Below are 54,501 nucleotides of genomic sequence, written 5' to 3' on the forward strand. Positions count from 1 at the left end.
CTAGTTTTTTAAAGATTCTAGTTTTTCTTTAAAACTAAAGTTTATTGAAATATATTTGGAGATTCTTATCCTAGTAATTAAAATAGAAGAATCCCACTTGATAATAGGAGATATTAAGATTTAATATTTCTAATATTAAGATTTAATTACAACTTTAAGATTAATTTTTAACTTTGAGATTCTAGATAAAGATGGCTGGAATCTTAAAGTTATTTTTGATTATTAGAATCTTAGCTTATGGGTAAATCTTTTAGTTTTAGATACATTAATCTAATGTTAGGATTCCAAGCTCTTCGATTTTTTCCCTTATCGCTTTATATTTTTTTAGCTCTATATAATTAAGTAAATAGCTTTTCACCCAATAGGGAATATTCTTATTTGAACCCCAATTATTTACACTCTGTTGGCTTATGCCTATCATTTGTGCAAATTCTTTTTTACTTAGATTTGCTTTTGCTAATAAAATTTTTAATTCTCTTTGGTCCATAACACATTAATCAGCAAAAAGTATTCCTTATTATAATATTAAAATATACTCTATAGATTATATAAATAAATAAAAATATACTATAAATAGTATAAATTAATAAAATATTAAGTTATTAAAATTATAATTTCACATTATTTTTTAATATTAAATTTTCTAAAAAAGGCTTGGAATATATGGCAAAAGAGTTGGTTAGTAATATCGTAGTAAAAAAACACGCTAAAGATAAAAAATGTACTGATGAATTTCAAAAACTACGAAATCTAGCATTAGAGCTAAAAAATATGCAATTACAGGTTATAAAAGACTTAAATAAAAAAGAATTAATAAAAGAGATATAAAATATTTTATATAAAATCATATAATTAACTTTATAGTATCAATATAAACTTATAGACTTTTTATCAATAATATGCTATATTTGCCAAATAATTTATTTTATAAAATATAAGGAGCAAATATGAAACATTTATTTCAAACTGAAATCAATCAATTATTAGACTTAATGATAAATTCGCTTTATTCAAATAAAGAGATTTTTTTGCGTGAGCTTATATCGAACGCATCGGATGCACTAGATAAGCTAAATTATCTAACACTTAGTAATGATAAATTTAAAACATTGGATTTTAAACCACAAATAAACATCTCATTCAATGAAGAAAAGGGAATCTTAACTATTGAAGATAATGGCATTGGTATGAGTGAAAAGGAGCTAATCGACAATCTAGGAACAATCGCAAAATCTGGCACTAAAAGCTTTCTAAATGCTTTGAGTGGCGATAAGAAAAAAGATTCTATGTTAATTGGGCAATTTGGCGTAGGATTCTATTCTAGCTTTATGGTAGCAGATAAGGTTGTAGTAATCTCCAAAAAAGCATTAAATAAAAAAGCGTTTTCTTGGATTAGTGATGGAAAAGGCGAATATGAGATTAAGGAATGCGTAAAAGACACATTTGGGACAAAAATCGATATTTATCTAAAAGATGATTCCAAAGAATTTGCAAATCGATGGAGAATTGAAAGTTTAGTTAAAAAATATTCCGACCATATCGCATTTCCAATTATCCTAAGCTACGATGAAAAGAAAACAGGCGAAGATAAAAAAGAAGAAATAGTCCATAAAGAAGAGCAGATAAATAAAGCAAAAGCATTATGGAAAATACCAAAGAATGAATTGAAAGATGAGGATTATATAGAATTTTATCAAAATCTTAGCCACGAAAATACAAAGCCACTTAGTTGGATTCACAATCAAGTGGAGGGCTCATTAGAATATACTACATTATTTTATATCCCATCTAGAGCACCTTTTGATTTATTTAGGGTTGATTATCAATCAGGCGTGAAGCTATATGTTAAACGCGTTTTTATTACAGATAATGACAAAGAGCTTTTACCGCAATATCTACGATTTGTGCGGGGGATTATAGATAGCGAGGATTTACCGCTAAATGTAAGTCGCGAGATTTTACAACAAAATAAGATTCTAGCAAATATAAAATCTGCCTCCACAAAGAAAATATTGAGCGAAATAGAGAGAATCTCAAATGATGAAGAAAAGTATAAAACATTTTATAAAGAGTTTGGAAAGCTAATAAAAGAAGGGCTTTATAGTGATTTTGAAAATAAAGATAGATTATTAAATCTATGTAGATTTGATACAACACAAGGGGAATTTGTATCGCTTAAAGCCTACAAAGACCGCGCAAAAGACAATAATATATATTATATTATAGGTAATGAATTGGAATTGCTTAAAAATTCTCCATTACTTGAAAAATATACAAAAGATAATATTGAGGTTTTACTTTTAAATGATGAGGTTGATAGCTTTATAATGCCGTCTCTTGGTGAGTTTGAGGGAATGAGTTTTAAAAATGTAAGTGAAGATGAAAGCAAAGATGACATTAGCGAAGAAATAAAAACAGAGTATAAAAATTTACTTGATAATATAAAGGAGATTCTAGATACAAAAATCAAAGAAGTGAGATTATCAAATAGATTGGACAAATCGCCGACTTGCGTTATAAGCGAGGGGTCAAATCCAATGATGGAGCAGCTTATGCGACAAATGGGACAGGAAGTAAAGGAATCTGCCCCGATTTTTGAGATAAACCCAAATAATGATATTATCAAAAAGCTTAATAACATCGATGATAAGGAGAAATTAAGCGATATAGTATATATTTTATTTGATAATGCAAAATTATTAGAAAAAGGTGCATTAAGCGATGCAAGCGAGTTTTCAAAAAGGATTAATAAATTAGTAGAGATGAGTATTTAGTTTGTTTTTATTAAAACAAGGCTAGAATCCCATTTCAATAATCTAAATTTTTAAAGGACATAAATGATTAAAAAAATATTATTAATATCGGCTCTTATGCTTGGTGTTGCTTTTGGAGCTACATTTGATGATAATATAAAGAATCTCATAGAAAAACAAACAGGAACAAAAGTTAAAATAGTAAAAAATATAAGCCTAAAAGATAATAAAGATTTAAAACTCATTCTTGTAGAAATCATTGATAATGCACAGAGAATCCCAATGTTTGCAACAAAAGATGGAAGTATGATAATAGGATTATCGAATATACTTTTTACAAGCTCAAAAGCTGATGAAGAATTAATACTAAAAGCTACAGATGAGGCTTCCGCACATAATGAAAGTAGCCAAAAAATCGCAGCGGGGAATCTAATACAAACATTGAAACCAGAACAATATATAAGTTTAAAATCATCTGCAAAGAATCCAAAAACATATTTCATCATATCCGACCCAAATTGTGGATATTGCAGAGAAGAACTTAAAAATATTAATGATAGATTAAAAACTCATAATGTAAATATAGTTATGGTTGGGATACTTGGCGAAGATTCGCTTAAAAAAGCCGCTTATGTAATGAGTAAGGTTAATAGCCAAATGAGCCAAAAAGATAAATTAAATGTGCTACAAGAGGTTTTTTCCTCTAATTTTAAAGCTCCAAAAACAATCGATACTTCTGCCATTCAAAAAACCACAGAATCTTTATTTAAAACAGGCGTTATTCAAGGCGTTCCTTTTATATACGAAAGTAAATAATAAAGATATTTTTTATTACTCGGCTTTAATAGTCGAGAATAAAAAGTAGAATCCCACTTACAATTTCGCAAATCCCAATAAATTATTTTTAGCAATTATTATTTTATAGTGCTAATTTATAATAGTGTTATTATTAACTTGACAATAATAGACTAAAGTTATATAATACTTCCATATATAATATATTTATATAGCATATAATCAAAGGAGAAGATTATGAATATCATCGAAAAATTAACAAATCAATTTAGAGAAACACTAGATAATGCCGTTGCACTAGCATTGAATAATAAAAATCAAGAAGTGGATTGCGGGCATTTAGCACTTGCCTTAGCGGTAAATTCTAATTCTATTTTAAATGTCGCACTTAATGCTATGAATGTCGATAAAGAGGCTTTGGCTTTGGAGCTAAAAAGCCTAGTTGAGAGCTATCCTAAGAGTTCAAGTGTTAGCAAGGAAAATATAAGCATATCTAAGAATCTGCTTGATAGCATTAATGAAGCAAATGGATATGCCATAAACAATGGAGATTCTTTTATTTCGCTTGATTCTTGGATTATTGCGAATCTTAGTAGGATCCCAAAACTAAATGAAATCTTTAAAAAATATCTTGATATTAATGAGCTTAAAAAAACCCTAGAAACTATGCGTGGCGGAGCAAAAATAGAATCTAATAGCGGTGATGAGAATCTGCAGAGCTTGGAGAAATTTGGCATTGACTTAACCAAAAAGGCGTTGGAAGGGAAGCTAGACCCAATAATTGGACGAGATGAGGAAATCACTAGAATGATGCAGATTCTAATTAGAAAAACGAAAAATAATCCTATTTTGCTTGGTGAACCCGGTGTTGGGAAAACGGCAGTTGTGGAGGGTTTAGCACAAAGAATTGTTAAAAAAGATGTGCCACTTTCCTTGCAAAATAAACGCATTATTGCCCTTGATATGAGTTCATTAATCGCTGGGGCGAAATATCGGGGTGAGTTTGAGGATAGGCTCAAAAATGTCGTAAATGAGGTCAAAAAAAGTGGAAATGTGATTTTATTTATCGATGAGATTCACACAATTGTAGGTGCTGGGGCGAGTGAGGGCTCGATGGATGCAGCAAATATCCTAAAACCCGCTTTAGCACGAGGTGAAATGCATACTATTGGGGCAACGACTTTGAAAGAATATCGCAAGTATTTTGAAAAAGATATGGCGTTGCAGAGGCGATTCCAGCCAATTAGCTTAGATGAGCCAAGCGAAGCGGAAGCACTCCATATGCTTCGAGGCATAAAAGAAAAGTTAGAATCTCATCATAATGTAAGCATATTAGATTCTGCTTTAGTGGCTGCTGTGCGGTTATCATCTCGCTATATTGTGGATAGATTTTTACCTGATAAGGCGATTGATTTAATCGATGAAGCGGCAAGTGAGATTCGTATGCAAATAGAATCTTTACCAACCGAATTACTAAATATTAGGCGAAAAATAGAGAATTTAGAGGTTGAAAAAGAAGCCTTAAATATGGAAAAAACAAGCAATAAAGATAGAATAGATGAAATAATAAGAGAGTTAGAAAATGCTAAAGAAGAGCAAACCAAATTAGAAGCTAGATTTAAAAATGAAAAAGCCATTTTTGAGGAAATCGCAAAGATAAAAAGCCAAATAGATTCCTATAAAACAGAATCCGAACTAGCAAAGCGAAATGGCGATTATAACAAGGCTGCAGAGATTGACTATGGCAAGATTCCAGATTTAGAATCTAAAAATAAAGAATTAGATTTAAAATGGGAAAATATGACAAAAGAGGGAACTTTACTAAAAAATGCTGTAACAGAAGAAAGTATCGCTGAAGTTATAAGTAAATGGACAAAGATTCCTGTTAAAAAAATGCTCTCCAGCGACAAGGAAAAAATCCTAAACATAGAGGCCGAATTGCAAAAATCCGTAATCGGGCAAGATGAGGCAATTAATGCGATTTCTAAAGCTATAAAGCGAAATAAAGCGGGTTTAGGAGCATTAAATCGCCCAATAGGAAGCTTTCTATTTCTTGGCCCAACAGGCGTGGGAAAAACACAGAGTGCGAAAAGTTTGGCAAATTTCTTATTTGATAGCCAAAAAAATCTAATTCGAATCGATATGAGCGAATATATGGAGAAACACGCCGTAAGTCGTCTTGTAGGTGCCCCTCCGGGCTATGTGGGCTATGAAGAGGGTGGACAGCTAACAGAGGCAGTTCGTAGAAAGCCTTATAGCGTCGTGCTTTTCGATGAGATTGAGAAAGCTCATCCAGATGTGTTCAATGTCCTTTTGCAAGTGCTAGATGATGGGCGATTGACCGATAATAAGGGCGTTGTAGTGGATTTTAAAAATACGATTATAATCCTAACTTCAAATATCGCAAGTGATAAGATTATGGAGCTAGAATCTAAAGAGGATAGGAAAAATGCCGTTACAGATGAATTGAAACATTATTTCAAACCAGAGTTTCTAAATCGCCTTGATGATATTGTGATATTTAATCCATTAAGCAAAGATGAGATTGTAAAAATCGTGGATATTATGTTTGATGAAATAGCAAAAAAAGCAATAACTAAAAACATAAAAATCTCCATCACTCCACCAGCAAAGGAGCTAATCGCAGAGATAGGATTTGACCCGATATTTGGGGCTAGACCGCTAAAACGAGCATTGCAAGAAAAGGTTGAGGATTTATTATCAGTGATGATTCTAAAAGATGAGGTAAAGGATAATACAAGTGTTATATTTGACGCAAAAGATGGTGAGATTATCGCAAAAACTAGCAATGCTTAGATATTTAACAACTAGGATTTTCCTTAAAAGAGTTTCTTTTAAGGAAATCTAAATGAAAGATTAAGCAATCTACTAATTTTATTTATAGCTTAGGTTTTATGGGATAAAAATTAGGATTTTTAAGAAAAAAGTGCATAAAAAAAGGGAGATAAACTAAAATTTAATTTATCTCCCCGCTAAATGCCTCAATGGCATTTTTGGTCAATATGAAATGCTATCTGTTGTTTTATTATATTATGCTTAAAAAGATAAAATATAATCTTATGAATCGCTAAAAATCTTGAATATAAAAAATTATTATTAGCAAAATATTCCTTATGTCGAATGCATTGCTTAAAAAACCATTTAATATTACTTCTTTTCATATTTATCATTTTTTCACTTCTACAGAGTCGATTAAAAAGCCATATTAAAGCTATGCAATCGTGGAAAAATGGATTATTGAGAATCTTTACTCTCGTATTTTTTGAAATACTAGGGATATTTGCCACTAATCTTTGTATCTTTTTATCTGGCTTAAAGTTTTTATTGTATGGGATTCTTATAGTGTTAAGCATACAATTATTATGTGCTGCTCCATTTCGTAGCATTCTAACGGAATATGCTAATGAATAAAATTCTTGATAATTTTTAACTTGATATGTATCAATATAGAATTTATAAAAGCGTAAAAAATCACCAAAACTTAGAATCTCCATAAGATTCCACGAAGCAAAATTATTTTGATATTTTTCTACCAAATTTCTAACAAATGAATTTGTTATAGCCCTCTTATTGATATTTTCTTTTATTGATTTATGAGTATTGAAAAATAATTCAACAATGTCATATCCATTTTCTTCATTATTTTCGCTTATGTGTGCATTTAGATTCGCCTTAAGTAAATGCTCTATATCAAGGCTTATTTCCAAAATAATTCTTCTTAGATACATATCCAGCAATGAAAACTCAACTAAATGTGCAAAATCAATATTTTTATAACCCTGTGGATATTTTTCATAATTCTTAAGATAAGATTTAATCTTAAAAAAATAATTGTTATTTTTAAGGAATGCAATCGCTTTTTCTTTATCGTATATGTTAAATATTACACCCAATGATTGTAGATAATCTACTTGCTCAATGGTATTTAACTTATGTTTCATATTATCCCTTATTGCCTATTAAGATGAGATTCTATAATTTTCTATCTTAATTTTTTAAGATTCTTTAATTTCTATGATTTTGATATAAACCAAATCCAAACATTATCACCTAAAATTTATATTATCGAGTTTTTACGAGCAGTTTTTTGGAGTGAGAAAATAAGCAAAATAAATAAGATTGTGTAGATTCCGCCGATTACTTGCAATGGGTCGAAAAGCCCCCTTTTATCGCCAAATAGCTCTATTGCTGGAATGAGATATTTTGGTGAAATTAATAAAATACAAAGGCTAACAATATAGCTAAATATGGTTATAAAAGCGTTGAAAATTTTATAGCTTTTAAGCAATATTAGAGCAATGAATACTATAAAAAATGCTATTACGAGCATTAGATTCCCACAAAATAGGCAAATTTTATCGGCATCATTGATAAAGAATTGAATATGTGCGTCATAACAATTTATAGCTTGGAAGAGATAAGGATTTAGTAAATCTGTATAGTTGATGAAAGATTGAATATTTTTGTCATAAGAATCTATAGCTTGGATAGGATTAAGAGTTAGCAAATCTGCATAAAAGTAATTAACTAATAGCATAACACAAAAGCTAAAAATCCCAAAAGTAGCGATAAGCAATAGCAAAGAGTGAAACGCCCTTAATAAATCACTATGATGGTTGGAAGTGTGGCGATAAAATAGTAGTTGCAAGTAATCAACACTCAATTTTGCTTTTTTACGCAAAGTGTCGGATGTCAATTTTAGAGATTTGTTCTCGTGTTTTATTCTTAGCTCTTCTGCATAAAGCTCCAAAACACGATATTTACTAGCTTCTATTACATCATTTTTAGCTGTAAAAATCGTTTTCATATTTGTAAAACTCTCACGAATCTTGTAAGATTCTTCGTATGGGGTAACCTTTTTATTTGTCTCTTTAGTTTCAGTCTCATTTAAGTGTTTTTCTATGTCTTCAAATGTCGTATGTGTGTTTAAACCCAACATTGAAACTTTATCTAGTTTATCGACACCGACATTCTTTAGTATAAAAATTCCATCAACTTTTATAAAATCTAAGATTAGAGAATCGGTAAAATTGCTATTGTTGAATGTTATATATTTTCCAAATTTGGCATTTTCAAAAGTTGTTTTTTTTGTGGAATGTTGAGTTATTAAAAGAAGTGTCGCCCTTAAAAATTGTGCCTATAAATTGCACTTCAGCACTAAAAGTATTATGTTGAGCACAACATGTAGCCTTACCAAACATAGTGTCATTAAATGTCGCTTTGTCGTTAAAAGTATTGTGTTCTATGGTTGCAATGCCATTAAACACAATGTTATTCATTCTCACTTCAGCATTAAATTGGTTAAATTCTATATGTGCATAATCGTTAAAGTATGTTTCGCTTTTTTCGCTAGAAATATTAAATACTTCATTGAACTCATTCATACAAATAGTTACTATTTCATTAAATTTTGAATTTGAAAATTTTACTTCTTTATTGAATGTCGAATTATATATACTAACATCGTTAAATGTTGATTGCAAAAATTCTAAAGAGTAAAAGGTGGAACCTTTCCAACTAATCCAGCCTTGAAATTCTACATTACTAAAGCTTATCGAGTAGGCGATAGTTTTGCCAATGCATTCTATTTTTTGCTTGATTATGCAATATATAAACGAAATAGAGACATCTTCGTTTGTTGCGTTTTCAAAGCGAATTTCATCAAAAATAAATTTATTTGTTTCTTCGCCACGAAAAATAATATTAATCTTAGCTGGCATATCGCTATTATTATTTGGCATATTGTCTATTATTAAAACTTGACCATTAAAATCTTTAGGTTCGATATTGTGCACAATATGCTTAAATAGTGCTTTACCATCAATATCTATTGTATTTTCATGGGCAATAACGGCTTTGCTTTGTATATATTTCGATAGGCGGATTTCCCCCATTTAATATTCCTTAGATTGCTTTTTAGTCTTAATTATATTATATAGAATCTTTATTTATGTGGTTAAGGTTGAATGATTTCTATCTCGCTTTCGATAAAGCTACGGAGTTGGCACATTGGGGAATCTATTTTAGATTCTAGGCTTTTGTGGATTCTATAGATTCTGCGGAATCTCTCAAGTCATTTGCGTTAATGGAGTTGGCAGAATCTACGAAATTATTAAGAGTTGTAGAATCTTTTCAATCGCTTAAAACTCCTGAGATTCTAGAATCTGCAGGAAATAATAAAGATTTTGATTTTATCCTTAAGATTCTATCCACTAAGCCCACTATTTTATTTGCTAGATTCTTGTTAGATTCTGTGATTTTGAGCTTTGGGAGTTATTTTGATATTTCGTATAAAAGCGGATTCCATCGTAGCTCCCAAACATACAATTTTAGTATTAGAAAATGCTCTACTTGCAAATAAATCTTAGATTTATATTGATTGTAATATTTGCTTCGTTGGCTATCGGTGCTTCTGCTGTGGTGGAATCTGCATTTGATGATTCCATTTTTGCGTTTGCAAGTGCTCTTGGCATTGGACTTGGGATATAATCATCGCTTGTGCTTATGCTATTTACCACACATTTTTTACCTGCTAATGTGGAATATTTAGTTTCTATGCTATTAATATGACTCAAAAACTCGCCAAATAATGTCTCTTTTGCGGCATTTATCTCATCATCTGTTATACGATAGGCAATGCTTGGTTGTGGCAGTGTAAGCAATCTATTTGATGATAATATTTTATTAATCTTAGAGAGAAAGTCATTATATTTCGCCAATCCATCTTTTTCTAAAAATTTACAATTAAGCGTAAAATCCACATTCTGCCCGATAGTTTTTCTATCGTTTTTATCATAATTAACTATTGGATTTATCGAGTAGCTCCCACCTTTGCAAATATCATCTTTTTTTGCTTCTACTATGATAGTATTTAATGTGCTTGTGATACTCTTTCTATCATTATCGTTTAATTCCCCTATATTTCTTAGTAATGATGAGCTTTCAATCCTAATATCAGCGAATAAATAACTAGGCTCGATTTTTTTATTTAACACAAAATTTTTTTCGATAGCCAAGCTATCATTGCTTATATTTTGACCGAAAGTTAAGCCCGCAACACAACATATTAAAATCATTTTTTTCATTATCTTACTCCTTTTAATGTGATTAGATTTATCTCAGATTCTGCTCCCACTCTACCATAGGTTACAGCCACACTAGCACCTTTAGTAATATAGATTTGAATATCATTTATCGTTTTTAATCCAGATAAAAATGGATTTGCCAAATATACAATAAAACTAAATGGAAAAATTTGCCCTCCATGCGTGTGTCCGCTAAGCAATAAATCAATATTAGAATCCAATATATCAATTGTATTTGGTTGATGTGAAAGCATAATATTTGGAAGCGATGGAATAGTATTTTGCATAGCTTTAGTTACATCAGGCTCTAAATATCCAAATCTAAATCCACTCATATCACTTAATCCAATTAGATTTATATCATCATCAATAACCACACTATTATTTACAAGTGTTGTAATACCAAGATTATCAATAATCTCAAGACTTCTATAAGCATTAGAGATGAACTCGTGATTTCCAAGCACGAAATAGACGCCATATTTTGCCTTAAGATTTTTTAGTAAATCTAGCGAATCTCTTATATTTTCTTCCCTATCATCAATAATATCACCAAGTAAAACGATAATATCTGGATTCGTGGAGTTTGCTAGAGAGATAATTTTCTCTACTTTCTTAGAAGTTATTAGTTTTGATAAATGTAAATCAGAGATTACTAAAATACTCATATCTTTTTTTAGATTTTTTATTTCTATGGTTTGGGTTGTGATATTTGGCATTTTACTTGCACCATAGATTCCAAAACCTACGCCAATAATCGCTACAGCAAATAATATGCGACTTATTAGAATCGCTGGAAAACCTTTTATGAATTTTGCTAGAATTAAGAAAATAATATTCACCAAAGCCGCACTAAATAATAAAAGTGTAGTTAAAATAGAGATTGATAAAAGTAAGATAATAGAATCTGGCACATCAAATCTACGAGTAACCATAAAAATAATAATTAAAATAAAATTTAGGATTAGCAATAATATCCCTAGAATCCTATATCTTAGAGATAGATTTCGTAGCATTGGTTTTATTAAAAAGTGGTAGCTTATAATGTGAAATATTAAAAAAACGCATAGAGAGACGATTAGAAATGTGCTCATATACTTCCAAAATATAATTTTTTTGCAAGTATAATATAAAAATTAAGAAACGGGAGTATTTTTTGTATCCTAAAATATTAAAATTTTTAGTTCTTATAATATTATTTATAGGTTGTTCCACAAAACAGCCCATAAGTTTTGATTTAAAGCCTAATACGCAAATCGCCGATTTGAATCTCTCGCAAAGAGCTATTATGTATATTAGTGATAATAATGATTTTGGCGATTCTGCTTTTAGCGGAGAATTAAAAAGGGAATATTTAGAGAAATATTTCAGTGTTTGGAGGGATGATTTTATTCCGCCAGATAAAAATGATATGTTTTGGGGATTGGTAGCTAAAAATGGCTTTGGAGAATCTAAAAAGCCCATAAATAACGGATTCCTAGATGAGTTAGAATCTAATATGCAAGTAGATTTCTATCCAAGTAGGAAAGATAAAGCCATTATGGTAAAAAGTGCTAATGTGAGAGTTTTACCCACAGAGAAGCCGAGATTTTCCACTATTGATGGCTATCCATTTGATAGATGGCAAAATTCCCTAATATTTGCATTTACGCCTGTTATTATCCTACACCACGATAAAACCAAAGAATGGGTTTTAATCCAAAGCTCTTTTGTTTCTGGCTGGGTAAAATATGACGAAGTGGCGTTAATAAACAAAGATGATGTGGAATCTTTTATGCAAAATAGTGATTTTTTAATGCCAAATAGAGATAAGATTCCGCTTTATTTTAATAATCAATTTATAGAAAATGCAAGAATTGGAATGCTTTTTGAGTCAAAAGAAAACTATATTTATGGCTACTATAGAAATGAAAATGGTTTTGCAGTTAAGATTCCACTAGTATTTGATAGCAATGATTTTGATATTTTCCCACTCAATCTAAATCAAATAAATATTGCAAATATCGCAGATTCTCTAAATCTTGAAAATTACGGCTGGGGTGGAATGTATGGCAATAGGGATTGTTCTAGTTTTGTTAGAGATGTGTTTATGGGTGTTGGAATCTGGCTTCCAAGAAATTCTCTAGCACAAGTAAATCACGCTAAAATCTCCCCATATAGCCAATATATGGCTTTGCCCGATGATAATAATGAAAAAATAGAAATGATTAAAAAGTATGCAAAGCCATTTAGAACGATTCTTTGGCTAAAAGGGCATATAATGCTTTATATCGGTGAAGTGGATAATCAAATAATGGTAATCCACGATGTTTGGGGAGCAAAAACTACACAAGGAGTAGAAATCCTAGGTGGCATTTCTATCACAACACTAACACCGGGAATAGAAAAAAATGAAAATGGTGATGCCCCGCCAACCTTGCTTGATAGGATTAAATCAATGAATATAATCATAAAATAAATATTAATATCAAAGATTTATCTAGAATCTAGCATTGATTTTTAGATAGAATTCCTTTCTCCAATTCTCAAACCTGCCTTGTAAAATCGCCTCTCTAGCGTTTCTTGTAAGTTCTAAATAATAATATAAATTATGTATGCTTGATAATCTTGCATAGAGTATTTCATTTGCTTTAAAGAGATGATTTAGATATGCCTTTGAGAAATTTTTACAAGTGTAGCACCCGCATTTATCATCAATAGGAGTGGAATCCTCTTTAAATCTTGCATTTTTTATACTAAGTCGCCCAAATTGGGTAAATATAGTTCCATTTCTCGCATTTCTTGTTGGCATAACGCAATCAAACATATCTACCCCACGATAGATTCCCTCCACTAAATCCTCAGGCGTTCCAACGCCCATTAAATATCTAGGCTTATGTTGTGGCATAAAATCAGTAGTTAGCTCGATAGTATCATACATTATATTTTTTTCCTCGCCCACAGCCAATCCGCCGATGGCAAATCCATCAAATTCACTATCGCAATAATTCATATTAATTAGCTCATTAGCGGAAATTTCTCTTGCCCATTTATCTGTTCCGCCTTGAATGATTGCAAAGATGTTATTATGTGGATTGGAATCTTTATTATTATGATGATGAATTATGGATTGTTTTGCCCATTGACTCGTTCTTTTAATGGATTCTAGGATTCTCTCTTTTGTGTTTGGAAGTGCCACTAAATCATCTAAAATCATCATAATATCGCTATTAAGATTGTATTGAATGTCAAGCACCATTTGCGGAGTAAAGAAATGACTACTCCCATCAATATGGCTTTTAAATGCAATGCCATTTTCATTTGGCTTTCCATTTAAACTAAAAGCTTGGAAGCCACCGCTATCGGTTAAAAAACTACCATTAAAACCGCTAAATTTATGCAAACCGCCTAATTTTTTTATCACAGAATCATTGGGTCGCAAATATAGATGATAGGTATTTGCTAGGATTAGCTTTGTTTTAATTTGTTCTAAATCATTAAAATCTAATCCCTTTACACAAGCTTGTGTTCCTACAGGCATAAAAATAGGTGTTAGAATCGTATTATTTCTTAAGCTTAATACACCAGCTCTTGCTTTATTATCTTTTGCTTCTAATTTCCAAATCATAAGCGGAATTATAACGATTTTAATTTTAGATAAAATAATAATTTTAAAAATAGATTTTAAGGTTAGCAAATGAAACAAGTTTTGATTGTAGCAGAGGGTAAAATAGCTAGGATATTTATAGAAGCTTTGCTTGAGAAGTATTTTAGTAATAATTATTACATCATCGTGTCTAATGATAAAGATATTGTAGAGCTTAGATACCCTACATCATTTAAGATTTATACATTTGACCCACTTGCAGAATTTCGCCTTTCTTCCTTGCTTACACATAATCTACATGATATTTTTGTTATTATGCCAGATTCTAGGCAAAGAGATGAGGTTTGCTCCATCATTCGTAAATTTGCTAAAGATATACCAATAACCATATCTTGCGAATCTAAAGCAGAAGTTAAAGAAAGCCTATTACACGACCCAAATCTAAACACTATTTCAACAAGTTTTATTACAGCAAGAGTGCTAATAAACCAAGTGCCAAATATCCCACTTATAGCACGAGGATTTGGACTAAATAAAGGCGAGATTATGCAGATTAATATCTCATTTGGGAGTGCATATTCGTATATTAGCATTGGCTCAATACAGCAAAAAGGTTGGAAGATTGTTGGAATCTATCGCAAAAATACCTTTTTAGTTGCAAAAGTATCGATGATTATCCAACCAAATGATAGTATTTTGGTTGTTGGAGAGCCCAGAATCTTAAATAATATTTATAAAAAGATTAATTCAAATAAAGGCAATTTCCCAGCACCATTTGGTATTGATATTTATGTTTATATTGATTTTAGGTATTCTAATGATAGGGAGATTAATAATATTATTAATGACGCACTTTGGCTGCATAAAAAAATCAAAAATGAAAAACTTGTAATAAATATCTTAAATCCAAATAATATAGAAAAGCTAAATGAGATTAAGAAAATTGCTAGGAAAGATATTATCATTAATATTGATTATAGTAGAAAAACAGCATCGCAAAAAATAGAAGAGGATTCTAGTCAAAAAATTGGACTTATTATCATAGATTCAAATATGCTTATTTCAAGTAAAAATCGCAGAATCCTATATAAAACCAATACCCCAATCTTAAAAATAGGAAAAGCAACGCGTCTAAAAGACATTAAAAGCACTTTGGTATTATGCTCGTCAAATGCACTTCATATACAAAATATATCCTATGCGATAGTTGATTTTGCTTCACAACTTGATTTGAGTGTAAAACTTTATGAATTTGAGATTGATGGAGAATATAATACGAATCTTGCGACTTATTATCAAAATATAGGCAGAATCTTTAATAAAAAAATCATCATCGAGCAGACAAATACAAAAAACCCTATATTTTGGCTACACCAAAATGATGATAAATTAATACAATTTATCCCGCTTGAGATTGATTTGTTAAAACCTAGAATCTTTTGGCTTTTAAATAAAAATACAGATTGCCTATCACTTAATATAGATAAAAATCCACAGATTCTAATGCCTTTATAAGGATTTTATTAAATAAAAAGTCGTAAAATATTTGTTTAAAAATACATAAAGATATAAAATGACTAAAACAATACAAGTAAATACAAAAGATAGAGATTATAAAGTCCATATCGGGCATATGCCAGAGATTAGCTTTGAGGGAAAAGTTCTTATCGTAACTAATCCAAAGGTTTGTGGGCTTCATATAGAAAAATTACTATCTAATATTAAAGCAAATAGTATTTATATTTGCACAGTTAAAGATGGTGAGCAATACAAGAATCTTCAAAGTATTGAAGAGATTTTAAATAATGCCTTTAATCATAAATTAGATAGAAAATCATTAATTATCGCATTTGGCGGTGGCGTTATCGGCGATATGAGCGGATTTGCAGCTGGAATCTATCAAAGAGGCATTGATTTTATCGTGATTCCAACTACGGTTTTATCGCAAGTTGATGCAAGTGTCGGCGGTAAAACAGGCATTAATAATGCTTTTGGTAAGAATCTAATTGGCTTATTTCACCAACCAAAAGCTGTTTATATTGATATTGATTTTTTATCCACTTTGCCAAAGCGAGAATTCAATGCTGGTATTAGTGAGATTATCAAAATGGCAGTGTGCTTTGATGGCGATTTTTTTAATTGGTTAGAAAATGTAGATTTAATCGCTAATAAAAATGATTTAGAATATGCCATTTATCAAAGTATTAAGATAAAGGCTAATATCGTAAGCCAAGATGAAAGGGAAAATGGCATTCGAGCGGGGTTAAATTATGGTCATACCTTTGGACATATTATTGAGTTATTTGGGGATTACTCACTTTATTTGCACGGTGAGGCGGTGAGTTTGGGGATATGTAAAGCAAATAATCTAGCTATAAATCTAGGTAAATTAAGCTTAAATGACGCACAAAGAATTAAAAAGCTATTATCAAAATTCCATCTCCCGATAGATTATAAGGTGGAAAATCCACAAGAATTTTATAGTAAATTTTTCTTAGATAAAAAAAGCCAAAATGATAATCTAAGATTCATTATCCCAAATGGCATTGGTAAGATGGAGATTATAGAGAATCCGCCAAAAGAAATATTATTTAATGCACTTTGTGATGTGGTAGATTCTAGCTACTAAAAGAAGGATAATTTGATACTACATTTTATATTGCTTTTTCTATCGTTTAATATAGTTTTTGCGGATAATCTTATTCAAAATAAGGTGTTTAATTCCCAACAGAAAAATTATTCTACAGAAAATGAATTAGCAGAAATTGATAAATATATAAAGGATAATCCTTGGATTCTTAAATATAAAAATTATAATGAATACAATATAGCATATAATGAGATGATTGAGATTGAAGCAGAATTAGAATATCTCAAAAAACAGCCCAAAACTACAAAAGTAATTAGCAAAATCAATGTATTAGAGCAGAAATACTACACTATAAAACGACAAGAGGAATTACTACATAATTACAAAAATGAGCCATATAAAGAGCTTATAACACCGCAAAATCTTAGCGAGATTCCAAATATTACAAATCCATTTTTAATAACTAGTGGCTTCTCATATATTAAGAATCTAAGGGCACAAATCTCTGTTATTGAGGAGAATCTTAGTAGCTTGGAAAAATTGCTTACTATGCTATATAGAAAAGCAGAAATATTACAAGATGACACAAGTAAAACAAAAGAATTACAAGAAACACAAAATGCCATTAAAGAGCTGGAATCTACGAGTAAAATCCTAAATGTTTATGTGGATATTTTCAAAAAAGATGCTGATAATAATATACAAAAAGTCCAACAAGAGATAAAAGATGAGATTGTAAAGCTATTTTATATTATTCTATCCATAGCGATTATTTCTATTATTTCTTTTATTATAAAGCTACTTTTAAAGATATATACGCAAAGAGGTGATACAACTAAGAGTTATACGATTAATAAACTTGTAAATGTGCTAAATGTAAGCATAATAATATTTATTTTAATCTTTGCATATATCGAAAATGTAACTTATATCGTGGCGATTATCGGTTTTGTTTCTGCTGGTTTAGCGATAGCTATGAAAGATTGGTTTATGTCCTTTTTTGGATATATGGTTATTGTTGGTGGCGGAAGCATAAAGTCTGGAGATAGAATCCGTGTTGTAAAAGATAATACCACTTATGTTGGCGATGTTATAGATATATCGATGCTTAGAATTACACTTTATGAAGATGTTACTTATACCACTTATGCGGAAAATCGCCGAGCTGGAAGAATCATATTTATCCCTAATAATCTTATTTTTACAACTATGATTGCAAATTATTCTCACTCAAATATGAAAACAGTTTGGGACGGCGTAGATATTACTATTACATTCCATAGTAATTACAAAAAAGCCCTTTTTCTTGCTAGTGAAATCGCCAAAAAATATTCGCTTGGCTACACGGAAACCACAAAACGACAGCTAAATAAACTAAAAGTAAATTATTCCTTAAGAGGTATAAATGTAGAGCCAAGAGTTTTTAGCTTTATCGTTCCAAATGGTATAAAAATATCTGTTTGGTTTCAAACAAATTCCTATGCCACATTGATGTTAAATAGTATTATTTCTGGGGCAATAATAGAAGCATTCACAAGTGCCGATGATATTGAAATATCATATCCTACAACAACCGTTATTTCAAAAGATAAATCATTAGGAGATGGTAGTGAAGGTGTTCTTTAAGACTTTTGGTTGTAGAACAAATATCTTTGATACGCAGATTATGATTGCTTCCTTAGAATCCTATGAGATTGTAAAAAATGAGAATGAAGCAGATATTGTCGTGGTAAATTCCTGCACTGTTACAAATGGTGCTGATAAAGATGTCAAAGATTATATATCTAAGATTAGAAAACTTAATAAAAAGATTTTATTTACAGGCTGTGCATTAGATAGCGTAGGTAAAGATATGTTTGCAAAAGGTAGTATATTTGGTGCTTTTGGGCATAGCAAAAAAGAAGAAATCTCTACATTATTGCAAAATAAAACAAGATTCTATTTTGATAATGATTTATCACATCTAGATTCTACAATTATCCATAGATTTATAGGCAAAAGTAGGGCGTTTATTAAGATTCAAGAAGGTTGTAATTTTAAATGTTCCTATTGTGTGATACCGCAAGTGCGGGGTAAATCAAGAAGTTATCAAAAAAACTACATTCTTTCACAAATAAAAATATTAGCAGATAATGGAATTAGTGAAATCGTGCTAAGTGGGACGAATCTAGGTAGTTATGGGAAAGATACAAATGACACTTTGCCAAAACTCCTAATAGATATTTCAAAAATATCCGGGATAAAACGAATTCGATTAGGTAGCTTAGAGCCTTCGCAAATCAACGATGATTTTTTGGAGATTTTGGATTCTAGTTTTTTAGAAAAACATTTGCATATTGCCATTCAACACACAGATAATAAAATGCTTCGCATTATGAATAGAATAAATCGATTTGAAAAAGATTTAATACTATTTGAGAAAATCGCAAAAAAGGGATTCGCACTTGGAAGTGATTTTATTGTGGGGCATCCATTTGAAAGCGATGAGATTTTTAATAATGCTTTTTTACACCTTAAAGCTTTGCCTTTAACGCATATCCATACTTTTATATACTCCCCAAGAGCTAATACAAAATCCGCAAATATGCCCTTAAACATACCAAAAGCAAAAGCTAAAGAGAGATTGCATTTAATAAAATCGCTAATTGCTAGTAAAAATAAGATATTTAGGGAATCCAAAAAGCAATTAAATGTATTAGTTGAGAATAAAAAAGGTAGTTTTTTCTATGGATTAGACCAATTTTTTAATAGAATCCAGATTAAAAGTGATTATGATTTATCCTTAAAATGGTTGCAAATAGATAATTACAAGGTAGGAGAAGGTGTTAATTATGCGGAAATCTAAAAATATTTTTATTATTATTTTTGGGATTATTATAATAGTTTTGCTTAGTTTGGCATTAATAATACGCGATGATACGATTTTAATCGATAAAGATGAATTTGATAAGATTATCACAAGTGATAATATTCGTCGTATTGTTGTTGATGATGGATATATCTATATCAATGCAAATAATGAACGATATAAAATCGCAAGAGATTTAGTTGATTTAAAAAATATTAACAATATCGCCATTGAGGTAGTTAAGCATTCTTCATTAGATAAGATTCTAGGTAATATTGGGATTATCGTTCTTCTTTTGCTTGGTATAGCGGTATTAATAAATGCCTTTTATCGTATTTTTAGACGAGATTCTATCAAAGTGAATTCCCCACAAACGCAAGTAAAATCACATTCAAAAAATGTTATTGATGATGTAAGTTTTGATGTTGCTAATATACAATCAAATATTAAGTTTAATGATATTGCTGGTATCAAGGAAGTAAAAGATGATTTATTGGAGATTATTGATTATCTTAAAAATCCAAGTAAATATCAAGCGATGGGTATTCACCTCCCAAAAGGTGTGCTTTTAGTAGGACCTCCGGGAGTTGGTAAAACGATGATAGCAAAGGCGATTGCAGGTGAAGCGAATGTGCCATTTTTCTATCAAAGTGGAAGTAGCTTTGCACAAATTTATGTAGGAGTTGGTGCAAAAAGAGTGCGAGAACTTTTTTATAAAGCAAAGGCAAGTGCTCCTAGTATTATCTTTATAGATGAGATTGATGCAGTAGGTAGAGCTAGAGGTGGTAATAGGAATGATGAGCGCGAAACCACACTAAATCAGCTTTTAACGGAAATGGATGGTTTTGAGGATAGCAAGGGCGTTATAGTGGTTGGGGCGACAAATAGAATAGAGATTCTAGATTCTGCATTGCTTAGGGCAGGGCGATTTGATAGGAGAATCTATATTGATTTGCCAGATTTCGAGGAGCGAGTAAAGATAATAGAACTTTATCTAAAAGATAAAAATCACTCTGTTAATATAAGCGAGATTGCTAAACAAACTGTTGGTTTTAGTGGTGCGGCAATAGCTTCTTTGGTAAATGAGGCTTCGCTAAATGCTTTGCGTAAAAATGCTAATATTATTACAGATGATGATTTTTATTTATCTCGCGATAGGGTCGCAGGAGGCGTTAAAAAGCAACTTAGTTTTAGCGAAGAGGAAAAAAATATCCTTGCTCTTTATCAAGCCGCAAAAGCTATTAGTGCGTATTGGTGCGATATTGACTTTGATAAAATCTCACTTATTGGCGATGGCATAAAGCAAAGTGATAAAAATATATTTTCAAAAACAGATTTAATAAATAGAATAAAAGTCTCTCTTAGCGGAAATGTTGTCTTAGAGATGAATATTGGAGAGACTTATACAAATTGTATTGAGGACATTAAAACTGCCAAAGAAATAGCAAGAGAAATGAGCGAAAACTATGCTATGAGTGAGCGAATAATTACAGATTTTAACGATATTGAAAAGATTTTAGAGCAAGTGCGAGATGAGCTAAAGGTGTTTTTTACAAGTGCCAAAGGTGCATTAAGAGAGGTGCAGGAAATATTGCTAAAAAATGAAAAAATCACAAAAGAGGAATTACGCGATATTTTCAAAAGGGAGATGTTTATTTGATATTTTTTGGCGGTTTTGGCTTTAATGATGATTATCGTCTTTTTAGCGATATTTTAGAAGCATATAATTTTTTAGATTCTAGTGATTATAGAATTTATGGATTTAGTTTTGGAGCTCAAAAAGCCATTGATTATGCATTAGATTCTAAAAATCGCATAAATGATATTATATTGCTTTCCCCCGCATTTTTTAATAATAAAAATGATACTTTTCGAGAATCTCAACTACTACATTTTAAGAAAAATAAGAATATTTATATGAAATATTTCCTACAAAATATAGGATTTGATAAAAGTATGAATGAGTTTTTAAAAGAGCCTAGTTTTGATGATTTGGAGAGTTTATTATATTATCATTTTAATAAAGAAAGTTTAAGAAAACTCCAAGATAAAGGCATATTAATAATAACATTTTTAGGAGAATTAGATAGGATTATAGATTCTAGTATAGCATTGGATTTTTTTAAAGAATTTGGCATTGTGTATTTTTTAAAAAATACTAATCATTTGCTAAGAAAAGTTAAATAAGGATTATAATGAATATTGATTTACATAATCACACAAAGCGATGTAAGCACGCAGATGGCGAGTGTGAAGAGTATATCCAAGCTGCTATTGTTTGCGGTATCGATATATTTGGTTTTGCTGACCACGCTCCAATGAAATTTGATGAAAGATATAGAATGGATATAGATGAGGTGGAATCTTATATAGATGAAGTATCACATTTAAGGGAAATTTACAAGGACAAGATAGATATAAGAGTTGGTTTTGAGGTGGATTATATACACAAAAAAGAATATTTAATAGAGCCAAAAGTGCTAAATAGCGATGTTGATTATTTAATCGGCTCAGTGCATTTTCTAAATAATTGGGGTTTTGATAATGAGGAGTTTTTAGGTGTTTATAAAAATGTTGATATTAATAAAATATGGATTGAATATCTAGATTCTATAGCGAATATGGCACAAAGCGGATATTTTGACATTGTGGGGCATTTTGATTTATTAAAGATTTTTAATAATAAACCACATAAGGAATTACAAAAATACATCATAAACGCACTAGAATCGATAAAAGATAATAATATGGTTATAGAGATAAATACTGCTGGTTTGCGTAAAATGATAAAGGAAATATATCCAAGTTATGATATTTTACAATTAGTTCATAAGATGGAGATTCCCATTACTTTTAGTAGTGATGCACATAATCCCACTCAAGTTGGTTTTATGAAAGATAGTGCATTGAATCTTGCAAAAAAGATTGGTTTTAATAAGGTTGTATCGTTTAAAAAGCGAGAAAGAGAGATTTATGATTTTTAGATTCTATTTAATTAATATATTATATTAATATATAAAGCTAAAGATTTCCCCATAAGCTAAGATTCCAATAATCAAAATTATTTAAGATTCTAGCTATCTTTAATCTAGAATCTTAATATTAGAAATATTAGAATTTAACTTTATCTATTGTGGCACAAGGGATTATTTTATTTGAAGCAAAAGAATTGTTAATAGAATCCTAAATATTAGATTAATCTATAAAGCTAATAATCTTATAAGATTTCCCTATAAGATTCTAAGATTCTAGTCATCTTTATCTAGAATCTATAAATGTATTTCAATAAATTATCATTTTAAAGAAAAGTTTGAATCTTTATAAATATTTATTTAAAAATTATTTGAAGTGTATATTAAGGGATTAATCCCTTAATATAATAAGATTTAGAATTTAACTTTATCTATTGTGGCACGAGAGATTATTTTATTTGAAATAAAAGAGTTGATAATGGAATCCTATCCTAAATATTAGATTAATCTATAAAGCTAATAATCTTATAAGATTTCCCTATAAGATTCTAAGATTCTAGTCATCGTTATCTAGAATCTATAATATATTTCAATAAACTATCATTTTAAAGAAAAACTAGAATTTTTTAAGATATTTAAGAATTATTTGAAGTGTATATTAAGGGATTAATCCCTTAATATAATAAGATTTAGAATTTAACTGCACCTGTTGTAGCAAGTGGTATTACCCTATTTGAATTACTAGGATAAGAATTTTTTAGATTAGTGCAGAATGTAGAAGTATTACCACTAGCATTTGCTATTTGATTTGGGTCGAATGTCAAATCTCCTGTATTTGTGTCAAGCTGGATAATTGGACCACAAAAATTAGTTACAGCTGAACCACTTCTATTTACATTCCCCAAAGGTCCTAATTGATTCGTTCTAGCTTCCCATCTACCTCTATCCAATCCACCTGTATCTATCATCCAATCAGCCCAGCTTGAGAATCCATCTGGTCGAGCTGCTGTTGGGTCTAGATTCTCCGCGAAAACCCTAGCTGGAATTGCTTTTAAAACACTTGCTATATCACTTCTAGCCATTGCCACTTGTGCATCTGTCCTAGTTGTTACAAATCTAGGCACAGCAACAGCCGCCAAAACCCCTAAGATAACGATAACGAAAACTAATTCAATCATAGAAAAGCCATTTCTTTTATTTTCCATCTTAATCCTTAATATTTAATTCTTTATGATTCTGTATAAAATCTTAAAGTAAACAAATTATAAACTTTTTTTTTTTAATTTTCACTTAATGGTAAGTAGGAATATGGATATAAAGTATTATGTAGGAATTTTATCCTTTAGGGAATCCTAAAGGATAAAATTTATTTGAATGATTGGGCTACCATTTTTCGCCTTAAATATGCGATTTTAGTCTGCAATGGTAGCTCTTTTGGGCAGAAATCTTGACAAGCCATTAGCGACATACAGCCAAAGATTCCATCATCATTTCCTATTAGCTCGTAAAAGTCTGCATCTTCTCGTTTATCGTGTGGGTCAAGCATAAATCTAGCTACACGATTTAGCCCTGCTGCACCGATAAAGTCATCTCTCATAACCTTAGTAGCACACCCAGCCACACAACATCCACACTCAATACATCTATCTAGCTCAAATACCTCATCAGCAACACTTGGCTCAATAGGGTCTTCTAGACTAGCTATGCTTTTTTCTTTTTTAGAGTGTATCCAGCCCTCAACTCGCCTTGTCATTCCCTCAAACCAAACGCCCGTATTCACGGATAAATCCTTAATCAGCTTAAAAGCTGGAAGCGGTGCTAAAGTGATAACGCCATCGGGGAAATCTTTTGTTAATGTTCTACAAGCAAGTTTAGGTTGCCCGTTTATCATCATCGCACAGCTTCCGCAGATTCCCGCTCTACACACGAAATCAAAGTTAAGATTCGGGTCTTGGGTCTCTCTTATGAGATTTAATGCGATAAAAATAGTCATAGAATCTGTTTCTTTGATTTTATATTCCTTAAAATGCGGCTTATAAACAGCACTTTGTGGGTCGTATTTCAATGCTTTTATTGTTATTACTCTCTCACTCATTTATTATCTCCTAATCGTTGGTTTTTAGCTTTATAATATGGTTGTAAATCAAAGTTCATTAATGCTTCTTGGATTTGATACCTATCCTTACCATTTGCTTGCATTTCAGCGGTGATTTTATCCACTTCGGCTTGACGAATGGCACTTTTTGGATTTTCTATTATATTTCCTTTAGCTCCATATCCTCTATACCCCGGTGGGAGTTCCATAGATTCTACATCTAAATCCTCGTATTCAATCGTAGGTGAGTTATCATCTGGATTTTTCCAGCTAGCTAGCGTTCGTTTTAACCAATCTTTATCATCTCTTTTTGGATAATCCTCCCTAGTGTGTGCTCCCCTGCTTTCAGTCCTATTTAATGCACCTTTTGCTACACATAAAGCAAGTTTTAACATTTTAGGCACTCTATAGGCTTCCTCTAGCTCAGGATTACAATGTGTGTGTTTATTGGTTATGCCTATATTTTTACTTCTTTTATATAGTTCTAAAAGCTCGTTATATGCTTCTTGTAATATCTTGCCCTCTCTAAAAACACCTACATCATTATCCATAATATCTTGCATTCTAGATTTGATTTCAAATACATTTTCCTTACCATTTGAATTAATGATTTTTGCTAGGTATTTTTGCTCTGCTTCGATGAATTTTTCTATTGTGCTTGTTTTTATGGTTGTTTTTTTCTTTTCACAATAATCACTAAAATAATCCCCAATAATCATACCCGATACAACCGCTTCGCTAACGGAATTCCCACCAAGTCGATTAAATCCATGTAAATCCCAGCAAGATGCTTCACCTGCGGCAAATAAACCTTTAAGATGAGTTTCTCCTTTATAATTCGTCCTAATGCCACCCATTGAATAATGTTGCATTGGTCGAACAGGAGCCCATTTTTTCGTTACATCAATACCCGCAAAAACCTTGCAAATATCCCAAACATCGCGAAGATTTTTATGGATATGTGCCTCGCCTAATATCGATATATCAAGCCATAAATGGTCGCCATATGGGGATTTTACGCCCTTACCTTTGCGAATATGTTCTAACATACGCCTACTTACGACATCTCTACTCGCCAAGTCCTTTTTCTCTGGCTCATAATCTGGCATAAATCTATATCCATCAACATCTCTTAAAACGCCTCCATCGCCCCTGCAACCCTCAGTTAGTAAGATTCCACTTGGAACTAATGGAGTAGGGTGGAATTGCACGGCTTCCATATTTCCTAATTTGGCAATTCCTGTTTCTAGTGCGACTGCCGCTCCAACCCCTGTGCAAATCACAGCGTTTGTAGTGTTTCTGTAGATTCTGCCATAGCCTCCAGTTGCTATCATCGTGCCTTTTGCGATATACGCACTCAATTTTCCTGTAACTAAATCTCGCACAATCGCCCCAAAACAAACGCCATCTTCATATATAATAGAAACAGCCTCTTTTCTATCGTGTATATCTACATTATATTTTATAGCCTCATTTGCGACGGCATAAAGCATTGAATGCCCTGTAGCATCGGAGGTGTAGCAAGTTCGCCATTTTTTAGTGCCTCCAAAATCCCTTGAATGGATATATCCGTGTCTAAAATCCTCTTCTTCGATTATGGTTTTTTTGGCATTTATTATCGCTTCCCTTTTTCCTTTTTGGATTCTGCTCCACGAAACGCCCCATTGGGCTAATTCCCTAATCGCCTTTGGTGCGGTGGTTACAAACATTCTAGCTACATTTTGGTCGCAACCCCAATCGCTTCCTTTAACTGTGTCCATAAAGTGTAAGTCCTCATTATCGCCATCGCTCATTTTGGAATTCCCAAGACTTGCTTGCATTCCGCCTTGTGCGGCTGCAGAGTGGCTTCGCTTGACTGGGATTAAGCTTAGAACGATGGTATTTAGCCCTCGCTTTTTACACTCGATAGATGACCTAAGCCCGGCTAATCCACCGCCAATTATTAGTGCATCACAATATACTATATTCATAAAATTCCTCCCTCTAATTTTTGTATTCTAAATATGGATAGTTTATATAATCTGTGTTCGCATCCAAACTCAATCCCTTTTTCACATACGCCGCATAGGTTAATAACCCAAGCACGATGAAAAATACGCTTAATGCCACTTTGAATTTTCGAAGTCGGCTTAATGTGATTTGTGGCGTTTTTGCCTCAAACCAGCCCCATTTCACCGCAAGGCGATATAATCCAATTGAGCCGTGAAGTTCCACTGCAAATAATAAGAAAATATATAGAATCCAAAAATGCTGATGCACGAATCTAAAAGATGAACCCACTGGTCCAATGGTCTGTGGCTGAGTCATCATAATATATAAGTGAATGCTTCCTAAGAAAAACATCGCAAATCCTGTGCAAACCTGAATCCCCCATAGCTTTGTATCACTATGATTTATCATATTTTTATGCGTTCTAAAGCGTAAAAATTGTCTATAATTTATTGGGAATTTCCTTGTTGCAAGAAATGCGTGTAAGATAAATATACAAAATACCACAAATGCAATTACTGATACCACTAATGGACAGCCCTCTCCTGTGCTACTTAAAAAACTAAGCTCAAAGAATTTTGTAACCCTATACATAGCCTCTTCGCTAATTAATATTGTAGCTACGAAAAACATATGAAATATCATAAATAATGCTAGAAAAAGCCCCGTTGCACTTTGTAGCCAATCAAGCACAGCAGGCATTCTACTAGCCTTATTTCCCTCAGCTATTCCAGTATAGCTTTCAATGATTTTTTCTTCTAAACCATTTTGCTGCATAATTTCCTCCCTATTTGTTTTGTTTTTGATTAAAGATAAGCTTTAGATTCTATCATTAAAAGGAGTAAAATAAAATATCAGTTGGTCAAAATTAGTTATTTTTTTTCAATATTATCCATAATAGAAATTGTTTTTGATAACCTACTTTTATCAAAATGTGTGTAGATTCTAGAAGTGGCAATGCTAGAATGCCCCAAAGCCTCTTGGACTAGCACCAAATCAAGGCTTTTTTGATACAAAAGCGTAGCAAATGAGTGGCGAAGCATATGAGCACCATTTTTTTCTTTTCTAATTCCAGCAAAGCTTAAGATACTCTCTACATTGCGACTAACATATGCTTGGGTTAATACTTTGTTTTTAAAATTACAAAATAGATATTCACTGCTTAGATTCATCATTTCTTTTTGTATTAGCCAATTTTGTAGTAATTCCTCGATATGTTTTCGCATTATCATTACAACTCTAGGTTTATTGCCCTTGCCCCGCACTTGGATAATATAGTTATTGTCATCTTCGCTAATATCTTTATATTTTATGTTTAATGCCTCAGATACGCGGATTCCTGTATATATTATCGTTTTTATTATTAGCTTATTACGAAATTTAACTTTATTTGAAAATGGGTAAGATTCTATTGCATCAAAAAATCTTACAAGCTCATTTTCATTCATAAATGATGGTAGTTTTTCTCCGCTTTTGCCACGAATATCTCCTATATTTTTCAATTCTATATTAAAAATATAGGATTTCCCATTCTCATCTTCATTTTGTTTATCAATAAAACCAAAAAAACCTATAATAACAATTCTATGATTCTTCTTACTAGCATTACTTAAACTGCTACAGGAAATAGCAATAAAATCCCGCAATATTTCTTCATCAATTTCTTTCATACTAGCAAAACCAAAACTTTGTAGATATGTAAATAGCTTAATTAGTGGATTTGCATAGGTGTTAATCCCGATTAATCCATTATTTCTAACTTCTTTTAGTAAGCATTTTAAGCTTTCTATATCTTTTATGCCACTTCTTAGCTTTTTCATTGTTTGGTTTAAGACTTCTTTATTATTTACATTTCTTGATGATAGCGTCGCTACCTTGCTATGTATAAATCTTTCTATCCAAAATAATAAACTTTCATCAAATGTGTTTTTAAAATCAATGCTATAACGCATAAAACTACCTTTAAGATTCTTTTAATTTTCTAAAATCGATTTTATTATATATAAAGTGAAATAAAAATATAGATTCTAGCACAAGAGCAAAGGGTGTTGATTAACCAATTAAAACTATAATATTTGGATTTATGTATTTAAAAAGTGCGATTATAGAGCAATAAAAGTATTATTTTAGAAACGATTCAAATCCAAGATTCTCCTATCTTTAAGCTTTCCATTTTTGCATAGCAAAGCAATAAAGCTATGATTTTATAGACTTTTTATTAGTTAGTAAAGTGAAATCTATAATATTAAGCAGAATCTATTTTTTAAAAACTATTGGGTTAAATGCTTTGGAGGCGACTAGAATCTCATCGCCGATTTTGTAGTTTTTCGCCTCATTATCCATTGTAATCGTGGCGATAGTGTTATTTATCAAAATTCGCACGATGAAAATTATCCCGCTTTGCTGAATGTCGATGATTTTGGCACTAAAGCTAAACTTCGAGCTTAAGTTCTCACGCCCAAAAATGCTATTTATATCGCCGTCATTGGTGATTTTGCCATTTTCGATATGCAAGATTCGATTTGAGAGCTTGAAAATCTCGCTAATATCGTGGCTAACTAGAATCGTAGTAAGCCCAAAGTGCCTGTGGAGCTTGATAATCTCCTCTTGCAAGACAAATCGCATATCATTATCCAACGCACTCAATGGCTCATCAAGGAGCAGGATTCTACTCTCATACACTAAGGCACGAGCGAGTGCCACACGCTGTTTCTGCCCGCCGGAAAGTTCACTTGGATTCCTAAACTTTAAAAAATTTAGCTCCATAATCTCTAAAATCTCATCGACCTTGTGAAGTTCGCTTTTATCCTTTAGCCCAAAGCAGAGATTTTTATAGACATTTAAATGCGGGAAAAGTGCGTAATCTTGGAATACAAAGCCGATTTTTCGCTTTTGTGGTGGGAGATTTATCCTTTTATTTTTGCTAAACCACACTTCGCCATTTACGATTATTTCGCCCTCTTTTGGGGAATCTAGTCCACTTAAGATTCGTAAAATCGTAGTTTTCCCAGCTCCACTTTTCCCAAAAATGCTTATAAACTCGCCTTTTTGAATTTCGGTATTTACCTCTAAGAGCATCTCGCCATTTGCCCCATTTAGGGGCTTTTTAATATCTAGTTTTATCATTTTAGGCAACTTTAAAATATTTTTTATTAATGTAGAAAATCGCTAATAACAGCACGAAAGTAACCATAAACAGGCTAAAGGAATATTGATGAGCTAGGCTCGTATTTAGCGTCTCAACCTCGTCATAAATAGCGATACTTGCCACGCGAGTAACCCCCGGAATATTCCCGCCAATCATCATCACCACGCCAAATTCGCCGATTGTGTGAACGAAGCTTGTGATTGCCCCAAGCAAGAGATTTGACTTGATATTTGGCAACAGCACGAAAAATAATGTATAGATTTTGCTTTTGCCAAGCGTGTAACTCGCCTCTTTTAGGGACTTTGGAAGTAATAAAAAGCCGTCTTTTATGGGGTTTACCATAAAGGGGAGTGAGAAAATGATACTTGCGACGATTATCCCCTCGAAGCTAAAAACTAGTTTTAGATTGAAGTTGTCCATTAGCCACTTCCCGATGAAGTTTGTCGGCGAGAAGGTTACAAGGAGGTAGAATCCAAGCACGGAGGGTGGTAGGACTAGTGGCATCCACACCAACACTTCGATAATTATCATAAATGCTTTTTTGTAGTAGGCTAGGAAGTAGCCAAGTAAAATGCCGATAGGTAAGAGAACTATGGTCGTTATAATGGCGACTTTGAAAGTCAAAGCCATTGTTTGTAAAAAATCTGCTTCCAAAACTGAAGTCCTTAAAGTTTGTAAAAAATGATAGCCAAAAAGATGGCTTTTGGTGCGATAACACCCCATTAAGAATCTTTATAAAAAATGCATATGGAATTTTATAAAGATTCTATGAGTTGTAAAGCCCAGCACCAAAGGGCGGAGGCAAAATAAACATTTTTAAAAATCTAAATTTTTAGAATCTCCTAAGATTCTGCCCTAGAATCTAAGATTTTTTAAGAATCTATTTCGTAATTTCTAGCATTACCTCATTTGATTTCACAAACCACGCAAATTCCTCCCCAACTTCAAGTCCCAAATACTCACTTGCCTCTTTTGTGATTAGCGAAGTTATGGTGTATTTCCCAAATTCAAAATAGATTCGTGCAAAAATCTCATCAAATTCGATATTTTGGATTGTGGAAATAAAGCGATTTCTAGCACTTATTTTCTCACATTCTCTCGCACACACCATAACCTCACTTTCTTTAAACAGCAGATTCACACTCATTCCTATTTTAAACCGCTCATCAAAATCAAGCATTAAAACGCTAAAGATTTGAGCCTTATTTTCAGTATTTGCGACTTTTAATAACGCGACATTGTTGCTTATTTTTACGCTTTCTATTACGCCACGAATGCTATTCATAAATTCTGCCTTAAAAAATAAATTCCGTGCATTAGCACCAAAATAGGGGCGGTGGGCGGGAAAAGGAAGTTTCCTGTCATAGATAAAATCAAAGGCGAAGCCCACCACAAATAAAATACTTTGAGAATCTAAAAAATCTTTTTTTAGACAAATCTATTTCATCATTACGCTTTAGATTCCGCCAACTTGAGCATTTTGGTGAATCTAAAATTTCCAAAGATTTCGTATATTCCAACATTTCAGTTCAAGGGGGACAAGGGGGGGCTTAAATGATGAATTTGCCAAAGGCAAAACACGGTTTCTAGTAAAACGAGCGGAGCGAAGTTTCCTGTAAAAGCGAAGTTCGCTCTCCATACCTATTTTTGACCCACAAAACGAAGCTTTAGCCTCGTTTCCTGCCAACCCCATGACGACGCTTCTTTCGGCGTCCGTGCTAATGCACGGAGATTTGAGAAGTTTGTTTGGAATCTTAAAAATTAAATTTTTAAGATTCTGTATTGAATTTGGATAAGTTTTAGTAAACCCCTTACGGCTTACTATACCCATAAGTTGCAAAAATTTCTTGGGCTTTTGGGCTTAGGATAAAGTCCTTGAAATCTTTTGCAAGTTTGGAATCCTTGCCGTATTTTGTGATTACCATTGCTTGTAGAATCGGCTTATAAGTCGCCTCATCAACTACCAAATAATTCGCCTCTTTGTCCTTGATAACCATAGAAAGCGCGCTAAATCCCACTTCACTTCCGCCAGATTTGACATATTGTGTGGCTTGACCGATAGATTCCCCTAGCACGATTTTAGGCTGCACGGAATCCCATAGCTTGGCACTCTCCAGCGACTGCTGTGCGGCTACGCCATAAGGAGCGAGTTTTGGATTTGGTAATGCGATATGCTTGATTTTAGAATCTTTTAGAATATTTAGAGAATCTATTTTTAGATTCTTATCAATGCTAAATAGCACAAGCTTTCCTTTTACATAGTTTACTGGGGCTTCTGCGGCTCCATTATCCTTATAAAGTCGCTCTGGATAGCTTGTATCTGCTGCGATAAATAGCTGTGCTGGAGCACCATTTATAATTTGATTATAAGCCTTACCAGAGGCAATATAGCTTGTGTCGATTTTATCTCCCGGGCGAGTTTTTAGAAACTCTGTTTTTATATCTTCAAGCACATATTTTAAACTAGCTGCTGCTAAAACCATAATATCTTCTGCCTTTAGATTCACAAATAAAGCCAAAAGCAATAAAACTGCTACACTTTTTTTCATTTACTTTCCTTTCATTTAAGATTTTAGAATCAATATTTCAAAATGCGAAATATTTGAAATTATATAATTAAAAGCTTAAAATAAAAATTATGTATAAACTATGAATATTTTATTAACTATAAATTAAAATTATTATAAAATACGAGCTTAAATGCTTTTAAAATAATGCATTAATATAATAAAGGAGTGTTTGTGAAAAAAATAAAATTAGGTTCTACTCTATGTGTTAGTATTTTTGCTGCTTCAAGTTTGGTTAATTTGAGTGCGGCAGATATAACGATAGATAGTTATGGGTATTTGGGTGCGATGTATAATCACGAGTTTCAAGGCAATAAAGATTCTACAATAGGATTAACAGCTAGAGCTGGAGCTACATTTAGCTTTGAGAATGGCTTGGCATTTGGGCTTGGAGCAGCTGGTGCGTGGGCGGCTTATGATAAAAATAGTGGCAATCTCGCTGGTGTAAATTCTGGTGTAAATAATGCCTTTCTAAGCTCTCAATATCCAAATACAGGTGATGTTTCTGAGGCATTTATCAAATACACAAGCCAACAATGGGAACTTGCAGTTGGGCGATATGTAGCGGATTTCTTGGATTTTGATTGGTTGGCGGGGCATACACAAGGAATTGGTTTTAAATATAATGATTTAGGGCTTAAAAATCTTGACCTTTGGCTTACATATTTCAATTCTGTAATGATTACAGGTTATCAACCGGGGCGAATCGCTTCTGAACTAGGGACATTTTACTCCTATCATCCGGGTGGTAGAAATGCTATCATAGGACAACACGGCGGGAATATTATCGCTGGTGGTGTGAATCTACAACTTGGTAAGTTTACAATCGACCCATTTTTGCTAATCAATACTAGCTTAGCTGGGACAGATGATATGTTATTTCAAGTTGGGCTTAAGTTTGGCTTTGCAACACCGATTGCAAAAGATTGGCTATCTACTACTTTAGTTAGAGCGATGTTCCAATATGCAAATCAGCAAGTCGCCACAACTACGCAACCAGCAAAAATAAATACTATGTTTTTAACAGGCGATGTAAGGAATCCAGATGATGTTGGATTTTTAATTTGGGCTGACCAAGAGTTTAAATATCAAAATTGGGTTAAATTTGGCGTTGGGCTATATTTCGTCGGCGGACAGGGAATCTACCACATCAATGATAATTCAAGATTCTACGGCTCATGGGTAAATGCCTTTGGGTATAATTACTTTGGACAAGATATGTTCTCAGCATATGCATTTGGCTCATTTGAATTGATAGATAATAAATTATCCATAGATGCATTATTTGCTGGTGGGGATTTTACGGAGTTTTCAGCAGTGGTAAAATATCGAGTTTGGCAACAAAGCTCAATGAAAGCCGATATTGGAGCTGGATATGTGCATAATGAGTTTAAAGAAGGCGGTATCTCGCAATATAAAGGCGGACATTTTCTGTTATTTGCAAAATTATCATATTAATTTTTAGGGATTTTATAGAGTTTTCTCTATAAATCCTAATCTTTTCTACTTTATTTAATCTCATAAAATTTATTTTAATTAGCTTTTATATTGTTAAATATAAGAAAATATTAAAATTTAATTGCTAGTAGTGTAAAACTAGCTGGGATTCCCCGTTTTTGATATATTTCATATTAGAATCTAATTAAAAAAATTAATATAAAAAATTGATTATTATTCCCAAATTATAAAAATGTAGTGGTATAAAACTAGCTGGATTTCCCAGCCTTAATAAACTTCTCAATAAATTTAATATTAAAAATTAATTGCTAGTAGTGTAAACCAGCTGGGTTTCCCCAGTCTTAATATATTTATTAGAATCCAAGAAAAATCCTTGAAAATCTAGAATCCAATTAAGAAAATGTAATATAAAAATAGATTTTCTAGAATCTACAATTATTCATTAAAAGTTATTCTTCCCAAATTATGAAAATGCAATGTAAACCGGTTGGGTTTCCCCAGCCTTAATATATTTATTAGAATCCAAGAAAAATCCTTGAAAATCTAGAATCCAATTAAGAAAATGTAATATAAAAATTTAATCGTTATTATTCTTAAAATTATGAAAATGCAGTGTAAACCGGCTGGGTTTCCCCAGCCTCGATAAATTTAATAAAAGGAGTATCAAATTACCAGTGGCAGGGAGCTAGTATATTTGCAATACTATTAACACCTAGAACTCCCATATATTTTTCCTTATATTTTACTATATTTTTGTGGCAGAGAAGCATAGAAAAGAAAAGAGCTAAAAATATTTTAGTAATTATAAGATATTTGTAAGAATATTGTTTAAAATATTAACGGGATTAATCCCGTTAATATGTAGATATTAGAGAATCTTAGAATTTAACCGCACCTGTTGTAGCAAGAGGTATGATTCTATTTGAGTTGCTTGGATAAGAATTTTTTAGATTATCACATAGCACTTTGCCTGTTCCATCAGCAGGAGCAGCAATCTTAGATGGGTCAAATATTAAGTCTCCATTTGTTGTTTGGAGTTGGATATAAGTGCCGGTGCAAGGTTTTTTATTCCCACTAGAATCTGTTTGAGCTATAACTTGCAATTCATTATCATTTGCTTGCCATCTACCTCTATCTAGTCCACCTGTATCTATCATCCATTCTCCCCAATTTGAAAACCCTGTTGGAGCGGATGCTGTTGGGTCTAGGTTTTCAGCAAATACTCTAGCTGGAATTGCTTTCAATGTGGAGGCGATGTCGCTTCTAAACATTGCTACTTGCGCATCTGTCCTTGTAGTTACGAATCTAGGAACGGCAACTGCGGCTAAAACTCCTAAGATAACGATAACAAATACTAACTCAATCATTGAGAAACCATTTCTTTTTATATTCTGCATGTTTAATCCTTAATATTGAATTCTTTAGTAGATTCTAAACAAATAAGTAAATAAATAGTAAATGGAACTATTTAGATTATATTATGCTCGAAATCTATTAAAGTTAATAGATTATAAACATTTTTTTTTTTAATTTTTACTTAAAAGTTAGAAAATAGATTGTTTATTTTAGATTTATTTTTCAAATTTATTTATTAATGTTTTATTAACCAATAAATTTTAGTAGATTTGCGATATTGTTTAAGATATTTTTAAGGCGTAAACAAAATATCAATGAATATATTATTTATTGCTTCTTATGAGATTTGCGATATTATTTGCGATTATTTCGTGTCCCTCGACATTTGGGTGAATTTGGTCTATTTTTAGATTAATATCTTTTAGGATTCTTGGCATTGCTTTATCTTCTACTAATATATTATATTTACTAGCAATATCTGTGTATATATTTGAGATTCCGCCAACTACACTACCCAAAACACCGCTTGGCACACCAAGTAAGACGATGCAATCTGTATATTTTTTTGTTGTTTTGACTATTATGTCAAGATTTCTTTTTATGGAATCCTTATCTCCATTTCTTAAAAAATCATTTCCACCGATTGATATTATAACTGCAGAAATACTTGGGGTAGTTTTTAGCTCATTGTCGATTCGCCCCATAAGTTGGCTTGTTATCTCCCCATCAATACCTTTTTTGATAGGATTTTTACCTAATAATAGAGCTGTTTTTACAGCAAAGCTATTTTCCTCGCTCACACCAAAGCCATTTGCCAAGCTATCGCCTATGGTGATTATATTTCTATTATTTAATTTGCAGATATGTTGATTTTTAGAAGTAGGGGTTTTAAGGTAAATCAATCCCCCCACTATAATAAGGACAGCTAAGAGCAGGTATTTCAATAGGAGTTAATCCCTTTGATTGCGTAAAAATGCTGGATAATCCAAGTCTTGCACATCTTGATTGTCAAATAAGCTCTCAGGTAATCCACTAACTTTTTTTAATGCGACAGATGAGCTGTTTTTCATTGGTTTCATTGTTATATTTGCATTATTGGATTCTGGATTTATATCTTTATTTAATATTTCTTTTTCAAATCCTGTTACAACTAATGTTACTTTTACTTGATTAGGTGCCATTTCATTATTAAACGCCCATGCTGTTTTAAACCAAGCATTAGGGTCTATTTGTTGCTCTACTACTTCTCCTGCGTCATTAAGCATACTAATTGGATATTGGTCGTTTACTTCAAAATATACAATAGCACCTTTAGCACCTTTTATGCTTATATTATCTAAAAGTGGAGATTCTATCGCTTCTCTAACAGCCTCCATAGCAGAATCCTCTCCATCTTTATCACCAATACCAATTAATGCTAAACCTTTAAACTCCATAACCTTAGCCAAATCCGCATAATCCGCATTTAAACCACCATTACTATCATTTAATATTATTGATGAGATTCCATTTACGGCTTGAGATAGGACATTATCGACTAATTTTAAGCTATCTTTCATTCCTAAGGCTTTACTAACTGTTGCAAGTAGCTTTTCATTTGGTATTACTATTATAGAATCAACTTCCTCTTTAAGCTCCCTTAAGCCATCTTCAGCGACTCTTTCTCTTTGTTTGCCCTCAAATTTAAAAGGTTTGGTTACTACGGCTATCGTGAGAGCTCCTATTTCTTTAGCGGCTCTTGCTATTATAGGTGTTGCTCCTGTCCCTGTGCCACCACCAAGTCCAGTTGCAACGAAAACGATATTAGAATCTTTAAATGACTCTTTTATTATTTCATAGCTTTCTTCAGCACTTTTTCTCCCGATTTCAGGCATCATTCCTGCACCAAGACCTTTTGTTGTTTTTTCACCAAGCTGAATCTTACTATGAGATTCTATAGTATTTAGGTGTTGGGCATCTGTATTTAGTGCTATTAAATTAATGCTTTTATGAACACCGTGTGTGCTTAGATGATTTATCGTATTACTTCCACCGCCTCCAACACCAGCAACGGTAATTTTTATTTCGTTTGTTTGTTGCAATTCTTCGATATTTATTTCCATAACCTTTCCTTACTCCTTTAGAATAGCTCTTTTAGCCATTTCATAAATTTATCTCCAGTTTTATTTTTTCCTTTATCTAGCTTGATTTCTATATTATTTTTTTCATTTTTATTCTCTTCGTTTTTTGACATTACCAAATCTGTCAAATCACTTTCCTTATCATTCAAATCGGATAAATTTGAGTTTTCAGGAGATTTATTTTGATTGTATTTTAATTTTTTATTAGAATCTAGCTCATAATTTGTATATTTTCCAGAACCATAAAGTATTAGACCTATTACCGTTGCATATGCTGGGTCTTTTAGAGAATCAAATGAGCCGTTTATCTCCTTTGGATTTGCTATTCTTACGGGGAGATTTTTAAATACATTGGAAGTTAATTCTCTTAAGCCTTTCATATATGCCATTCCACCAGTGATAACAATACCAGCTCCTAGATTATTTCTTAGCTCACTCACTTCGATTGCATTTTCAATCATTTGTAATGTCTCTAAAACACGAGAAACCACCACTCCGTGTAAAATTTCCAATGATACTTCTCTTCTTTCGTCAGTGCCTATTGTCGGTATATCAAGTGTGTATGTTATCTCTTCTGGGGTTAAGTCAAATAAAGTGCCAAAGTCAATTTTTATCTTTTCTGCTGCTGCTGGAGTGGTGCTAAGAACCATAACAATATCTTGAGTAACATGCCCAGAGCCCACTCCTAAAAAATAATTATATCTCATAGAGTTTCCAGAATGTATCATAATATCGCAACTACTAGCACCCATATCAATACAGGCAACACCTAATTCTTTTTCATCATTTGTTAAAACAGCAATCGATGAAGCATAAGCACTTAAAACTATTTCACTTACTTCAATCCCTGCATTTCTAACTGCTTTTTTAAGATTCTCCAATCCGCTTTTTTGTGCTGTTACTATATGGACAGATACTTCAAGCCTTGTTCCGCTCATACCAAATGGGTCATCTATATATTCCCTGCCATCTACCTTAAATAAATATGGTAAAACATGTAATACTTCGTGATTATTGGGAATATTTGCATTATATAGGGCTGTTTGCATAACCCTATTTATTTCTTGGATTCCTATGTCATTATGCGGATTATTTATTATTCCTGTGCTATTTATGCTTTTTGTATAAGCTCCGGATATTGATATTATCGCTTGAGATATATTTGTTCCAGCGATTCTTTTTGCATCATTTACAGATTCTTTTATCGACCTACTAGCTTGTTCTATATTTACTATTGCACCTTTTCTAACTCCCTTTGCAGGTTGAACCCCCATACCTATGATGTGTGGATTCCCGGATTTTATTTCTGCAATCAAAGAACATATTTTTGAAGAACCTATGTCAATGCCTAGGATTACTTGTTCCAACTTATGAATCCTTTCTTAGATTATTTGTTATTTTATATGTATTAGCTAAAAAATCAAGAATAGTTTGCTCTAAAAATACAGATTTTATATTATTCAACACTCCTGAAGTTAAAGAATCTTTTAGCATTTTTTGTTCCATAATCTTATATAAAATCGCCTTATTACCTACAATCAAATAATCATTTTGTTTATCTGTGTTAAAAACTTTCGTTAATAATTGCTGTTTTTCAAAATCAGCAAGCCCCGGAATCGGCTTTGTATCATCTATAGAAAAATATCCAATATCAACGCCTTTAAATAGATTGATTCTAGATTCTACATATTTTTTAAATGCTTCTTGTTTTGCTATAGGATAATAATCTTCCATAATCTTACTTTTTGCGTCTTTAAAGCTTTGTATCGTTTGTGGAATCTTTTTTATAACCTTTATTGTAATAAATACATCATCATCTAAAATAGGCTTTATTATATCCCCATCTTTCGCAGAATTCAATGCTTGTAATATATCATCATTTATATCATTTTCATTTATAGTTTTTTTATTTCCCTCTATCTTGCTATCTTTAAAATCAACATATGATTTAAGTGCAACTTTTTGGGCTTCTCTTTTTTGGAAATCTTTTATTAATGTGTCTTTTATAGTATCAAATTCAGCTATAACTCCATCTGTTGCATAATTTGCCTTATTTTCATCATAATAGTTTTTTAATTCTTCTTGGTTTGGTTGTATATCATCTAGTTTTGCTTCTATAATCTCAACCTCAAATTCTTTTTGCGTTTTATATGAATCCTTGTGATTTTCGTAAAATTCTTCTAATTCTTTATCTGTTATATTAACTTTGATTTGATTATCTGTTACTATCTGTATAAAAAGCCTATCTTGTAGATTTATAGGCAATGATAGAATCTCTTTTTCAAATGGTGTTACAATGCTAGGAAATATTTCTAGTATTTTTTGTATCATTAAATCTTTTTTAATGCTTTCCTCAAAAACAGCAGGCTTTAGTCTATTTTGCTTTAAAATCTCTTTATATAAACTAGCATCAAAAACGCCATCTTTTTTAAAATCTGCAATGTCTTGTATCTCTTTGGCAATATCCTCATCACTTATTCGTATTCCAGAATCTAGTGCAAAATTTTCTAATAATGCCTTATCTATGAGTCTTTTTATCGTAATATCTTCTAAACCAAGTAGTTTTGCTTGCTCATTATCAAGTGGTTTTCCCATCAAGGCAGTGTATTGTTCATTGTATTGTCTGTATAAGATTTGATATTCTCTATTAAAATCATCAACACTTATTGAAATATCACCAACTTTCGCAACGCTAGAAGATGATGAAGAAAAATTATATGCACCCCAGCCAACCATACCAGCGGCAATAAATGCTATAGTGCTTATCCAGATTGTGATAATTAAGTATTTTTTGTGTTTTTGCATCCAAGTAATCATAATATGTGCTGTTCCTATATAAATTAAGCTAAATTCTAGCAAAAAGAGTATAATTTTGCGATTATAGCACAAAATTATTTTTAATAAAAATATAAGGTTTTATTTATGAATGCTAAAACTTTATTGCAAGATGATTTAAGATATATTTGGCATCCTTGCACTCAAATGAAAGATATGGATAATTTTCCTATTTTACCGATAAAATCTGGAAAAGGAGTGTATCTCTATGATTTTGATGATAATAAATATATTGATTGTATTAGCTCGTGGTGGGTAAATATTTTCGGGCATAATAATTCCTACATCAATGCAAGATTAAAAGAGCAAATTGACATATTAGAGCATATTATTTTCGCTGGATACACGCACGAGGGGATAGTTCGATTATCAAAACGATTAATTTCAGCATTACCAAATAAACTTGATAAATGTTTTTACGCCGATAATGGAAGCTCTGCTGTGGAGATAGCATTAAAAATGAGTCATCATCTAAATCTTTTGCAAGGTAAAAATAAAAGTATTTTTTTATCACTTCAAAATTCTTATCACGGCGAGACTATAGGGGCTTTGAGTGTTTGTGATATTGGAATCTACAAGCAAACTTATAAAAATATTTTAATATCAAATATGCAAACTCCTATTCCAAAAGATTCCACTAGGGATTCTATTAATATTGCTTTAAATGAGCTAGATTCTATATTACAAAAACATAGCAATAGTATTTGTGCGTTTATATTAGAACCATTAGTTCAGTGTGCAGGGGGAATGAATATATACCCAAAAGAGTTTGTAAAAGAGGCTTCTAAAATGTGCAAAGAGGCTGGAATCTATGTTATTTTTGATGAAATTGCAGTTGGTTTTGGGCGAAGTGGAGAGATGTTTGCATTAGAAGAATGTGAATCTACACCCGATTTTTTATGCTTATCAAAAGGTATTACAGGTGGATATTTGCCTTTATCTGTCGTTGTTGTTAGCGATGATACTTATGATGCTTTTTATGGGGATTATAATAAATCTTTTTTGCATTCTCATAGTTATAATGGCAATCCACTTGCCGTTGCTTGTGCAAATGCTACATTTGATATTTTTGAAAACAATAATATTATAGAAAATAATAGAATGCTAAGTGATTTTATTTTTGATAAATTTTGTGAATTAAGTGAGTTTAGCATAGTTTCAAATATTCGTAGAAAAGGTATGATTTTCGCCTTTGATTTAGATGTAAAATATGATAGAAGTTTTAGCTTAAGATTTGCGAATCTAGCACTAAAAGAGGGGCTAATTATCCGTCCATTGGGTAATGTAGTTTATTTTATGCCACCATATGTGATTACAAAAGAAGAGGTTATTTTTGTTATTAATGCACTTAAAAATATCATCAAAACTTTAGGCAAATAGATTTGCGACTAAAATTTTATATCAAATTTTAAGTATATTTTTTATAAGATTTCGAATCTTTATTGTTTGTTTTTATTGCTCTATTGTGAATGTAAAATAATTATAAATTTAAGCTTAAGGTATAAAATGCAGGATATTCAGCCACATAATATTAGAAAAAATAGAATTTTAGTTAAATTTTCCGGTGAAGCACTAGCTGGTAAAAATGGATTTGGTATAGAAATTGACATCTTGCGATATATCGCAAAGGAAATTAAGCTCTTAGTTGATAATGATATTGAGGTTTGTATTGTTATTGGCGGAGGGAATATTATACGCGGTGTGAGTGCAAGTGAGGGCGGGATTATCCGCCGAACAAGTGGCGATTATATGGGAATGTTAGCAACTGTTATTAATGCAGTGGCTATGCAAGAGGCATTAGAGCATTTTGGCGTTGATGTGCGGGTGCAAAGTGCCATTGAGATTCAAGAAATCTGCGAGACTTATATCTATCGTAGGGCTATACGACATATTCAAAAAGGTCGCGTTGTGATTTTTGCAGCTGGGACTGGGAATCCATTCTTTACTACAGATACAGCAGCCACACTTAGGGCGATTGAGATTGCCGCAGATGTGATTGTAAAGGCAACGAAAGTCGATGGCGTTTATGACAAAGACCCAAATAAATTCGAAGATGCTACCCGCCTTGATAGCCTTTCATACGACCAAGCCCTAAAGGATAATATTAAGGTTATGGACGATACGGCAATTGCATTAGCAAAAGATAATAATCTGCCGATAATTGTTTGCAATATGTTTAAGCCAAGCAATCTTTTAGAAATTATTAAGTATCAAAAAGGTATTTATTCAATAGTTAATAACCAAGATTAGGAGATTTATTTATGGAAAGAATTGAAGAAGTTTTAGAAAAAGCTTTAGAAAAAGTTGATAATGATAGATATAAACTATCTTGCTTTGTTTTTAGTAGAGTAAAAGAGTTAGGCGAAGGTGCAACTCCTCTTGTAAATATGGATGTAACACAATATAAATTGACAGATATTGCATTAAAAGAGATAGCTGAAGGCAAGATTTTTATAGATAGAATTGATACTATAGATTAATCCTAAAAGTTAGGATAGAGATTGGGTTATGAATCTATTTTCTTCATTAAATGATATTGACACCATTGACAAAGCCACCGATAGATTAGAAAATATACTATTCTATTCGATGAGTCCAAAGGTTAGGAATGCCCTAAATGCCTGCATTGCCGCACACGAAGGACAGGTTCGAAAAAGTGGGATTCCATATGCCATACACCCCATTTTAGTTTCGTGCATTGTGGCGTATTATGGTGGGGAAGAATCTATGATTTGTGCGGCTCTTTTACACGATGTGGTTGAAGATACGGATTATGATATTGATTGGATTGAGAGCGAGTTTGGCGATGATGTAGCAAGTTTGGTGGATTCCCTAACTAAAATCGTTGATATACGAAAAGAGGAGATTCCCTCCTCCAGCGATACGAATGAAAAGCTCGTAGCCTCCGCCCTATCGTTTCGTAAAATGCTAATTGCCTCGATTAAAGATATTCGTGCACTTGTGATAAAAATCAGCGATAGAATGCATAATATGCTAACTCTAGATGTTCTCCCAGAGCATAAACAACGGAGAATCTCCGAAGAAACGCTCGTAGTTTACGCCCCAATTGCTCATAGACTTGGAATCTCATCGATAAAAAACGAGCTTGAAGACAAGAGCTTTTATTATATTTTTCGCGATGATTACAATAGGATTAATTCTTATTTAGATTCTCATCGCCAAGATTTGGTTTTAAAGCTAAATAATTTCATCGCTAAGGTTTCATCAATACTTATGCAAAATGGCTTTATGGAATCTGATTTTAGGATTGAAAGTCGTATAAAGCGACCTTATTCCATATTTCTAAAAATGCAAAAAAAGGGCGTTAGCATTGATGAGATTCTGGACTTACTAGCTATTAGAATTATCGTAAATAAGGATATTGACTGCTATAAGGCTTTAGGGATAATCCATCTAAATCTAAAGCCGATAATTTCAAGATTCAAGGACTATATTGCACTCCCAAAGGAAAATGGCTATCAAACGATTCACACCACCGTTTTTGATGAATCCTCTATTTTTGAAGTGCAGATTCGCACCATTAAGATGCATAATTCCGCGGAGTTTGGCGTAGCAGCACATTGGAAATATAAAAATACTGGAATTGTCCCATCAATGGATTGGCTTAGCAATCTCCAATACCAAGATAATAATATTGAGGAGTTTTATGAACTCGCTAAAAATGATTTGTATAGAGAGGATATTGTTGTATTTTCCCCAGCAGGTGATACCTATACGCTTCCGGTGGGTGCGGTGGCACTAGACTTCGCATATGCGGTGCATACGGAATTAGGGAGCTACGCCAAAGAGGCATATATCAATAATCAAAAATCCTCGCTTCTTACGACTTTAAAAAGTGGCGATATTGTGCGGATTATTCGTGGTAATCATTTAGAGCCAAAATGCACTTGGATTGATGCGGTAAAAACCTCGAGGGCAAAAAGTAATCTAAAACTTCAATGTGCCCAAAAGCTAAGGGAAATCGAGCAGAAATCTGCCATAAATATCCTTTCTACGATATTTTTCGACCATAATCTAAATGTAGTTGAGGGCTTTGTAAAAGAAAATAATCTCCTTTCTTCTATCTCAAAATGCACGAAAGATTTGGATTTTCTAATCGATGTGAAAAATCGCATTAAAAATAATCTTAAAAATAATGTAAATTTCCTATCCAAAATTCGCCTAGATAGATTAAAGCTAAAAAAGCAGGAGTTTAATAATCTAATTATTTATTCCAATCACACGATTTCTGAGACGCTTTTTGATTATTGTTGCCACCCAAAGCATAATGATGAGGTTTTGGCGATTAAGAATGGCTCTAAGGTCTTTATCCACCACAAGCTTTGCGAGCGAGCGGGACTAGAGGTAAATAATGGGGCTAGAATGGTGTATGTGGATTGGAAAGAGGATAGTGCAAACTCATATAAAGTAATAGTGGGATTGGAGGATAGAAAGGGAACTTTGGCTACTTTCCTATCCACTCTTGCAAAATATGATTGCAATGTAACTGGAATCTCCTATAGTGGGTATAAAAATCAGTTTATGACGACTTGTGAGATTGTATTTGAAAGCACCACAAATGATATAAAAACATTGCGGAATCTGCTCTCAAAAAAATATAAAATAATTGATTTTTTTAGCCTAAAAGACGCATATACACAATAAATTTTAAGAAAGGGGAAAGCGTGGAATCTAAGATAATTGAAGCAATGAGCGAGATAGAACGAGGCTCTAGCGAGATAATTGGACTAGATTATATTAAAAGCTTGGTTGAAAGATTCTTTAAAACTGGGCAGAGATTTATAGTAAAGGCTGGATTCGACCCGACTGCGCCGGATTTGCATTTGGGGCATAGTGTGCTTTTATCCAAACTTGCGACTTTAGAGCGATATGGCGGGGAGATAAAGTTTTTAATTGGCGACTTTACGGCGATGATTGGCGACCCAAGTGGCAAAAGTGAAACAAGGAAAATCCTAAGCCGCGAAGAGGTGCTAAAAAACGCCCAAACTTATAAAGAGCAGGTTGGCAAGATTCTTGGGAGTAGCAAGTTTGAGATTTGCTTTAACTCCACTTGGCTTAGCAAATTAGGTAGCGAGGGAATGCTACAATTAACTTCAAAATTCTCCGTTGCACGAATGCTAGAGCGAGATGACTTCGCCAAAAGGCATAAGGAAAATCTCCCAATAAGCATTGTGGAGTTTATGTATCCGCTTTTGCAAGGCTATGATAGTGTGGCTATGGAGTGCGACATCGAGTGTGGCGGAAACGACCAAAAGTTTAATTTGCTAGTTGGGCGAAGTATGCAACGCTCTTATGGGCTTTCTAAGGAGCAATCCGTGCTTATGATGCCACTTTTAGAGGGGCTTGATGGCGTGGCTAAGATGAGTAAGTCGCTTGGGAATTACATCGGCATTACTGATGAGCCAAATGAGATGTATGCTAAGATTCTAAGCATTTCGGATTCTATGATGTGGCGGTATTATGAGCTTTTAAGTGGCATTAGTCTAAAGGAATTAAAGGCGTTAAGAGAGGGCGTGGAATCTGCTAAGATTCACCCAAAAAAGGCAAAAGAGGATTTAGCACTAGAAATTGTGGCAAAATACCACGATGAAAAAGCCGCAAAAAAGGCGAAAGAAAACTTCGATGCGATTTTTTCAAAAGATTTGATTCCGGAGGATTTAGAGGAATTCGAGGGGGAATCTAACACTTGGATTTGCAAATTTCTAGTAGATTCTGGTATGGCGAAATCCACTTCAGAGGCAAGGCGAGACATTAAGGCAGGGGCGTTTAGGATTGAGGGCGAAAAGTTATTTGATGAAAATTTTAAGCTTAAATCTGGTATATATGTAATGCAGATTGGCAAAAGAAAATTTGTGAGAGCAAAAATAAAATGACAAAAACTACTCTAAAATCACTTAAAATAGGCAAATACACTATAAAATACCCAATCATACAAGGCGGAATGGGCGTGGGTATAAGCTGGGACGAGTTAGCTGGGAATGTCTCGCTAAATGGGGCGTTGGGGACTATTAGCTGTGTGGGGACTGGATACTATAAAAAAATGCATTTTGCAGAGAAAATCGTCCGCTCAAAGCCATTTGAAGCGATAAACTTCTACTCCAAAAATGCCCTTTTTGAAATATTTAAAAACGCTAGGAAAATCTGCGGAGATTCCCCACTTGCCGCAAATATTTTATACGCCATAAACGAATATGGCAGAGTGGTAAAAGATGCGTGTGAAGCGGGGGCAAATATCATAATCACTGGAGCTGGTCTCCCTACAAATATGCCGGAATTTACCAAGAACTTCCCAGATGTCGCACTCGTGCCGATAGTATCGTCCGCAAAAGCGTTGCGAATCTTGTGTAAACGCTGGAAGGAGCGATATAATCGCATTCCGGACGCCGTGATTGTGGAGGGACCTTTGAGTGGCGGACATCAAGGGTGTAAATATGAGGACTGCTTCAAGGAGGAATTTCAGCTAGAAAATATCCTTGCAGATGTGTTGATAGAGGCGAAAAATCAAGGCGATATCCCAGTAATTGCCGCTGGGGGAATCTGGGATAGAGGTGATATTGATAGATTTATGGCTTTGGGAGCCTCCGGGGTGCAAATGGCGACTAGATTCCTAGGGACTTATGAGTGCGACGCAAAGGCGTATTTGGATATTATGCCACAAATCAAAAAAGACGACATAAAGCTTATAAAATCCCCAGTGGGCTACCCAGCAAGGGCGTTAAATGTGGGAATCTTAAGGGCGTTGGAAAATGGCACCGCCCCAAAAATCGCTTGTGTTAGCAACTGCGTCCAGCCCTGCCACAGAGGAGTTGAGGCGAAAAAGGTGGGATATTGCATAGCTGATAGACTAGGCGATGCGAGTAATGGGAACCTAGAAACAGGGCTTTATTTCAGTGGCTCAAATGGCTATAGGATTGATAAAATAATCCGCGTAAAAGAGCTAATCGGCGAGTTAGTGCGAGACTAAGCCAAAGCCAAAAGCGAACAAATGAACGAGGTTTTAGAAAATAAGCTAAATATCAAAAGCCAATTTGAGCTAGATAAGCAAGAGGAGCTTATTAGCAAAAAACGGGCTTTGAGGTTATTTGATAATAAAAATTTCATTTCTTGCGATATTTATAAATTTGATTTTTTGGCAAAAATTCATAAATTTCTATTTGAGGAAATCTATCATTTTGCAGGGCAGATAAGGACGCAGAATATCTCAAAAGGTGGCTTTCGCTTTGCCCCAGTTCTCTACATAAATGAGGCGATAAAAAAGGTCGAAAATATGCCAAATGGCTCATTTGATGAGATAGTCGAAAAATATGTAGAGATGAATATAATCCACCCCTTTAGAGAGGGGAATGGCAGGAGTATGCGAATCTGGCTTGATTTTATGATGCGAGACGCCCTAAAACTCACTATCGAGTGGAGCCGAATCTCCAAAGCGGATTATATGTTAGCTATGGAGCGAAGCCCTATAAAGGACACCGAAATTAAAGCGTTGCTTAAAAATGCATTAAACCAAGATATAGGCGAATTCTCACTATTTGCAAGAAATGTCGATATTAGCTACTCTTACGAGGGCTACGACTTTTATACGAGTTTTGAGCTTTTAAAATCAATTGATGAAAATAGGAAAAAGATTTGAGAATTTTTTTAATACTACTTATGCCATTTTTGCTATTTTCAGCCCAATTGAAAATAACTGCTCTAAATGCCACGGGGAGCAAGGCAAACTACGCTGTTCGCATAACCTTTAATCAAAATATCAAGCAAAGTGATTTTAAAAAATACACCATAAAAGCTGGAATCTATTATGATATAAAAGCCGAACTTACGCTAAAAAGGCGGAGTTTTAAGCTTGGAAATAATGTCGTTACAATCGCACAATTTAATAAAAATATCTCGCGAATTGTAATAGAAACCAAAAGTCCAAAGAATCTAAATTTTAATATCAATAAAAATGTGCTAACTCTTAGCTTTGGGGATTCTGCAGATTCTGCGAAAAGCTCCGCTAAAACTGCTAAAGATACGGCAAAATCCAAAATAGATTCCAAAGATTCCGCAAGTTCGCCTATCGCAAATCTATTTGAAAATATAGACCCAAAAGCCATTCAAGCAGATTCTAAAGATTCCGCTAAAGCTGCAAAACCAGCTACAAAACCCGCCCAAAAGCCCACTCCAAAACAAACAGAATCTCCAAAAGCCACAACGATAGATTCTAAGTTAAAGGATAAAATAATCGTTTTAGACCCCGGACATGGCGGGAAAGACTGCGGAGCACAAGTGAATAGAATCTGTGAAAAAGGAATCGTCCTAAATATCACCAAAAAAGCTAGGGATATTCTAAAAGAGCGTGGCTATAAGGTTTTCCTAACGCGCTCAAACGACAAATATATTAGCCTTACAGCTAGAACGAAATTTGCCAATGACAAAAATGCCGATGTTTTCGTGTCAATCCACGCCAACGCCCTAGATAAAAAATCCAAAAATTATAAAACGATGAATGGCATTGAGACCTATTTCCTATCCACTGCAAGGAGCGAGCGGGCACGAAAAGTCGCAGAGCTAGAGAATAAAGATGATATTGAGGTAATGAATTATTTCTCCAAATTATCATTTTTAAACTCCATAAATTCCCAACGACTCTTAGCCTCCAACAAACTTGCAATCGATGTTCAAAGTGGAATGCTAAGCAGTGCTAGGGAAATCTATAGAAATACTACTGATGGGGGCGTTAGAGAGGGACCATTTTGGGTGTTAGCTGGGGCGCTTATGCCCTCTGTGCTAGTCGAAGTGGGCTATATGACAAATGAGGGCGACCTAAAAAAGCTCCAAACAAAAGCCTATCAGGATAAAATCGCACTTGGAATTGCAAATGGCATTGAGAGCTATTTTGTGAAAAATTTCTAAGGGTAAGTATGACAAAACAAAAAATTGAAATGATTTTCTCCTTGCTATTTTTTTTCTTTTCATTATTTTTATTTTTGTCTATTATTTCCTCGCTACTCATTGTTAATTTTGATAATCTACTTTTAATTATGTTAAAACCTGATGGATTTTTTGTCCAAATAACAAGAATAGTTTTATTTTGTGGGTTTTGTTTCTCATTGTATCTCTATAAAACTAGGTATATTAAAAAAGATAGAAAATATAATAATTTCATTATATTTGGTATGTTTTTATTTATAATCCTACTTTTGACAAATATATTTTTTAATCCAAAAGGTGATGATTTACAAAATATGCTAGAAATCTACTCATACAAGGAAAGTCATACGATTATCAATAGCACTAAAAAGTTATTTTTCGATAGCGTTGTATTTATTTATTTTGTGATGATTCCAGCCCTTAGCTTTTTTTATAAGCGTAGGGTTTATGATAGCTATTTTTACCAGACTTATATCCGTGAGATTGCCCCGAGTCTTAATGTTAGTATTATATTTTTATTTGGATATGTAATACAAGAATATGATTTTAGCAATATTTATTCAATAATAGACATTATATTATCTATATTTAGTATTGCGTTATTTTTACGAATTGCCATTAGTTCTAGATATGCTATAACATTGTATAGTGTAGTTAATCTTTTTCTACTTTGTTGTGGATTTATTATATTTATATTATCTAGAAATCTATTAGAACAATGTAATTTATTTTATGCAAGTTCATTTTTTTATGCACTTGGTTTATTGTATTGGTTTTTAAACATATCAATAAAATTAGAGCATTGAGATTCTATACATTGGAATCTTGATAGATTCGTTTATTATCCATTTTTATGTATAATTCACTAATAAGGTGGGGGTTATGCAAAGGATATTCGCAATTTTTATCGTTGCAATTATTATTAGTTTGCCAAATATTGCATTTGGTAATACACTTCCAGCACAAATTACGCTAAATAGTGGCGATAATAACACTCGTGAAGTCGTAGGCACTCCATTTAATACCGACCCAAACAAATGGGAAATTGACGCAAATAATGGCTTTACATACTCCACAAATGGCACTTTAGCTTCATATCTCACTATAATTCCAGCGGATTTAAGCAAGGAAATTCAATTTTATGATTGCTATGAATCTTCTACTTGTGGAAATATTTCTATTAATGCAAACTCAAATTTGACGCTTAATTTCGGCTCTGCCGTATCTGCTACACATTATAACGGCAGTAGAATCCAAATCGCTCAAAATGCCTCATATACCGAAAATGGCACAACTTTTCGAACCACAAATGCCACTGGTGGGGCGTATGGATATATCGCAAATTATGGGAATCTTACTTTAAATATCAGCGATTATGTGCTGTTTTACTCGGGGCTTGGGCTGGAGAATAACGGCGGAACTGCCACTATCACCACTAAAAATGTTTTTAATGGGCAGATGAGTGATTATTACGGCATAGCAGGTATTATCAATCTAGTAAATAATTCCACCACCACGATAAATGGGAATCTAAGTAATAATTCGGCGATTTTCTTGCGTAGAAAATACGCTAGTGGCACGACACATATGGAAACTCATCGTAGTAAAAATACGCAATCTTCGCAAATAAATATCACAAATAGTCTCTTAAGCGTAAATGGCACTTTGGAAAATGGCGGATATAGCACTGAAAATCTAGGCACAACAACTACTAGAATCTATGGCACTGGAATCCTAAATCTAGATTCCAGCAATCTTAATGCGACAAATCTTGTTAGTAGCGGATTTATGCGAGATGATACAGGTGCGATTTATCGCTCAAAAATAAATGCAAAAAATAGTCGCATTAATATAACTGGGAATCTTACAAATAGGGCATATAGCGATATTAGCCTAAATAATAGCACAATCGAAGTGGCAGGGCGATTTGCTTCTGGGGCAAATACAAATATATTTATGAATGAAAAAAGCCAAATTAAGGCAAATGAAATTGACATACAAAATACCACTCTTAGTATAAATAGCGTGGGGAGCGTGGGGGAGAGTGTGCTTTTTAGTGCGACTTCTTTGCTTTCCCATAATCTAACTTTAGGAAATATTAATATCTATGCAAGTGATGGTTCTTTAAGCCTATTTTACAGCGGAATCCTAAGCCAAAATGCAAATGAGATTTTACTAAACATTAGTGAAAAAACTATCCAAAATATCGGCGGAAGCGTGGGCTTAAGCGGAAATTCGCAAAAAATAGTTGAGGGTATTTATAATGATGTGAATCTAAGCGATAGGCTTAAAAATATGGGTGCAAATGATATAAAAACGCTTGGAAATAATATCAATAACTTTATGCAAAACTTCACAAATAACGCAAATCAAATAAATATGCTAAATCGCTCCAACATTGTAAATAGGCTTGTAAAGCGTGGATTTAGTCGTGGGCGAGTGGCGGAGAGCGAGTTTGAACGAGTGGAATATATCCGCCTTGCGAGTAATAGCTATGCAAATTGCGGAGCTTATGGAAACTACGCAAATTCCAGTAATTTCACATATCCGGCAAACTATGAGCGAATCTATAGCGATGCGGGAAATAGCGGAATCTATGATGAATCCGGCGAATCTGCCGAATCTAATGCGGATTCTGCAATTGATAAATCTGCTAAAATTGGCGAATCCGGCGAATCTAATGAATTTTCCGGAATTAGCGAATCTGCCGAATCTAGCGGAATTAGCGATAATCTCTATGCTTCAAATGCTAGGCAAAGGGGCGTGGGTAATATTTATAGGCAAAATAACCTAAAAGCTCCAAGTGCTAGGAATCTAGGCAATGTTGGCAATAACGCACGAACCACAGGAATCCCAGCAAACTCCACAAATCCCAACGCAAATCCCAATTCGCTCTCCCAAAGTCTTTATGCCTCACTGCTAGGCGGATATGTGAAAAACTCCCTAAGCGGCGGGTATAACTATGGGCTAAATGTGGGCTATGATGTGTATGTGGGCGATTTTCTCTTAGGGATTTATGGCTCATATGTGGGCGAAAACTTAAGCGATGATGGATTGAAATTTAACACGAACAATATGCAGTTTGGGGGATATTTGCGATATAGCAATTCTGCTTTTGAGCTGGATTTTTTAGCGAGTTATAATCTAGCGAATAATAAATTTAACTTTAACGCCCTTAATACGCTTGGGGGCTTTAGTGGCAATGGCAAGTATAAAAATAACGCCCTAAATGTGGCACTAAGCTTGGGTGGATTATTGCATTTTAATTCAAATACGCTGAAACTCTTTGCTGGGGCGGAGTATTCGCAAAATAATAATGGCGAAATAGCCCAAAATGGAGCATTGAATGCGACATATTTTATAAATGATTTGCAAAGATTAGATGGCGTTGTGGGCTTGGAGTGGAGGTCGTTTTTTGGGGTTGGGGGCTATTTTTTCATTCGCCCGGAGGTCATAATCCCACTTTTTAGCAATGCAAAAGACACAACTATCATTTTCCTAAATACGCCACTAACCTACGGCGTGGAAAAAGGTGAGATTTTCGGCTCACTTATCATCGGTGGCGAGGGGCAGATGAATAGCTTTAGCTCCATTGGATTAAGCGGAATTTTTAGGGCTTCTACTAAAAAATCCCTACTTATCGGCGGAATGGCAACATTGAGATTCTACTTTTAGGTTAATAAAATCTAAATTATTACATCGCCTATTTTTTGCACAGCACCTTTGAAATACACATCATTTTTTTCAGTTCTAAAATGAAGTTTATCCCCACTTGGCGGGATTAGAATGCAATCATTTTTAATTTTTTTATTGCTTAGGGCAAGATAAAATGTCGCTGCCATTCCGCTCCCACAGGCAAGTGTTATCTCCTCTACGCCCCGCTCATAGGTGGCTAGATGGATTTTATTCTTATTTTTGATATAGGCAAGATTCACATTTGCATTGTATTTTTGTCTTAGATTTTGTAAAAAATCATTTTTATTTTTTGGTAGATTCGACTTTTCGTTTATAAATGCCACCAAATGCGGCACACCTGAATCTAATAAATAAAAATGCAAGTTATTTTCTATTATATTTTTATCTAGCATTTTGATTTTGCCAAAATTCACCTCCACCACAAGCCCATTAACCTCGACTTTTATCTCTCCTGCTTTGGCTAAAAAGCTATGTTTTTTGGGAGCTAATTGATTTTTATAGGCATAGTGAGCTACGCATCTACTTGCATTCCCACACATCTCTGCATTACTTCCATCGCTATTGTAAAAGTCCCATTCATAGGCGTATTTTGTGTGTGGCAGGAGAGCTACGAGTCCATCAGCTCCTATTCCATTATGTCTATTACATAGCTTTTTTGCTAGTTTTGAGTAATCATCTTTTTTAAAGGTATGGAAAATCAAAAAGTCATTCCCAGAAGCACTATATTTGCTAAGCCACATATTTTTCCTTTATTTTAAATATTGGGATTGCTTTAGAATCCTCGCTGGAATCCCATAGGATAGATAATCTACTAGTTTATGAAAATAGTTTTCTATGCTCAATTTTTATACATTTATTTTCTATAACTTGTATATTATTTTTTTCTAGAATCTCTTTTGCATATGGGCTTTTTACATCTAATTGTAGCCAGAAAATCTTTGGTGGCAAAATAGATTTATTTTGTAAAATTTTTAGTAGATTATCAGCGATTTCAGGCACAGATTCGCTTTTTCTAAATACCACAATAATATCGATTTTCTCCGCATTCATTGCAGAATCTAGATTGTGATAAACCTTTTGATTTAGTATTAAATCGCCTTTTGGATAGATTGGAATGACCTTATATCCTGCATTTTGTAGATATTTGGCGACGATATGGCTGTCTTTTGTCTCATCTGGGCTAAGCCCGATTATAGCGATATTTTTGCTTATAGATAAAATTTCTTTTATGTTATTTTGGGATTGCATATTTCACCTTTATTTTAAACTACTAGATTTTACCAAATATTTTAAGTGAGATTCTATATCAAAAAAATAATTGTGGATTAAAAAATAATGATTGCAGAATCTGCTCAATCGTATAGTGTATAAATTTAGTTTAGATTCCAGAATCTATATTTTATTTATATTTATTTGTTTATATTTAAGTGATTTTTTTAATCTAATCCCACTATTATTTATATAATGCTGATATTATGATTTTATAGATAATCTAGATGATACACCCACTCTTATTTATATAAAACTAACACAATCTTTTAAAATTACTAAAGTAGTTTTTAAGATAATCTTAATTTAATCTTTCTTTTACACCTTGTTTATATAAAAAGTAGGATTAGGATATAAGCTAAGGAAATAGATTCGCTTAGAAAT

General features: G+C 32.9%; 48 protein-coding genes. 24 read left to right on the forward strand and 24 right to left on the reverse strand.

The window, feature by feature from the left end:
* Positions 1-265: 265 nt before the first annotated feature.
* Positions 266-487, reverse strand: a complete 222-nt coding sequence (locus CCY99_RS07520; RefSeq protein WP_112060803.1) for a helix-turn-helix transcriptional regulator — start codon at positions 485-487, stop codon at positions 266-268.
* A 176-nt stretch (positions 488-663) separates the two neighbouring features.
* Here CCY99_RS07520 and CCY99_RS09640 point away from each other — a divergent pair, with 176 nt between their 5' ends.
* The 4 genes from CCY99_RS09640 (at position 664) to CCY99_RS07535 (ending at position 6,365) form a co-directional block, all read left to right on the forward strand.
* Complete coding sequence (locus CCY99_RS09640) at positions 664-828, forward strand: hypothetical protein (protein WP_181646892.1); 165 nt, start codon at positions 664-666, stop codon at positions 826-828.
* Between the two features lie 119 nt (positions 829-947).
* Positions 948-2,774 carry a molecular chaperone HtpG gene (htpG, locus tag CCY99_RS07525; RefSeq protein WP_112060804.1) on the forward strand — a complete coding sequence of 609 codons (1,827 nt, stop codon included), beginning with the start codon at positions 948-950 and terminating at the stop codon, positions 2,772-2,774.
* Positions 2,775-2,837: 63 nt separating this feature from the next.
* Positions 2,838-3,569 carry a hypothetical protein gene (locus CCY99_RS07530; RefSeq protein WP_112060805.1) on the forward strand — a complete coding sequence of 244 codons (732 nt, stop codon included), beginning with the start codon at positions 2,838-2,840 and terminating at the stop codon, positions 3,567-3,569.
* Positions 3,570-3,785: 216 nt separating this feature from the next.
* The gene (locus tag CCY99_RS07535) at positions 3,786-6,365 is read left to right on the forward strand and encodes an AAA family ATPase (protein WP_112060806.1); all 2,580 of its coding nucleotides are present in this window, start codon (positions 3,786-3,788) and stop codon (positions 6,363-6,365) included.
* A 185-nt stretch (positions 6,366-6,550) separates the two neighbouring features.
* Here CCY99_RS07535 and CCY99_RS07540 read toward each other — a convergent pair whose 3' ends face one another.
* From CCY99_RS07540 to CCY99_RS07550, 3 genes are all read right to left on the reverse strand, one after another.
* Positions 6,551-7,510: an Abi family protein gene (locus CCY99_RS07540; RefSeq protein WP_112060807.1), complete on the reverse strand. Its 960-nt coding sequence runs from the start codon at positions 7,508-7,510 to the stop codon at positions 6,551-6,553.
* A 116-nt stretch (positions 7,511-7,626) separates the two neighbouring features.
* Positions 7,627-8,508, reverse strand: a complete 882-nt coding sequence (locus tag CCY99_RS07545; RefSeq protein ID WP_112060808.1) for a hypothetical protein — start codon at positions 8,506-8,508, stop codon at positions 7,627-7,629.
* Positions 8,509-8,641: 133 nt separating this feature from the next.
* Positions 8,642-9,463: a hypothetical protein gene (locus CCY99_RS07550; RefSeq protein WP_112060809.1), complete on the reverse strand. Its 822-nt coding sequence runs from the start codon at positions 9,461-9,463 to the stop codon at positions 8,642-8,644.
* A 146-nt stretch (positions 9,464-9,609) separates the two neighbouring features.
* Here CCY99_RS07550 and CCY99_RS07555 point away from each other — a divergent pair, with 146 nt between their 5' ends.
* A complete protein-coding gene (locus CCY99_RS07555) occupies positions 9,610-9,930 on the forward strand; it encodes a hypothetical protein (RefSeq protein WP_112060810.1) in 321 nt (106 codons plus the stop codon).
* Here CCY99_RS07555 and CCY99_RS07560 read toward each other — a convergent pair.
* Both CCY99_RS07560 and CCY99_RS07565 read right to left on the reverse strand, forming a co-directional pair.
* Entirely contained in the window at positions 9,917-10,654 is a 738-nt protein-coding gene (locus tag CCY99_RS07560; RefSeq protein ID WP_112060811.1) for a hypothetical protein, read from the reverse strand. The genes CCY99_RS07555 and CCY99_RS07560 overlap by 14 nt on opposite strands.
* Positions 10,654-11,748 (reverse strand): metallophosphoesterase, encoded by a 1,095-nt coding sequence (locus CCY99_RS07565; protein ID WP_112060812.1) that lies wholly within the window; start codon positions 11,746-11,748, stop codon positions 10,654-10,656. Before CCY99_RS07565 ends, CCY99_RS07560 begins: the two co-directional genes overlap by 1 nt.
* 62 nt (positions 11,749-11,810) lie before the next feature.
* Between CCY99_RS07565 and CCY99_RS07570 the strand changes: the two genes are divergently transcribed.
* The gene (locus CCY99_RS07570; RefSeq protein WP_112060813.1) at positions 11,811-13,112 is read left to right on the forward strand and encodes an SH3 domain-containing C40 family peptidase; all 1,302 of its coding nucleotides are present in this window, start codon (positions 11,811-11,813) and stop codon (positions 13,110-13,112) included.
* 21 nt (positions 13,113-13,133) lie between these two features.
* Here CCY99_RS07570 and tgt read toward each other — a convergent pair whose 3' ends face one another.
* Entirely contained in the window at positions 13,134-14,261 is a 1,128-nt protein-coding gene (tgt, locus tag CCY99_RS07575) for a tRNA guanosine(34) transglycosylase Tgt (RefSeq protein ID WP_112060847.1), read from the reverse strand.
* 69 nt (positions 14,262-14,330) lie between these two features.
* Here tgt and CCY99_RS07580 point away from each other — a divergent pair, with 69 nt between their 5' ends.
* The 7 genes from CCY99_RS07580 to CCY99_RS07610 are packed head-to-tail and all read left to right on the forward strand — an operon-like array spanning position 14,331 to position 22,662.
* Positions 14,331-15,755, forward strand: a complete 1,425-nt coding sequence (locus CCY99_RS07580; RefSeq protein ID WP_112060814.1) for a TrkA C-terminal domain-containing protein — start codon at positions 14,331-14,333, stop codon at positions 15,753-15,755.
* Between the two features lie 58 nt (positions 15,756-15,813).
* Complete coding sequence (aroB, locus tag CCY99_RS07585; protein ID WP_112060815.1) at positions 15,814-16,869, forward strand: 3-dehydroquinate synthase; 1,056 nt, start codon at positions 15,814-15,816, stop codon at positions 16,867-16,869.
* A gap of 12 nt (positions 16,870-16,881) precedes the next feature.
* Complete coding sequence (locus CCY99_RS07590) at positions 16,882-18,456, forward strand: mechanosensitive ion channel domain-containing protein (protein WP_112060816.1); 1,575 nt, start codon at positions 16,882-16,884, stop codon at positions 18,454-18,456.
* The gene (gene mtaB, locus CCY99_RS07595) at positions 18,434-19,675 is read left to right on the forward strand and encodes a tRNA (N(6)-L-threonylcarbamoyladenosine(37)-C(2))-methylthiotransferase MtaB (RefSeq protein ID WP_112060817.1); all 1,242 of its coding nucleotides are present in this window, start codon (positions 18,434-18,436) and stop codon (positions 19,673-19,675) included. The genes CCY99_RS07590 and mtaB overlap by 23 nt, the downstream gene beginning before the upstream one ends.
* Positions 19,662-21,338 (forward strand): AAA family ATPase, encoded by a 1,677-nt coding sequence (locus CCY99_RS07600; RefSeq protein WP_112060818.1) that lies wholly within the window; start codon positions 19,662-19,664, stop codon positions 21,336-21,338. The genes mtaB and CCY99_RS07600 overlap by 14 nt, the downstream gene beginning before the upstream one ends.
* On the forward strand, positions 21,335-21,865 hold the full coding sequence (gene bioV, locus CCY99_RS07605; RefSeq protein ID WP_112060819.1) for a pimelyl-ACP methyl ester esterase BioV: 531 nt from the start codon (positions 21,335-21,337) through the stop codon (positions 21,863-21,865). The genes CCY99_RS07600 and bioV overlap by 4 nt, the downstream gene beginning before the upstream one ends.
* Before the next feature lie 8 nt (positions 21,866-21,873).
* A complete protein-coding gene (locus CCY99_RS07610; RefSeq protein WP_112060820.1) occupies positions 21,874-22,662 on the forward strand; it encodes a histidinol-phosphatase in 789 nt (262 codons plus the stop codon).
* A gap of 677 nt (positions 22,663-23,339) precedes the next feature.
* Here the strand turns inward: CCY99_RS07610 and CCY99_RS07615 are convergent.
* The 10 genes from CCY99_RS07615 to modA form a co-directional block, all read right to left on the reverse strand.
* Positions 23,340-23,855: a prepilin-type N-terminal cleavage/methylation domain-containing protein gene (locus tag CCY99_RS07615; protein WP_112060821.1), complete on the reverse strand. Its 516-nt coding sequence runs from the start codon at positions 23,853-23,855 to the stop codon at positions 23,340-23,342.
* Positions 23,856-24,016: 161 nt separating this feature from the next.
* Positions 24,017-24,745, reverse strand: a complete 729-nt coding sequence (locus CCY99_RS07620) for a fumarate reductase iron-sulfur subunit (RefSeq protein ID WP_112060822.1) — start codon at positions 24,743-24,745, stop codon at positions 24,017-24,019.
* On the reverse strand, positions 24,742-26,715 hold the full coding sequence (locus CCY99_RS07625) for a fumarate reductase flavoprotein subunit (protein WP_112060823.1): 1,974 nt from the start codon (positions 26,713-26,715) through the stop codon (positions 24,742-24,744). Before CCY99_RS07625 ends, CCY99_RS07620 begins: the two co-directional genes overlap by 4 nt.
* 13 nt (positions 26,716-26,728) lie before the next feature.
* Positions 26,729-27,511 carry a fumarate reductase cytochrome b subunit gene (locus tag CCY99_RS07630; RefSeq protein ID WP_112060824.1) on the reverse strand — a complete coding sequence of 261 codons (783 nt, stop codon included), beginning with the start codon at positions 27,509-27,511 and terminating at the stop codon, positions 26,729-26,731.
* Positions 27,512-27,606: 95 nt separating this feature from the next.
* The gene (locus tag CCY99_RS07635; protein WP_112060825.1) at positions 27,607-28,686 is read right to left on the reverse strand and encodes a tyrosine-type recombinase/integrase; all 1,080 of its coding nucleotides are present in this window, start codon (positions 28,684-28,686) and stop codon (positions 27,607-27,609) included.
* Positions 28,687-28,990: 304 nt separating this feature from the next.
* Positions 28,991-29,860, reverse strand: coding sequence for an ATP-binding cassette domain-containing protein (locus CCY99_RS07640; protein WP_112060826.1), 870 nt, complete (start codon positions 29,858-29,860; stop codon positions 28,991-28,993).
* Between the two features lies 1 nt (position 29,861).
* Complete coding sequence (gene modB, locus CCY99_RS07645) at positions 29,862-30,536, reverse strand: molybdate ABC transporter permease subunit (RefSeq protein WP_181646893.1); 675 nt, start codon at positions 30,534-30,536, stop codon at positions 29,862-29,864.
* A gap of 226 nt (positions 30,537-30,762) precedes the next feature.
* Positions 30,763-31,167 carry a TOBE domain-containing protein gene (locus CCY99_RS07650; protein WP_112060828.1) on the reverse strand — a complete coding sequence of 135 codons (405 nt, stop codon included), beginning with the start codon at positions 31,165-31,167 and terminating at the stop codon, positions 30,763-30,765.
* Between the two features lie 88 nt (positions 31,168-31,255).
* Positions 31,256-31,384, reverse strand: coding sequence for a hypothetical protein (locus CCY99_RS09965; protein WP_258443890.1), 129 nt, complete (start codon positions 31,382-31,384; stop codon positions 31,256-31,258).
* Positions 31,385-31,693: 309 nt separating this feature from the next.
* Positions 31,694-32,431 (reverse strand): molybdate ABC transporter substrate-binding protein, encoded by a 738-nt coding sequence (gene modA / locus CCY99_RS07660; protein ID WP_112060830.1) that lies wholly within the window; start codon positions 32,429-32,431, stop codon positions 31,694-31,696.
* A gap of 192 nt (positions 32,432-32,623) precedes the next feature.
* Here modA and CCY99_RS07665 point away from each other — a divergent pair, with 192 nt between their 5' ends.
* On the forward strand, positions 32,624-33,907 hold the full coding sequence (locus tag CCY99_RS07665) for a hypothetical protein (RefSeq protein ID WP_112060831.1): 1,284 nt from the start codon (positions 32,624-32,626) through the stop codon (positions 33,905-33,907).
* Between the two features lie 878 nt (positions 33,908-34,785).
* Here the strand turns inward: CCY99_RS07665 and CCY99_RS07670 are convergent.
* The 5 genes from CCY99_RS07670 to CCY99_RS07690 all read right to left on the reverse strand — a co-directional run bounded on the left by CCY99_RS07670 (position 34,786) and on the right by CCY99_RS07690 (position 40,200).
* Entirely contained in the window at positions 34,786-35,304 is a 519-nt protein-coding gene (locus CCY99_RS07670; RefSeq protein ID WP_112060832.1) for a prepilin-type N-terminal cleavage/methylation domain-containing protein, read from the reverse strand.
* Positions 35,305-35,586: 282 nt separating this feature from the next.
* Positions 35,587-36,207: a GDSL-type esterase/lipase family protein gene (locus tag CCY99_RS07675; protein ID WP_112060833.1), complete on the reverse strand. Its 621-nt coding sequence runs from the start codon at positions 36,205-36,207 to the stop codon at positions 35,587-35,589.
* Between the two features lie 6 nt (positions 36,208-36,213).
* Positions 36,214-37,365 carry a cell division protein FtsZ gene (gene ftsZ / locus CCY99_RS07680; protein ID WP_112060834.1) on the reverse strand — a complete coding sequence of 384 codons (1,152 nt, stop codon included), beginning with the start codon at positions 37,363-37,365 and terminating at the stop codon, positions 36,214-36,216.
* 17 nt (positions 37,366-37,382) lie between these two features.
* On the reverse strand, positions 37,383-38,750 hold the full coding sequence (gene ftsA, locus CCY99_RS07685) for a cell division protein FtsA (RefSeq protein ID WP_112060835.1): 1,368 nt from the start codon (positions 38,748-38,750) through the stop codon (positions 37,383-37,385).
* Position 38,751: 1 nt separating this feature from the next.
* Positions 38,752-40,200, reverse strand: coding sequence for a peptidylprolyl isomerase (locus tag CCY99_RS07690; RefSeq protein WP_112060836.1), 1,449 nt, complete (start codon positions 40,198-40,200; stop codon positions 38,752-38,754).
* 105 nt (positions 40,201-40,305) lie between these two features.
* Here CCY99_RS07690 and CCY99_RS07695 point away from each other — a divergent pair, with 105 nt between their 5' ends.
* The 10 genes from CCY99_RS07695 to CCY99_RS07740 all read left to right on the forward strand — a co-directional run bounded on the left by CCY99_RS07695 (position 40,306) and on the right by CCY99_RS07740 (position 52,827).
* Entirely contained in the window at positions 40,306-41,598 is a 1,293-nt protein-coding gene (locus tag CCY99_RS07695) for an adenosylmethionine--8-amino-7-oxononanoate transaminase (protein ID WP_112060837.1), read from the forward strand.
* A 126-nt stretch (positions 41,599-41,724) separates the two neighbouring features.
* A complete protein-coding gene (gene pyrH, locus CCY99_RS07700) occupies positions 41,725-42,468 on the forward strand; it encodes a UMP kinase (RefSeq protein WP_112060838.1) in 744 nt (247 codons plus the stop codon).
* Positions 42,469-42,479: 11 nt separating this feature from the next.
* Positions 42,480-42,698 (forward strand): DNA-directed RNA polymerase subunit omega, encoded by a 219-nt coding sequence (locus CCY99_RS07705; protein WP_112060839.1) that lies wholly within the window; start codon positions 42,480-42,482, stop codon positions 42,696-42,698.
* Between the two features lie 28 nt (positions 42,699-42,726).
* Positions 42,727-44,883: a RelA/SpoT family protein gene (locus CCY99_RS07710; protein WP_112060840.1), complete on the forward strand. Its 2,157-nt coding sequence runs from the start codon at positions 42,727-42,729 to the stop codon at positions 44,881-44,883.
* A gap of 44 nt (positions 44,884-44,927) precedes the next feature.
* Positions 44,928-46,112: a tyrosine--tRNA ligase gene (gene tyrS, locus CCY99_RS07715; RefSeq protein WP_112060848.1), complete on the forward strand. Its 1,185-nt coding sequence runs from the start codon at positions 44,928-44,930 to the stop codon at positions 46,110-46,112.
* Entirely contained in the window at positions 46,109-47,203 is a 1,095-nt protein-coding gene (locus tag CCY99_RS07720; RefSeq protein WP_112060841.1) for a nitronate monooxygenase, read from the forward strand. The genes tyrS and CCY99_RS07720 overlap by 4 nt, the downstream gene beginning before the upstream one ends.
* A 21-nt stretch (positions 47,204-47,224) precedes the next feature.
* Positions 47,225-47,869, forward strand: coding sequence for a Fic family protein (locus CCY99_RS07725; protein ID WP_112060842.1), 645 nt, complete (start codon positions 47,225-47,227; stop codon positions 47,867-47,869).
* Positions 47,866-49,134 carry an N-acetylmuramoyl-L-alanine amidase gene (locus CCY99_RS07730; protein WP_258443898.1) on the forward strand — a complete coding sequence of 423 codons (1,269 nt, stop codon included), beginning with the start codon at positions 47,866-47,868 and terminating at the stop codon, positions 49,132-49,134. The genes CCY99_RS07725 and CCY99_RS07730 overlap by 4 nt, the downstream gene beginning before the upstream one ends.
* An 8-nt stretch (positions 49,135-49,142) precedes the next feature.
* A complete protein-coding gene (locus tag CCY99_RS07735; protein ID WP_112060843.1) occupies positions 49,143-49,958 on the forward strand; it encodes a hypothetical protein in 816 nt (271 codons plus the stop codon).
* Positions 49,959-50,034: 76 nt separating this feature from the next.
* On the forward strand, positions 50,035-52,827 hold the full coding sequence (locus CCY99_RS07740; RefSeq protein WP_112060844.1) for an autotransporter outer membrane beta-barrel domain-containing protein: 2,793 nt from the start codon (positions 50,035-50,037) through the stop codon (positions 52,825-52,827).
* Positions 52,828-52,838: 11 nt separating this feature from the next.
* Here the strand turns inward: CCY99_RS07740 and dapF are convergent, their stop codons facing one another.
* Positions 52,839-53,588 (reverse strand): diaminopimelate epimerase, encoded by a 750-nt coding sequence (dapF, locus tag CCY99_RS07745; protein WP_112060845.1) that lies wholly within the window; start codon positions 53,586-53,588, stop codon positions 52,839-52,841.
* Positions 53,589-53,664: 76 nt separating this feature from the next.
* Entirely contained in the window at positions 53,665-54,096 is a 432-nt protein-coding gene (locus tag CCY99_RS07750; RefSeq protein WP_112060846.1) for a CoA-binding protein, read from the reverse strand.
* Positions 54,097-54,501: the final 405 nt, after the last annotated feature.

It is taken from the genome of Helicobacter sp. 16-1353 (assembly GCF_003288815.1).
In the GTDB taxonomy this organism is placed as follows: domain Bacteria; phylum Campylobacterota; class Campylobacteria; order Campylobacterales; family Helicobacteraceae; genus NHYM01.

Coding starts and splice junctions, on each gene's coding strand:
- CCY99_RS07520 (WP_112060803.1), bottom strand. CDS start 487: ATGGACCAAAGAGAATTAAAAATTTTATTAGCAAAAGCAAATCTAAGT.
- CCY99_RS09640 (WP_181646892.1), top strand. CDS start 664: ATGGCAAAAGAGTTGGTTAGTAATATCGTAGTAAAAAAACACGCTAAA.
- htpG (WP_112060804.1), top strand. CDS start 948: ATGAAACATTTATTTCAAACTGAAATCAATCAATTATTAGACTTAATG.
- CCY99_RS07530 (WP_112060805.1), top strand. CDS start 2,838: ATGATTAAAAAAATATTATTAATATCGGCTCTTATGCTTGGTGTTGCT.
- CCY99_RS07535 (WP_112060806.1), top strand. CDS start 3,786: ATGAATATCATCGAAAAATTAACAAATCAATTTAGAGAAACACTAGAT.
- CCY99_RS07540 (WP_112060807.1), bottom strand. CDS start 7,510: ATGAAACATAAGTTAAATACCATTGAGCAAGTAGATTATCTACAATCA.
- CCY99_RS07545 (WP_112060808.1), bottom strand. CDS start 8,508: ATGTTGGGTTTAAACACACATACGACATTTGAAGACATAGAAAAACAC.
- CCY99_RS07550 (WP_112060809.1), bottom strand. CDS start 9,463: ATGGGGGAAATCCGCCTATCGAAATATATACAAAGCAAAGCCGTTATT.
- CCY99_RS07560 (WP_112060811.1), bottom strand. CDS start 10,654: ATGAAAAAAATGATTTTAATATGTTGTGTTGCGGGCTTAACTTTCGGT.
- CCY99_RS07565 (WP_112060812.1), bottom strand. CDS start 11,748: ATGAGCACATTTCTAATCGTCTCTCTATGCGTTTTTTTAATATTTCAC.
- tgt (WP_112060847.1), bottom strand. CDS start 14,261: ATGATTTGGAAATTAGAAGCAAAAGATAATAAAGCAAGAGCTGGTGTA.
- CCY99_RS07580 (WP_112060814.1), top strand. CDS start 14,331: ATGAAACAAGTTTTGATTGTAGCAGAGGGTAAAATAGCTAGGATATTT.
- aroB (WP_112060815.1), top strand. CDS start 15,814: ATGACTAAAACAATACAAGTAAATACAAAAGATAGAGATTATAAAGTC.
- mtaB (WP_112060817.1), top strand. CDS start 18,434: ATGGTAGTGAAGGTGTTCTTTAAGACTTTTGGTTGTAGAACAAATATC.
- CCY99_RS07600 (WP_112060818.1), top strand. CDS start 19,662: ATGCGGAAATCTAAAAATATTTTTATTATTATTTTTGGGATTATTATA.
- CCY99_RS07610 (WP_112060820.1), top strand. CDS start 21,874: ATGAATATTGATTTACATAATCACACAAAGCGATGTAAGCACGCAGAT.
- CCY99_RS07615 (WP_112060821.1), bottom strand. CDS start 23,855: ATGGAAAATAAAAGAAATGGCTTTTCTATGATTGAATTAGTTTTCGTT.
- CCY99_RS07620 (WP_112060822.1), bottom strand. CDS start 24,745: ATGAGTGAGAGAGTAATAACAATAAAAGCATTGAAATACGACCCACAA.
- CCY99_RS07625 (WP_112060823.1), bottom strand. CDS start 26,715: ATGAATATAGTATATTGTGATGCACTAATAATTGGCGGTGGATTAGCC.
- CCY99_RS07630 (WP_112060824.1), bottom strand. CDS start 27,511: ATGCAGCAAAATGGTTTAGAAGAAAAAATCATTGAAAGCTATACTGGA.
- CCY99_RS07635 (WP_112060825.1), bottom strand. CDS start 28,686: ATGCGTTATAGCATTGATTTTAAAAACACATTTGATGAAAGTTTATTA.
- CCY99_RS07640 (WP_112060826.1), bottom strand. CDS start 29,860: ATGATAAAACTAGATATTAAAAAGCCCCTAAATGGGGCAAATGGCGAG.
- CCY99_RS07650 (WP_112060828.1), bottom strand. CDS start 31,167: ATGAATAGCATTCGTGGCGTAATAGAAAGCGTAAAAATAAGCAACAAT.
- modA (WP_112060830.1), bottom strand. CDS start 32,431: ATGAAAAAAAGTGTAGCAGTTTTATTGCTTTTGGCTTTATTTGTGAAT.
- CCY99_RS07670 (WP_112060832.1), bottom strand. CDS start 35,304: ATGCAGAATATAAAAAGAAATGGTTTCTCAATGATTGAGTTAGTATTT.
- ftsZ (WP_112060834.1), bottom strand. CDS start 37,365: ATGGAAATAAATATCGAAGAATTGCAACAAACAAACGAAATAAAAATT.
- CCY99_RS07690 (WP_112060836.1), bottom strand. CDS start 40,200: ATGATTACTTGGATGCAAAAACACAAAAAATACTTAATTATCACAATC.
- CCY99_RS07695 (WP_112060837.1), top strand. CDS start 40,306: ATGAATGCTAAAACTTTATTGCAAGATGATTTAAGATATATTTGGCAT.
- pyrH (WP_112060838.1), top strand. CDS start 41,725: ATGCAGGATATTCAGCCACATAATATTAGAAAAAATAGAATTTTAGTT.
- CCY99_RS07705 (WP_112060839.1), top strand. CDS start 42,480: ATGGAAAGAATTGAAGAAGTTTTAGAAAAAGCTTTAGAAAAAGTTGAT.
- CCY99_RS07710 (WP_112060840.1), top strand. CDS start 42,727: ATGAATCTATTTTCTTCATTAAATGATATTGACACCATTGACAAAGCC.
- tyrS (WP_112060848.1), top strand. CDS start 44,928: ATGAGCGAGATAGAACGAGGCTCTAGCGAGATAATTGGACTAGATTAT.
- CCY99_RS07720 (WP_112060841.1), top strand. CDS start 46,109: ATGACAAAAACTACTCTAAAATCACTTAAAATAGGCAAATACACTATA.
- CCY99_RS07725 (WP_112060842.1), top strand. CDS start 47,225: ATGAACGAGGTTTTAGAAAATAAGCTAAATATCAAAAGCCAATTTGAG.
- CCY99_RS07735 (WP_112060843.1), top strand. CDS start 49,143: ATGACAAAACAAAAAATTGAAATGATTTTCTCCTTGCTATTTTTTTTC.
- CCY99_RS07740 (WP_112060844.1), top strand. CDS start 50,035: ATGCAAAGGATATTCGCAATTTTTATCGTTGCAATTATTATTAGTTTG.
- dapF (WP_112060845.1), bottom strand. CDS start 53,588: ATGTGGCTTAGCAAATATAGTGCTTCTGGGAATGACTTTTTGATTTTC.
- CCY99_RS07750 (WP_112060846.1), bottom strand. CDS start 54,096: ATGCAATCCCAAAATAACATAAAAGAAATTTTATCTATAAGCAAAAAT.